We start from the raw sequence: 47222 nt of genomic DNA, 5'->3' as shown, positions 1-47222 counted from the left end.
GTCACCCGCTTGGCGCGGCCGAGATCATCCAAGGTAACGTTCTCGAGCTTAATGCCGAGATCTTCTGTTAGGCAGCGGCCACCGGTGAGGACCGCGATGTCTTCCAATATCGCCTTGCGGCGATCGCCGAAGCCCGGGGCCTTGACGGCCGCGACCTTGAGGCCGCCGCGAAGCTTGTTCACGACGAGGGTCGCCAGGGCCTCGCCCTCGATGTCCTCGGCGATGATGAGCAGCGGACGGCCGCTCTGGACCACCGCTTCGAGGATCGGAAGCATCGCCTGAAGGTTCGAAAGCTTCTTCTCGTGGATGAGGATGTAGGGGTCGCTAAGCTCAACCTGCATCTTCTCCGGGTTGGTGATGAAGTATGGCGACAGATAGCCGCGGTCGAACTGCATGCCCTCGACGACATCGAGCTCGAACTCGAGGCCCTTGGCCTCTTCGACGGTGATCACGCCTTCCTTGCCGACCTTCTCCATCGCTTCGGCGATCTTCTCGCCGACGATGGTGTCGCCGTTGGCGGCAATACTGCCGACCTGGCCGATTTCATTCGACCCCGAGACGGGCTTGGAGCGCTTTTTGAGATCCTCGACGACCTTGGTGACGGCAAGATCGATGCCGCGCTTCAGGTCCATCGGATTCATGCCGGCCGCGACCGACTTCATACCCTCGCGGACGATCGCCTGGGCGAGGACCGTCGCGGTGGTGGTGCCGTCGCCGGCGATGTCGTTGGTCTTCGAGGCCACCTCGCGCACCATCTGCGCGCCCATGTTCTCGAACTTGTCCTTGAGCTCGATCTCCTTGGCGACGGTGACCCCGTCCTTGGTGATCCGCGGCGCGCCGAAGCTCTTGTCGATGACGACGTTGCGGCCCTTGGGGCCCAAAGTCACCTTCACCGCGTCGGCGAGGATGTCGACGCCGCGCATGATGCGCTCACGCGCATCGCGGCTGAATTTCACGTCCTTGGCTGCCATCTGGCTACCCTTTCCTATTCTGGAAGTTGACTAAGTTGACACCCTCACTCGCGCGCGAGGGCTGAAAGATCAGCCGACGATCCCGAGGATGTCGCTTTCCTTCATGATGATCAGGTCCTCACCGCCGATCTTGACCTCGGTGCCCGACCATTTGCCGAACAGGATCTTGTCGCCGGCCTTGACGTCCGGCGGAGTGATCTTGCCGTCGTCGGTGCGAGCACCAGAGCCGACGGAGACGACTTCGCCTTCCTGCGGCTTTTCCTGCGCCGTGTCGGGAATGATGATCCCGCCGGCGGTCTTTGCCTCAGCCTCGACGCGGCGGACGAGGACGCGATCATGAAGCGGCCTGAAACCCATGGGTCGTAACCCCTCTTCTCTCTTCAAGTTGAACAAGTCCGTTGGCACTCTAACGATGAGAGTGCCAACGATGCCGCGCATATGGTTGTGCGCCGTTCATCCGTCAACCGGCGCACTCAAGACTTTTGTTGTCAGGCGTGGTCGCGGCGGGTCAGGCCGAGCCGGTCGCGGAGGATCCAGCGCGCCAGCATCAGCGCCGCCACCGCGGCGAGCCCGCTGGCGAGGCCGACCCAAATGCCGACGCCCTTCCAGTCCCGGGCAAAAGCCAGCCAGGCGCCGATCCCGAGGCCGACAACCCAATAGCCGACCAGCGCGAACATCAGCGGCCAGCGCGTGTCGTGGAGGCCGCGCAGCATGCCCGCGCCGATCACCTGCGCCCCGTCGACAAGCTGGAAAGCGGCGGCAATGCGCAAGAAGCTGACCGCGAGGGCGATCACCAGCGCATTCGCGGGCACGTCGTTGAGGAACAAGGTGACCAGTTGGCGCGGAATCGCCCACATCACGAGCGCCATCGCGCCCATAAAGCCGACCCCGAGGACCCAAGCGGTCCAGCCGGCTCGCGCGATTCCGGGTCGGTCCTTGCGGCCAAGCGCCAGGCCCACGCGCACCGTCGCTGCCTGGCCGAGACCGAGCGGGACCATGAAGGTGAGCGCCGCAAGCTGTAGCGCAATCGCATGAGCGGCCACCGCGGGGGCGCCGATCCAGCCCATGAAATAAGCGGCCAGCGCGAACACCCCCATCTCCAACGCCATGGTCAGTCCGATCGGCCAGCCGAGCTTAACCAGCGCAAGCGTGCGCTGGGCATCGAAGCGCCACCAGTGACCGAACAGGTGGAAGCGGCGGAACTGGCGGTCAGCCGAGACAAGGGCGACGAGCGCGCCGCACATGATCAGCCAGGTCAGCGTGCTGCCGATACCGCCGCCTCGCAGCCCGAGCGCTGGCAGGCCGAAATGACCGAAGATCAGCGACCAGCTGAGCAGCGCGTTAAGGGCGATCCCGGCGAGGCTCAGCCACAGGACGATGCGCGGCCGCTCGAGCGCCGAGACGAAATTTCTCAGCAACTGGAACAGCAGCCAGGGCGCGGTGCACCACATGTAGGCGCGAAGGAATGTCTGGCCCTGGCTCGCCAGCTCTTCGGACTGGCCGAAGACGCGCATCAGGTCACCGACGTGCCAGAGGATCAGCCAGTACGGCGGCAGCATGAACAGGAGCAGCCACAGGCCTGCCCGGAACGTGCGCCGCACGTCGCGCACGGCATTGAAACGCTGCCCGAGCGCCGTCGCCATCATCGGCGAGGAGGCGATCAGCAAGCCCAGCATCATCAGATTGAAGGTGAAGGTGAGGTTCAGCGCGAGCGTGGCCGCCGCCAATTGGGTCGCGCCGAGGCGGCCCATGAGCAGGATGTCCGTGGCCTGGATCAGCTGCTGCGTCAGGTTTGCGAGGATGAGGGGCCACGCCAGCGCCAGCGTCGCCCGGAGCTCGTCGCGCCATGCGGCCAAACGTTTGTCTGCAGAGGGCCTTGCCGCATCCATCGCATCGTCATTGCGAGGAGCGCAACGACGAAGCAATCCACGAACCCGAACGATTGAATTGCTTTGCCACGCTCGCAATGACGGTCCTTCTGGGCTAGCCAGCGAAAAGATCATTTTCGAGGCTCGCAATGAAATTCGTACGCGCAATCTGGAAACTGCTAGTCGGCATCAAGGACGCACTTGTTCTCCTCCTGCTGATCATTTTCTTCGCCGGTCTGTACGGCGCGCTGTCGGCGCGGCCGGCGCCGGTCAGGGAAGGCATCCTCAACCTCGATCTCAATGGAAGCGTGGTCGAACAGCCGGCGCGGCGCCAATGGGCCGATGTCGCAAGTTCGGGCAGGCTCGATCAATACCGGCTGCGCGACCTGGTGGCCGCGCTCGACAAGGCCCGCGACGACAGCCGCGTCAAGGCCGTCTCGCTCGACCTCAGCGGCTTCAGCGGCGGCGGCGCGACCGCGATCGGCGATTTGGCCGACGCCGTGCGGAGAGTCCGCGGGTCGGGCAAGCCGGTCATCGCTTATGGAGTCGGCTATACGGACGACAGCTATGCGCTGGCGTCGGCCGCGTCGGAAATCTGGCTCAACCCGCTGGGCGGCGTGCTGATCACCGGACCCGGAGGCTCCAACCTCTATTACAAGGGGCTGCTCGACAAGCTCGGAGTGACCGCCAACGTCTATCGCGTCGGGACCTATAAATCGGCGGTCGAGCCCTTCATCCGTAACGACATGTCGCCCGAGGCAAGGCAGAATTACACCGCGCTCGACCAGGCCCGGCTGGAGACCTGGCGCCAGGAGGTCAAGCTGGCGCGTCCCAAGGCCAACATCGACCTGTTTCTGACCAACATGAATGGAGCGATCGCGGCCGCGGGCGGCGACATGGCCAAGGCGGCGCTGGCCGCCGGGCTGATCGACCGGATCGGCGACCGCCACGCGTTCGAAACGCGCCTCGCGGACCTCGGCGGCGGCGAGGGCAGCGGCGGAGCGCCCTTCCGTGAGGTCAAGCTGGGCTCCTACGTCGCCAATGTCGTCGATCGCAGGCCAAGCGGACCGATCGGCGTGGTGACGATCGCCGGGATGATCGTCGACGGCAAAGCGGGCCCCGGCACGGCCGGCGGCGATACGATCGCCAAGCAGATCGAGGACGGCGTGCGCAACAAGGGCATCAAGGCGCTCGTCGTGCGCGTCGATAGCCCGGGCGGGTCGGTGCTTGCCTCGGAGCGCATCCGCCAAGCGCTGCTCGAGGCCAAGTCGAAGCGAATTCCGATCGTCGTGTCGATGGGGAGCGTGGCTGCTTCGGGCGGCTATTGGGTCTCGACCCCGGCCAACTTCATCTACGCCGAGCCATCGACGATTACCGGGTCGATCGGCGTCTTCGGGGTGATCCCGAGCTTCCAGGGCACGCTCCAGAAACTCGGAGTCGGCGCCGACGGCGTCAGGACGACACCCCTGTCGGGTGAGCCGGATCTGCTCAAGGGTCCGTCGCCCGATGCCAACCGGCTGATCCTGACCGGAGTCGAGGCGATGTACGGACGCTTCCTCAACATCGTCGCGCAATCGCGGCACAAGACCCCGCAACAGGTCGACCAGATCGCCCAGGGGCGGGTGTGGGACGGCGGCACCGCACGCCAGCTCGGCCTGGTCGACGGATTCGGCGGATTCAGCGAGGCGATCGCCAAGGCCGCGCAGCTCGCCGGCCTCGGGAATGAGCGCGGGGTGCGTTACCTCGAGCAGCAGCCAAGCTTCCGCGACCAATTGATCGAAACGCTGGCCGACCGGAACGACGACGACAGTGCCGGGCCGGCCGACGCCTTCTCGATGCTCGCGCACGAGCCCGAGCAGCAGCTGGCGTCGGCAATCACCGAGGTGCGCGCAATCCTGTCGGGACCGAGCATCCAGGCGCGCTGCCTCGAATGCCCGGCGGTCGCCCCCGCGCGCGTCGAGCAGAAGGATCTGACGTGGCTGGAGCTTATTAGGAGCTGGCTGGGCTGACCGGCGTCAGTCGGCGCGCTTCATGAGGTGCGGCGTGCCGTCGGGCCAGACGACCTGATAATTGTTGGCGCCGACGATCCAGGCGGCGTGCATCGGTTGCGGCGCGCTCGACGGCTCCTCACGCATCTCGCCCTGGAATGCGATCCGGCCCCCGGCTTGCTGCGCGGTCCCGTGGCCGACTCCGCCGAGCGAGTTCCAATAGGTGAACGTAATTCCGCCCTCCTCGACACTGTAGACAGTCTCGCCGGCATAGACGGTCTTGCCGGCCACCTGCACATTGTGCCGGTCGCGAATGTGCTCGCCGCCGTAGGCTGCCTCGAAGCAGTGCGTGTCGGTACCGGCGCCGCCTGGAGCATCGCCGCTCCAGCAATGGCCGACGAACGGTGCGAGCGGGCTTAGGGCTGGCTGCGCAAGGGCCGGCTGTGAGGCTGCCGACGCGAAAATCAACAAGGCGATCATTCGAATGCTCCTTAGTGCATGAGGCCGAGAATGAGGCCGAAGAGGGTGAATTGCAGCGTATGGTAGCCGCCGTTGATCAGCCACAGGCCAAGCGGCCGGCGCTCGAATAAATAATTGATGCCGAACGATGCCGCGACCCAGCAAAGGCCTGCGGCAAAGCCCGCGCCGACCGAGCCCGCCAGCGGCATCGAATGGCCAAGGAACATACCGAAGACGTACGCGGCGATCAGGCTGAGCACGAACGTCAGACCGAAGATCACGGCCATGTTGCCGCTCTTGGCCTGCTCGTCGCTCAGGCCGGCAGCCCGCTGCCACGCCTTTGCGAACAGAAATGGCGAGTACCAGATTGCGCCGAGAGCGAGTGACGCCACTCCGCAGACCAACACCGCAACCAGATTAACCTGAGGCATTTCACCTCTCCCCCGTTTGATAAGCCTAAGCGGCGCGCTCCCGCACCGAGATCGCGTCGATGTGCGCCCGCAGCTGCGCGACCGCGCGGTCGAAATGGCCGACGTCCCGGAATGTCCGCGACTGCATGACCCCGCCCTCCATGACGTTGAGCGCGAGCTCTGCGAGTGCGTGGAGGTCGGTGCCATGGCGGAAACGCTCAGCAGCCATGCGCAGGCATCCCTCGACCGCGGCGACCCAGGCGCGGAAATTGACCGCGAGCAGCAGCCGCACCGGCTCGTCCGGCTCATGAAGCTCCAGCGCCAGGCTGCCGATCGGGCAGCCGTATGTGCAATCCGTCTCGATCAGCGCGCGGCGATAAGTGCCGAGCAACGCAAAGATGCGCTCGACGGGGTCATCGACCCCGCTCCAGGCCGGCTCGACCAGCATTGGGCCGATGCCGTCGCGATAGGCTTCGAGGACCGCGATCAGCAGGTCCTGCTTGCCGGGGAAGAAATGATAGAGGCTTCCGCTGTTGACCTGGCTGCGGCTCAATATGTCGGCGATCGAGGTCGAGCCGTAGCCCTTGAGCCAGAACAGCTCCATCGCCGATTCGACAATCCGCTGCCGTGTGTCTTTGACCATTGCTCGTGCTTAGTTGAACGATCAATCAAGTGTCAAGTCGCCCGAAACCGTCATTGCGAGCTTAGCGAAGCAATCCAGCCTCTTTGGGATTGCCGCGTCGCCTTCGGCTCCTCGCAATGACGTTGGCGCTAGATGTGGATCGGCTTTCCGGTCACCGCCATCGCCGCTTCCTTAAGCGCCTCATTGTGCGTCGGGTGGGCGTGGCAGGTGTAGGCGATATCCTCTGAAGTGGCGCCGAACTCCATCGCCTGGACCGCCTGGGCGATCATCGTCCCCGCGACCGAGGCGATCATCCACACGCCGAGCACACGATCCGTCTTGGCGTCGGCGATGACCTTCACAAAGCCGTCGGGCTCGCGGTTGGTTTTGGCGCGGCTGTTGGCGAGCATCGGGAACTTGCCGACCTTGACCTCGCCATGCTCCTTCGCCTGCTCTTCGGTCAGGCCGACGCCGGCGATCTCGGGCATCGTGTAGACGACCGACGGGATGACGTCGTGGTTCACGATGCCGGTCAGGCCCGCGATATTCTCCGCGACCGCGATGCCTTCGTCTTCGGCCTTGTGGGCCAGCATCGGGCCGGGGATCACGTCGCCGATTGCCCACACTCCCGGCACCGATGTGCGGAACTCATGATTGGCGTCGATCTGGCCGCGCGGGTTGGTCTGCAGGCCCGCCTTGTCGAGCGCGAGACCCTCGGTGTTGGGCCTCCGGCCGATCGAGACCAGCACGACGTCGGCCTCGATCGTCTCGGCGGCGCCGCCGTGGGCCGGCTCGACGGTCAGCGTCACCGTGTCGCCTTTGCGTGTCGCGCTTGTGACCTTGGTCGAGAGGCGGAAGTCGACGCCCTGCTTCTTGAAGATCTTGTTGGCTTCCTTGCGGACGTCGCCGTCGAAGCCGGGGAGGATCTGGTCGAGGAACTCGACGACGGTGACTTGAGCGCCCAGCCGCCGCCACACCGAGCCGAGCTCAAGCCCGATGACTCCGCCGCCGATGACAACCATGCGCTTGGGCACCTCGGGCAGCTCGAGCGCGCCGGTCGAATCGACGATCCGCTCCTGGTCGATGGCGATGCCGGGGAGCGGGGTCACCGACGATCCGGTGGCAATGACGATATTTTTCGCCCGCACCGTTCGGTCACCCACCTTGACCGTGTCCGCGCTCTCGAAGCTGGCGCGGCCCTTCAGCCACTCGATCTTGTTCTTCTTGAACAGGAACTCGATGCCCTGCGTCAGGCCCTTCACCGCCTCCTTGCGGCTGCCGTGCATGGTGTCGAGGTCGAGCTCTACGCCGCCGGTCTTGACGCCCCATTTGGCGAGCGTGCCGTGGGCCGCTTCCTCGAACAGCTCCGAGGCATGCAGCAGCGCCTTTGACGGAATGCAGCCGACATTGAGGCAGGTGCCGCCGAGCGTCTCGCGGCTTTCCGCGCAGGCGGTCTTGAGACCCAGCTGCGCCGCGCGGATCGCGGCGACATAGCCGCCGGGGCCGGCGCCGATCACCAGGACGTCGAAATCGTATCCGTCAGAAGCCATTCCAAAACTCCGCTCGCCCTGAGCTTGTCGAAGGGCTGTTTTCTTTGTTCGCCCTCAAGAGAAGGACAGGGCTTCGACAGGCTCAGCCCGAACGGGAGGTGGTTACCCTTACAAGTCGATCAAGAGCCGCGTCGGGTCCTCGATCGCTTCCTTGACGCGCACCAGGAAGGTGACCGCCTCGCGGCCATCGATGATGCGGTGGTCGTAGGAAAGCGCCAGGTACATCATCGGCCGGGCGACGATCTGCCCGTCCTTGACCACCGGCCGCTCCTCGATGCGGTGCATGCCGAGCACTGCCGACTGCGGCGGATTGATGATCGGCGTCGACAGGAGCGAGCCGAACACGCCGCCGTTGGAGATGGTGAAGGTGCCGCCAGTCATCTCATCGACAGTCAGCGTGCCGTCCTTGGCGCGCCTGCCATAGTCGGCGATGGTCTTCTCGATCTCGGCGAAGCTGAGCCTGTCCGCATCGCGCACGACCGGAACGACCAGCCCTTTCGGCGCGGATACCGCGACCGACACGTCGAGATAGTCGTGATAGACGATCTCGTCGCCGTCGAGGCTGGCGTTGACCGACGGCACGTCCTTGGCGGCAAGCGCGCACGCCTTCACGAAGAATCCCATGAAGCCCAAGCGGATGCCGTGCTTCTTCTCGAACAAATCCTTGTAGCGTGTTCGCGCGTCGATGACGGCGCTCATGTCGACGTCGTTGAACGTCGTCAGCATGGCCGCGGTATTCTGCGCTTCCTTGAGCCGGCGGGCGATGGTCTGCCGGATGCGCGACATCTTGACGCGTTCTTCCTTCCGTTGCCCCGCGACAGTTGAAGCCTTCACTTGCGGCGCAGGTGCAGGCTGCGGCGAAGGCGCCGGAGCCTTCGCCTGCGGAGCAATTGCCGGGGACGGCTCTGCACCTTGTGCCTGAGCAGCCGCGATCACGTCGTCCTTCGTCAGCCGGCCGTCCTTGCCGCTGCCGCGGATCCTGGTCGGGTCGACATGATATTCGAGCACCGCGCGGCGAACCGCCGGCGAAAGAGTCGTGACGTGATCCTCGCCCGGCTCCGCGTCGGCGACGGGAGCCGAGGAATCGCCACGAAGCGCGGGTGTTTCGCCAGCGCCGGCGGGATTGGCGGTCGAGGCCGCGGCGGCCTGAGCGGGACTTGGACCAGCCGCCGCCGCGCCGGCGGTTGCACTCTGGTCGATCCGCGCGATGACGGCCCCGACGGCGACATTCTCGCCTTCTTGCACCAGTTGCTCGGTCAGCACGCCGGCGACGGGTGACGGCACTTCGACGCTGACCTTGTCGGTCTCGAGGCTCGCGATCGGCTCGTCCGCGGCGACGGTCTCGCCGGGCTTCTTCAGCCATTGCGCGAGCGTGCCCTCGGTGATCGATTCCCCAAGCGCGGGGACTTCAACGTCAGTGGCCACTTTCTTCCCTTTATTCTGCGGCGACCGTGCCGGGCCGCTCACTGGTCGTTTGCCCGCGGCTTGTCGAGTTGTGACCGAGCGCCGCGGCGATCAGCGCCGCCTGCTCGGCCACATGGCGCTTGGCGAGACCAGTCGCCGGCGAAGCGCTCGCATCGCGGCCGGCATATTGCGGGCGCATTCCGGCGAAGCCCGCATCGGCGAGGCATTGCTCGAGCAGATCCTCGACGAACAGCCACGCGCCATTGTTCTTCGGCTCTTCCTGCGCCCAGACGAGGTCCTGAAGCTTCGGCATCGCTTTCAGGCGCTTGAGCAAAGGCTCCGACGGGAACGGGTATAGCTGCTCGACCCGGACGATCTCGACGCCGAGGTCGCCGGCGGCATCGCGCGCCTCCATCAGCTCATAGGCGAGCTTGCCCGAGCACAGCACCAGCCGCCGGGTCTCGCCCTCGGCAGGCGGGTTGAGGTCGCTCAAGATGCGACGGAAATGGCTGTCGCCGGTGAAGTCGATGAGCTTCGAAACCGCGAGCTTGTTCCGCAGCAATGACTTTGGCGTCATCAGCACCAGCGGCTTGCGGAAGTCGCGGCGCATTTGCCGCCGCAGGATGTGGAAGTAATTGGCTGGGGTGGTGCAATTGGCGACCTGGAGATTGTCGTCGGCGCACAGCTGCAAATAGCGTTCGAGCCGCGCCGAGCTATGCTCGGGCCCCTGCCCTTCGAAGCCGTGCGGAAGCAGGAGCACGAGGCCGCTCGCGCGCAGCCACTTGGCCTCGCCCGCCGCGACGAACTGGTCGATGATGCTTTGCGCGCCGTTGGCGAAGTCGCCGAACTGCGCCTCCCACAGCACCAACGTCTGCGGGTCGGCGAGCGAATAGCCATATTCGAAACCGAGAACGCCGAACTCCGACAGCGGGCTGTCGCGGATCTCGAACCGCGCGCCGTCGACGTGGCACAGCGGGATATATTTGTTCCCGGTCTGCTGATCGACCCACACGGAGTGGCGCTGGCTGAAGGTGCCGCGACCGCTGTCCTGCCCGGACAGGCGCACGCCATGACCCTCGGCCAGCAGGCTGCCGAAGGCGAGCGCCTCGGCGGTCGACCAGTCGAAGCCGTCGCCGCTCGCGAACATCTCCTTCTTCGCATCGAGGATGCGCTGCAGCGTCTTGTGGATCTCAAGGCCTTCAGGGACCGTCGTCAGGATATCGCCGAGACGGCAGGCCTCGTCTTCGGCGATCGCCGTGGGCGTGTTGCGGCGGGCGAGGACCGGCTCGTCGGGGCGGCCGAGCCCAGCCCAGCGGCCTTCGAACCAATCGGCCTTGTTGGGGAGGTATGAGACGGCGCTTTGGAAGTTCTGCTCCAATTGCGCGATATAATCCTGCGTCGCGCGGTCGATCCAGGCCTGGTCGACGACGCCTTCCTCGATCAGGCGCTTGCCGTATATCGCGCTGACGGGCGGGTGCTGCTTGATCGCTGCATACATCAAAGGCTGGGTGAAGCTGGGCTCGTCGCCCTCATTGTGGCCGAACCGGCGGTAGCACCACATGTCGATGACGATGTCGCGGCCGAAGGTCTGGCGGAACTCGGTCGCGAGCTTGCAGCAGAACGTCACGGCTTCCGGGTCGTCGCCGTTGACGTGAAGAATTGGTGCCTGGATACCTTTGGCGACATCCGACGGATAGGGCGACGAGCGCCCGAACTGCGGGCTGGTGGTGAAGCCGACCTGGTTGTTGATGATGAAGTGGATCGTACCGCCGGTGCCGTAGCCCGGCAGTCCCGACAAGCTCAGGCACTCCCACACCACGCCCTGGCCGGCGAAGGCGGCGTCGCCATGAAGCAGGATCGGAAGCACGGTCTTGCCGTGCACGTCGCCGCGGATCGTCTGCACCGCGCGCACCTTGCCGAGCACGACCGGGTCTACCGCTTCGAGGTGCGACGGGTTGGGCAGCAGCGAGAGGTGCACCTTGTTGCCGTCGAACTCACGGTCCGAAGAAGTGCCGAGGTGGTATTTGACGTCGCCCGAGCCGCCGACATCGGCCGGGTTGGTGGCGCCCCCCGCGAATTCGTGGAAGATCGCCTGCGCCGGCTTCCCCATGACGTTGCACAGGATGTTGAGCCGTCCGCGGTGCGACATTCCGACGTCGATCTCGGTGACGCCCATCAGCCCGCCGTACTTGATTACTGCTTCGAGCGCCGGGACTGCACCTTCGCCGCCGTCGAGGCCGAAGCGCTTGGTGCCGACATATTTCCGGGCGAGGAACTTCTCCCACTGCTCAGCGTGGATCACCTTGGTCAGGATCGACTGCTTGCCCTCGGGCGTGAACTGGATCTCGGCGTCCTTGCCTTCCATCCGCTCCTGCAGGAAGCGCCGCTCCTCGACCTCGTTGATGTGCATGTACTCGAGGCCGACATGGCCGCAGTAATTGCGCTGGAGCACCCGAACGATCTCGCGCACGGTCGCCTGCTCGAACCCGAGCGCGCCGCACAGCCAGATCGGCCGGTCGAGGTCGTCGTCGGAAAAGCCGTGATATTCGGCGGTAAGGTCGGCGGGGACTTCGCGCCGCGTGAGGCGTAGCGGGTCGAGGTCGGCGGCAAGATGCCCGCGCACCCGGTAGGTGCGGATCAGCATCATCGCGCGGATCGAATCTTCCGCCGCGCGGCGGATCGCCTCGGGGTCGCTGGTGGTCTGCGCGACGCGCTCCGCGACCGCTGCCTTCACTTTCTCGATCGTCGCCTGGGTCGGATCGAGGCCGAGGTTCAGCTCGTCGAGCTCGGCCGTCGGCCAATTCGGCCGCGCCCAGCTTGGGCCGGGTTCCCGTTCGTCGAAACCGACAAAATCGTTCATGCCGAAACCAGCAACTCCTTGAGCGTCGTGCCCAGTTCAGATGGGCTTGGGCTGACGGTAATTCCAGCCGCCTCCATCGCCGCGATCTTGCTCTCGGCGTCGCCCTTGCCGCCGGAGACGATCGCGCCGGCGTGACCCATTCGGCGGCCGGGAGGCGCCGTGCGCCCGGCGATGAACCCAACGACCGGTTTGCGCCGCCCGCGCCTGGCCTCGTCGGCGAGGAACTGCGCGGCATCCTCCTCGGCGCTGCCGCCGATCTCGCCGATCATGATGATCGACTGGGTCTCGTCGTCGGCGAGAAACATCTCGAGAATGTCGATGAACTCGGTACCCTTGACCGGGTCGCCGCCGATGCCGACCGCGGTCGACTGGCCGAGCCCCTCGTTGGTCGTCTGGAACACCGCTTCATAGGTGAGCGTCCCCGAGCGGCTGACGACGCCGACGCTCCCTTTCTTGAAGATGTTTCCGGGCATGATACCGATCTTGCATTCCTCCGGCGTCAGCACGCCGGGGCAATTGGGCCCGATCAGCCGCGACTTCGATGCCGTGAGCGCGCGCTTGACCTTGACCATGTCGAGCACCGGGATGCCCTCGGTGATGGTGACGATCAGCGGGACCTCGGCGTCGATCGCTTCGAGGATCGAGTCCGCGGCGAACGGCGGCGGAACGTAGATGACCGACGCAGTCGCGCCGGTCTCGGCGACCGCCTCGTGCACTGTGTCGAACACGGGCAAGCCGAGATGCTCGGTGCCGCCCTTGCCGGGGGTGACGCCGCCGACCATCTTCGTGCCGTAGGCGAGCGCCTGCTGCGTGTGGAAGGTGCCGGTCTCGCCGGTCATTCCCTGCGTGATGACCTTGGTGTTGCGGTCGACGAGGATGCTCACGCCACCGCCTCTACGGCGAGGCTGTTGTCGATCTGCCTGCAGGCCTCGAGCAGCTCCTTCACCGCCTCGACGCTGACGTTGAAATTCTCGCGCGCCGTCGCGTCGAGCTCGATCTCAACGATCCGCTCGACGCCGCCTTCGCCAATCACCACGGGGATACCGACATAGAGGTCGTCGACGCCGTACTGACCCGTCAAGTGCGCAGCGGCCGGCAGGACCCGCTTCTTGTCCTTCAGGAAGCTCTCGGCCATCGCGATCGCGCTGGTGGCGGGCGCGTAATAAGCGCTTCCAGTCTTCAGCAGCGCGACGATCTCGCCGCCGCCGCCGCGGGTGCGTTTGACGATGGCGTCGATTTTGTCCTGCGTCGACCAGCCCATCTTGATGAGGTCGGGAATGGGAATGCCGCCAACGGTCGAATATTGGACGATCGGCACCATCGTGTCGCCGTGGCCGCCGAGCACGAAGGCGGTGACGTCCTCGACGCTGACGTTGAACTCCTCGGCGAGGAAGTGCCGGAAACGCGCGCTGTCGAGCACGCCGGCCATGCCGACGACCCGCTTGTGCGGGAGTCCCGAGAATTCGCGCAGCGCCCACACCATCGCGTCCAGCGGGTTGGTGATGCAGATGACGAAGCTTCCGGGCGCATGGTTGCGGATGCCCTCGCCGACCGCCTTCATCACCTTGAGGTTGATGCCGAGCAGGTCGTCCCGGCTCATTCCGGGCTTGCGGGCGATGCCGGCGGTGACGATGCACACGTCGGCGCCTTCGATATCTGCGTAATCCGAACTGCCCCTGAGCTTCACGTCGAAGTCGTCGACCGGCCCCGCCTGGGCGATGTCCAGCGCCTTGCCCTCGGGGATGCCCTCGGCGATGTCGAACAGGACGATGTCGCCAAGCTCGCGCATGGCGGCGAGGTGGGCGAGCGTGCCGCCGATCATTCCGGCGCCGATGAGGGCGATTTTCTTCCGAGCCATGAGGCCGCTTTCCTTGCCTTTGTTGTTGCAGGCCGCGGGGGGAGTCGGCTGCGGTGGAGCGCGGCGACCGATTAGCCGGGTGACATCCAAGCCGCAACCGCGCGTGGGGCACGGTCGGGGCGGCATGAACCCCGACGGAGCGATAGATTAAAAGGCTGTAACGCGGCAACCGCCCCTGCCGCGCGTCGTTCCTTCCTCGGTCCCACAAGGAGAGACTCGAATGATCAAAACATTTCTCGCGATCGGCGCTGGTGCAGTGGCTCTCGGCGCCGTGCCCGCGACCGCCCAACGCTACACGAACCACCGCGCCTGCGATCAGTGGCGCCACGGCCGTTGCGTGTCATGGCACCAGATGACCCGGCGCGAAGCGCGCCAAGCCGGCTATCGCGTCGGGTACAATTTCGGCCCGAACTATTCCTACTCCGACATCGGCGCGCTGCCGCAGCCGGTGGTCACACGCTACCATCTCGGATCGAACTTCCGCTACGTGAACCGGGGCGGCTCCGTGTACGTCGTGAACCCCCGCACCTATCGGGTCGTGCGCGTCATCCCCGGAGGTTGATCGACATCGCCAGACAAGCAGAAAGGCCGCCGGCCCCTCCCCGGCGGCCTTTCTTTTCAGGCGATTGCGTCATTCGCTCTCGATCAGGCTCAGGATATTGCCGTCCGGGTCCTTGAACCACGCGGTCTTGAAGCCTTCCGCGACATGCAAGTCGCCCCGTCTGTCGAGCCCGGGAAGGTCGTAATGTTCGAACATCACGCCCTTTTCCTTGAGCTCGCCGACCTCCTTTTCGATATCGTCGACGTCGAAGTTCAGCGCCGTTGCCTTGTTGGTCCCGGCAAATTCCGAGCGATAGACGTTGATCAGCGTGTCGCCGCTTTTTAGCGTGGCACCCTCACCGCCCCATTCGTCCTTGGTCTTGAGGCCAAGCTTTTCTTCGTAGAATCTGCGCGCCCGGTCGAGGTCCTTCACCGCGATCATCGGCGTCGCATCGGCTTTTCCAAGCATCATCGCTCTCCTTTCCACGCAAGTAACGGGCCGGGCCAAGTGGGGTTGCTCTGTTCGGTCCGGTAACCTTTCCGCTCAACGGACGTTAGTCCGGACAACAAGGATGGTGGACCGATGAAATACGCACTTCTGTTCGCCGGCGCCGCGGCGCTCGGCATTGCCGGCCCGGGGCTTGCGAAGCCAGGCAACGGCCATGGCAACGGGAATGGTCATGGTCACGGCTACAACAGCGCCTACGGCTACGGCGGCGGTGGCTGCCCGCCGGGCCTGGCGAAGAAGCATAACGGCTGCATGCCTCCCGGTCAGGCAAGGAAGCTCGCCCGAGGCCAGCGCTGGCAGAACAGTTACGGCAGCCGCTATGCCTACGGGCAGATTCCGTACAGCCTGCGCAACCGCTACGATCTCAACCCCAACTACCGCTATTATTACGACAACGGCTATCTCTATCAGGTCGATCCGCGCACGCTGCTGGTTCAGCAGGTGATCAGCGCGCTGCTGCGTTAGCGGCCCTGATCGGCAAGAGGAGGGGCTGCCCGGGCGACCCGGCGGCCTTTTCTTTGGCGCGCCGCGCGTGCTAGCGGCATTCGCGAGCAAGGAGTGTCCGCTTGGCCGAATTCACGCTTCCCAAGAACAGCAAGATCGTTCGCGGCCGCGACTATCAGCCCGAGGAAGGCAAACGGCTTAAGACCTTCAAGATCTACCGCTACGACCCCGATACCGGCGCCAACCCGCGCTTCGATCGCTACACAATCGATCTCGACAAATGCGGGCCCATGGTCCTCGACGCGCTGATCAAGATCAAGAACGAGATCGACCCGACCTTGACCTTCCGCCGTTCGTGCCGCGAGGGCATCTGCGGGTCGTGCGCGATGAATATGGAGGGGCGCAACGGCCTCGCCTGCACCACCGCGATCGCCGATCTCAAGGGTGACATCCAGGTGACGCCGCTGCCCCACATGGAGGTGGTCAAGGACCTCGTCCCGGACCTGACGCATGCTTACGCCCAATATGCGCTGATCCAGCCGTGGCTGAAGACCGCGAGCCCGGCACCGTCGCGCGAGCGGCTGCAGTCGCCCGAGGACCGGGAGAAGCTCGACGGGCTCTACGAGTGCATCCTGTGCTTCTGTTGCTCGACAAGTTGCCCGAGCTATTGGTGGAACAGCGACAAGTTCCTTGGCCCCGCGATCCTGCTCCAGGCCTACCGCTGGCTGGCCGACAGCCGCGACGAGGCGACCGGCGAGCGGCTCGACCAGCTTGAGGACCCATACCGGCTGTACCGCTGCCACACGATCATGAATTGCGCGAATGCCTGCCCGAAGGGGCTCAACCCCGCCAAAGCGATCGCCGAGACCAAGAAGTTGATCGCCGAACGGGTCGCGTGAGCGACGATTCCAACGAATTGATGGAGGACGTCGGCCTGCCGCGAGGGGCGACGCCCGACCCCGAAAACCCCGGATGGTTCAGCTGGGGCGACTTCCCGCGATCGAGCTTCGCCGCAGCGACCGGGCGGCTGCTGTTCAAGCCCGATGGACCGGGGCGCGGGATCACCCGAATGTTCCCGACCGAGGATCATATGAACATGGGTGGCTCGATCCATGGCGGCGCGATCATGAGCTTCATCGACATGTCGATGTTCGCCGGTGGCCTGTGCGCCGGAATGGACAAGGCGCATTATGTGACGCTCGATCTCACTACGCACTTCCTCGCCCGCGGCCATGCCGGCTCGCCGCTCGAAGCCCATGTCGAGCTGGTCAAACAGACCCGCGGCCACGCCTTCCTGCAGGGCGTGGTCAAGCAGGACGGGGAGAATTGCTACAGCTTCAGCGGCACGCTGAAGAAGGTGAACCGGCCCAACGGACCATCGTCGCGATGAGTGGACCCGTACGGGTCGCCTACGACGCTCTGATTGCCGCCAATGAACTGAAGCCGGACGAGGCGCAGGCGCGGGCGGTCGCGGCGCTCGATCGCCTTGCTGGAAGCTTTGGGGCCGGCGGGTTCCTGTCGCGGCTGTTCGGATCGAAAAAGGATGGCCCCGCCGGGGTATATCTGTGGGGCGGCGTCGGGCGCGGCAAGTCGATGCTGATGGACCTCGCTTTCGCATACATCGACGTCGAGCCGAAACGGCGCGTCCACTTCGATGAGTTCATGCTCGAAACGCATGCGCGGCTGAGGGTCGCTCGGGAGCGAGAAGAAGGCGATCCGATCGAACCCGTCGCGGAGGAGATCGCCCACGAAGCGAAACTCCTCTGCTTCGACGAGATGCAGATCACCAGCCCGGCCGACGCGATGATCCTGTCGCGCCTGTTTGAAAAACTGATCGAACGCGGGGTGAAGGTGGTCACCACCTCGAACCGGCCGCCGCGCGATCTCTACAAGGACGGGCTCAACCGCGAGCTGTTCATCCCTTTTATCGAGTTGATCGAACAGCGAATGCTGGTGGTCGAGGTGAATGGCCCGACCGACTATCGGCTCGACCGCCTCGCCGGCGTCGAGGTGTGGCATGTTCCCAACGGCCCGGAGGCGACCGCGGCACTGAGCCGCGCCTTCTTCCAGCTCACCGACTATCCGGTCGAGGACCGCGCCAAGGTGCCGTCGGAAGATATCGACGTCGGCGGCGGGCGAAAGCTTCATGTGCCCAAGAGCCTCAAGGGCGTCGCCGTCTTCTCATTCAAGCGGCTGGTGGGCGAACCCCGCGGCGCAGCCGACTATCTGGCCGTCGCCCGGCGCTATCACACCGTAATCGTGGTCGGCATTCCGGTGATCGGGCGCGACATGCGCAACGAGGCGGCGCGTTTCGTCACGCTGATCGACGCGCTCTACGAGCACAAGGTGAAGCTCCTCGCAGCAGCGGACGCGGAGCCCGAGGGGCTTTACCCATCCGGCGACGGCAGCTTCGAATTTCAACGCACTGTCAGTCGCTTAGAGGAAATGCGCAGCGCCGAATATCTTGCCGAGGGACATGGCGTAGCCGCTTGACGCGGCGCGCGCGCAGAGTAGCGTCGCGCAACTTATCTCCGGGGACATCCACAACATGCGTCACTTGATCGCCGCCACCGCGCTCGCCGCGTTTGCTTCCGCCGCTGCGACCGCCGCCGGCCCGCAGCTCACGCCGGCTCAGCGCGAAGCGACCCATGCGATGTTCGAGCACATCGTCGACACACCGACGGTGATCGGGCGCCACAATGTTCCCGCGATGGCGCAATTTGTCGCCGACCAGTTCAAGGCGGCGGGCTTCCCGGCCGCTGATGTCCACGTCCTGCCCTATCATACCGCCAGCGCGACCACCGGTGAGGACGACACCGCGGCGCTGATCGTCCGCTGGCGCGGGGCAAGCCCGACCACCAAGAAGCCGATCCTTTTGATGGGCCACATGGATGTGGTCGAAGCCAAGGCCGAGGATTGGTCGGCGACCGACCCGTTCGAGATGGTCGAGAAGGACGGCTATTATTACGGCCGCGCAACGATCGACATGAAGAACGGGATTACCGCCATCACCCAGGCGGTGATCAACCTCAGGAAGGCCGGCTTCAGGCCGAAGCGCGACATCGTCGTCCTGTTCACCGGCGACGAGGAAACCAACGGCATCGGTGCCACGAACGGCGCTACCCTGTGGCTCGATCTGCTGGGTCACCCTGAATTCGGGCTCAACGCCGACGGCGTCGGGGGCGGGTTCAACGCCGACGGATCACCGGCGGGCATGACCATGCAAGCCGCCGAGAAGACCTTCGCCGGCTATACCTTCACCGTCCGCAACCGCGGCGGCCATTCGTCCAAGCCGCGCAAGGACAATGCGATCTACAGCCTCGCCCATGCGCTTGATAAGCTCGAGGCCTATCGCTTCACGCCCAAGCTGAACGAGACCACCCGCGCTTATTTCACCGCCAAGGCGAAGATGGACAAAGGCCCGCTCGGCGATGCGATGCGGCGCTGGCTTGCCAACCCGAACGATGGCGAGGCCGCCGATTTCATCGAGGCGAGCGAGAGCGAGGTCGGCCTGACACGCACGCGCTGCGTGCCGACGCGGCTGTTCGGCGGCCATGCCGACAATGCGCTGCCGCAGCTCGCGACGGCGATGGTGAACTGCCGGATCTTTCCGGGCGACGATCCCAACGCCATCAAGGCCGAGCTTGAGCGGATCGTCGGCGATCCGACGGTCGTCGTCACCAGGAACGACAATTACGTCGCTTCATTGGCCTCGCCGCTGCGCCCGGACGTGACCGCCGCCTTCACGCACGCCGTGACGACGCTCCACCCGGGCATGCCGGTGTTCCCGGAAATGGCCACCGGGGCGAGCGACGCGCGACCGTTCCGCGTTGCCGGAATCCCGGTTTACGGCGCCAACGGCGCCTGGGTGCAGGTGCCGACCGACTTCCGCGCCCATGGCAAAGACGAGCGCCTTCCGGTGCAAGCCTTGTACGACAATGTCGTCCACTGGCAGATGATGCTGCAGGATCTCGCAGGCAAATAGGAGTCGATATGAAGCGCGTGCTTGGGCTCATTCTGGCGGCTTCGGTGTCGAGCGCGGCTGGCGCCGCGACCGATCCGCGGACCGTCCCAACCAAGCTGGAACCCGCCTGGCAGACGAAGACGCGCGACGTGTTCAAGCAGGCGATCGAAATCCCGAGCGTCCACAATCGCGGCGAGGTGCCGCGTGTCGCCAAGCTGCTCGCCGACCAGTTCAGGGCCGCGGGCATTCCGGACTCGGATATCCACATCATGCCCTATGAGGCATTGCCGGGCGACCAGACGGCCGCGCTGATCGTGCGTTGGCGGTCGCCGCATGCCGTCAAGAAGCCGATGCTGATCCTCGGCCACATGGACGTGGTCGAAGCCAAGCGCGAGGATTGGAAATTCGATCCGTTCGTGTTCCGCGAGGAAGACGGCTATTTCTACGGTCGCGGCACCTTCGACATGAAGAATGCCGACGTCGCGACGACCATGGCCGCGGTCAAGCTGATGAGCGAGGGATTCAAGCCCGATCGGGATATCATCTTCTTCTACAGCGGTGACGAGGAAACTCGCGGGCAGGGCGCGACCTTGGCGTCGACGAAGTGGCGCAATCTGACCGATGCGGAATTCGGCCTCAACGCGGATGGCGGCTGCGCCTGGTACGACGACAGTTTCCGCCCCCGAGGCTGCGGGATCTCGATGGCCGAGAAGACCTTCCAGACCTATTTCCTGACCACGCGCAACCCGGGCGGGCACAGCAGCCGTCCGCGGCCGGACAACGCCATCTACGATCTCGCCGATGCGCTCGAGAAGCTACGCACGCACCGCTTCGAGCCGATGATGAACGACGTGAGCCGCGCCTATTTCGAAGAGCGGGCGCGGCAGGAAGGCAATAGCCAGCTTGGTCAGCTGATCCGCGCATGGCTCGCGAACCCGAAGGATGGTGCAGCGGCCGACGCGATCGAGGCGAACCCGCTTGAAGTAGGCCTGACGCGTACCCGTTGCGTCGCGACCATGTTGAGCGGTGGCCATGCCGACAACGCACTGCCCCAAAGCGCGACCGCAACTGTCAATTGCCGCATCTTTCCGGGAGTTGAGCCGACAGCGGTCCAAGCCGAGCTGCAGAAGCTCGTCGGCCCGAACGTCGAGATCAAGCCAGACCCGAATTTCATTGGCGTACCAACGCCGGCGTCGCCCGTGCGCGCCGATGTGATCAATGCCGTGACGAGTGCCATTCAGCACTTTCACGGTCCGCAGATGCATGTCTTTCCGATGATGCAGACCGGCGCAAGCGATGGAAGCTTCTTCCGGGCGCAAGGCATCCCGGTCTACGACACCGACGGCAGCTGGGGGATCAAGCCGGATGACGAGCGCGAGCACGGCCTCAACGAGCGTATCCCGGTCCGCGCGATGTACGACGACGTGCTGTACTGGGAGATGCTCTTCAAATCACTCGCAGGCTAAGCAGCGGCCGTCGCGGCATCCAGCACCTCCGCGGCGTGGTTTGGCACCTTGACCTTGCGCCAGGCCCGAAGAACGCGGCCGTCGGCGCCGATCAAGAAGGTCGCGCGCTCCATGCCCATATACTTGCGGCCGTACATCGATTTTTCGACCCAGGTGCCGAACGCCTCGGAGACGCGACCGTCCTCGTCGGACACGAGCGGCACCTTGAGGCCGTATTTGCCGATGAACTTCTCATGGGCTTTCATCGGGTCGCGTGACACGCCGACCACTTTTACGCCGGCCTTGGCATAATCGGCGGCAAGCGCGGTGAAGTCCTGCGCCTCCCGAGTGCAGCCCGACGTGTCGTCCTTGGGGTAGAAATAGAGGACCAGCGGCTGCCCCGGTGCAGCGAGGTTGAGCTTTGTGCCGTCGGTCGCCGTCACGGTGATGGCCGGCGCGCGATCGCCTTCGTTGATCATCTCATGCCCCTTGTTTGATGCTGTTCCACAATGCGGCGATCCTCTGCCGCGCCGCGTCGTGCTCGGCAAGCAGCTCGTCCCAGTTCGCCGCACCGCACGCCTCGGCGACAAGCTGCCAGGTGTCCGCTGTCGGCTTGACATCGCCGGGCGCGACGAGGCGCATCATCACCAACATACGCGAAAGCAACTTTAGCGCATCGACAACATTTGCCTCTACCAAAGACTCAGCTTCGAGCGCCTCGAGCGCGACCTCGAGGCGAGTACTCAGGCCCACATGCCGGGTGAGCTGAAGGACCTGTACTGCGAACTCGAGGTCGACCAGCCCGCCCGGTCCAAGTTTCACGTCGAGAGGGCCGCGCGGCGGCTTATGGCGTTCGATTTCGGCGCGCATCTGGGCGGCGTCCCCTGCGACCTTGGCAAAGTCGCGGGGCATGCGAAGCACGTCATCGATCACCGTCGCTGCGCGGCTCTTGCCCTTGCCGGATCCGAACAACGGGCGCGCGCGGCACAAGGCCATATGCTCCCACGTCCAGGCGTGCTCGCGCTGGTAGCGCTCGAATGCTTCAAGCGACACGACGAGCATGCCCTTGGCGCCTTCGGGCCGCAACCTGATGTCGACGTCGTAAAGCGGACCCGCGGCGGTCGGGACGCTGAGCGCAGCGGTCACCCGGCTCGCTAATCGGTTGAAATAATCATTGGGCCCGAGCGGCTTGGGGCCGTCCGACGCGCCGCCCCGATCGCCGGTGTGCAGATAGATGATGTCGAGGTCGGAGGCATGGGTGAGCGAGTAACCCCCAAAGCGCCCAAGCCCGAGCACCAGCAGCTCGCTGTCCGGAAATTGGCCATGCCTTTGCTCGAATTCCGCGCGGGCGGCGGTGCCGAGCGCGAGCAGCGCGGCTTCGGCGACGCTCGCATAGCCTTCGGTAACCTCGAGCGGGTCGCGGCGCCGGTCGATCAGCTGGACGCCGAGCGCAAACCGCCGTTCGTTGACCAGCCGGCGTACGCGGTCCAGGCCGACGTCATAAGCCTGGCCGCGCATCGCGTCGCCGAGCAGCAGCGCAAACTCTTCGGCGGGTGGCGGCATTGCGAAGCTCGTTGCGTCGAACAGTCCTTCGAGCAGCTCGGGACGCCGGGCGAGCTGATCGGCGAGCACCGGGGCATGCGCCAGCAATTTGGCGAGCAATCCAGCGAGCGCCGGGCGCGCCTCAAGCAAGCGGAAAAGATTGACCCCGCTCGACAGCCGTTCGGTGATGTCGCTCAACCGGTTGAGCGCGTGATTGGGATCGCCGCTGGCGGCGATCGCCTGCAATAGGCTGGGGAGCATCGCCTCGAACGCCTGCCGCGCAGGCGGCGACCGTAGCGAGCGCGCCTTGCCCGAGCGCCAGTCGGCGACGTGGCGCCGGGCAGCTTCAACGTCCGCAAAACCGAGCTGCGCGAGTTCCCGCCCGAGGATATCCGGATCGTTCGAAAGCCGCGGACTCTCTTCCGACGCGAGACTATCGAAAATCTCGCCGACACGATCGACGCGCGGTCGAAGCAGGCCGAGCAGCGCACCGCCATCGGCGAGCCCGTGCAGCCGGGCGAGATTGTCGAGCGCCGGCGCCGCCGCCGGGAGCAGGTGAGTCTGCGCGTCCTCGACCATCTGGGCCCGATGCTCGATTGTCCTCAGCAGCCGGTAAGCCTCCGCAAGCTCGCTCGCGACGGCCTCGTCGAGCCGGTCGGCGGCGAGCAGCGCGGCGATCGCATCGAGCGTGGCTGGCGTTCGAACCGACGGGTCGCGGCCGCCGTGGATCATCTGTTGGATCTGGACGAAGAACTCGACCTCGCGGATCCCGCCGCGCCCGCGCTTCAGGTCATAGCCCGGTCCAATATGAGCGCCCTGCGCGAAATGGTCGCGAATACGTGCGGATATCTGCCGCACTTCGTCGATCACCCCGAAGTCGAGCGAGCGGCGCCACACGAACGGCTGGATTGCGTCGAGGAATCGATCGCCAAGCTCGATATCGCCGGCTGCCGCGCGGGCGCGGATGAACGCTGCGCGCTCCCACGGCAGAGCGCTCGATTCGTAATGCGAGATCGCGGCGTTCAACGGCAAGACGATCGGTGTCACTTCGGGTGACGGGCGCAGGCGCAGGTCGACGCGTTCGACATAACCGTCCTCGGTCCGCTTCTGCAGGAGCTCGATCAGCCGCCGGCCGATCCGCACCGCCGCCTCGCCGGAATCGTCGCGACCGCGTTTCGGGAGGGCTTCCGGATCGAACAGGAGGAGGAGGTCGACGTCGGACGAATAATTGAGCTCGTGACTCCCAAGCTTGCCCATCGCGATGACTGCGAAGCCGCACGGATCGGCGTCGGGCACGCGCTCGGCAATGGCCATGCGGACGGAATCGTCGATCGCCCGATCGGCGAAATCCGACAGCAGCCGCGTAACCTGTTCGAGCGTGAACTCGCCAGAGAGATCGCCGAGCGCGACGGCGAGCGCCAGGCCCTGCCGCTGGCGCCGCAACGCGGCCGCCAGGTCGTCCGCACCCGCATGGAGCGCGAGCTCCGCCGCGCTGATCGCTCCAACCTCAAGGAAGGCGTCGGCGATCTCCGCGCGAGCCGCAAGGCACTCGCGCAGGAACGGGCTGTGCTCGGCAGCGCGTTGCAGCGTCGCTGCTCGACCGGCCGTCGAAGAATCGGGACTCATCGGGCCCTTTTGACCGTTTCGCGCGCGATTCCTACGAAACTTCCATCACCGGTCGGTCGTTTGCCTGATCGATGAAGCTGGAACGAAACACGCTTTCAGCGCCGGAACTCAACACAACGGATCGCCAAGTCATCAGAGTGGGCACGCCCCCGACGCAGGCCGGTATCGCCGCCGCGCTGCGCCGCGCCTTCGAGGCCGCTGCATCGGAGCCGAGCGACCGTGATTTCGCGGAATTGCTGCGCCGCCTGAACTAGGCGCTTTTATTTCCCGGTTGATGGATGCTCGTGGTCGCGGCTGAGCTCGTCGACCTCGCCCATGATCGTCTGCAGCGCCGACTTGTCGGGATCGGTCCGGTGCTGTCGGCGCGACGGCAGCTTGCCGCTCGACAGCAGCTGCTCGAGCGCGACCCTGCCACGGGCCACGCGGCTCTTGATGGTGCCAACGGCGCACCCGCAAATCTCGGCCGCTTCCTCATAGGCGAAGCCGCCGGCGCCGACGAGAATCAGCGCCTCGCGCTGCGGCTGGGGCAAATGCATCAATGCGCGTTGCATGTCGCCAAGCTCGATATGCCGGTCCTGGCTTGCCGGGGCAGCGAGGATCTTCGACGCGGTGATGTCGTCCCACTCGCCCTTGAAGCGGGCGCGCCGCATCTGGCTGAGGAACAGGTTGCGCAGGATGATGAAAGTCCAGGCGCGCATGTTGGTGCCGGCCTGGAAGCGCTTCCTCGCGGCCCATGCCTTGAGCAGCGTTTCCTGGACGAGGTCGTCGGCGAGGTCGCGGCTGCCGGAAAGCGAGCGACCGAAGGCGCGCAAATGCGGAATGACCGCCGCCAGCTGATCCTTGAACTCCGGATCGGACAGTGGGACCGGTTGCGCCGAAGGGGCTGTTGGTCGGTCCTCGTCGCGAGCTTCCGTCAATCTAAACCCCACCCGTTAATCACGCCCGGCCAGTGGCCGCGCGCGCGTTGCTTCAACGTGAACAGCGATTGGACAGAAGCTAGGTGCTCAGGTCCGTCCTACCAAGACGATGACCGCAAAAATGATCACCACCAGCAACGTGCCGAATATGAGAACATTCCGGGCGACACCGGGGGTTGAGCCTGCGCGCGCCTCGGTCGTGGTTTCCACAACCGACGGTTCGGAATTGCGCAGGTCAGCCATTATGCTCTCGTCACGAAATCACTGTTCCCAGGGCCAACGCGCCGGCTGGAACCGTGTTCCGGCCTTAAGCCGCCGGTACTGTCGCTGCGTCGAAGAAGAGCGCCTGGGCGATCGCCGCTTTCACCGTTGAGCGTTGGAACGGCTTGGTGATCAGGAACGTCGGCTCGGGCCGCGTGCCCGTCAACAGCCGCTCCGGAAAGGCCGTGATGAAGATCACTGGCACCGAAAATTCGGCGAGGATATCCTTCACTGCGTCGATCCCGCTCGAATCGTCGGCAAGCTGGATATCGGCCAGCACCAGCCCCGGAGGGTTGGACCGGGCCTGGGCCACGGCCTCGTCGCGGGTCACGGCAACGCCGGTGACGTTGTGGCCAAGGTCGCGGACGATCGTCTCGATGTCCATCGCGATGATCGGCTCATCCTCGATGATCAGGACATCGGCAAGCGTCTGCCGCTCGATCTCCTCGAGCGCCTCGGCAACGAGGCTGTCGACGTCCTGGGCGCTGGCGCCGATCAAATAAGCCGTATCCTCGGACGAGAAACCTTCGAGCGAGGTCAGTAGCAACGCCTGGCGTGACAGCGGCGTGATGCGCGACAGCCGCGCTTGCGCGATTCCTTCCGCGCCCGCCGGGCTTTGACTCGGCTCGTCGCCCTCCTCGATATTGGCGGTCGACCAGATCGCGTGGAACGTCTTGTACAAGCCGAGCCGGGGGTCGACGTCGCGCGGAAATTCGTCGGGCTTGGCGACGATCGCTTCGAGCGTCGCGCGGACGAACGCGTCGCCATGCGCTTGGCTTCCGGTGAGTGCGCGAGCGTATCGGCGCAGGAATGGCAGGTGCGGAGCTAGTTCCTGACCAAGGGACATGTTCGGATATTCTCCCGCGAAAAACTCGATTGGCGCCGTCTTTGGCGGCGCTCCTGACTTGTTGCAACCCTGGAAGGACCGTTCGGATACCTGGGCTTCTCCACCCCCCGACATGTGAATCACCACTGGAACAAAGCACCGGCGATTTGGTTTCCCCCGCAGGGCCGGGCTCGTTGTACAGCAGATATTGCCGCGCAGCAGCCGGCTCGCTGCATATCGGGACGGCAGCGTCCGGACCGGTTGCGCCATCGCATGAGTTGATTATGAGCGCGCAAGGACCCGCGCCATGGGGGACTGGAGTTGAGTGCCAAGAAGCGAAGTGACACGGAGGGAGCCGGAGATTCCGGGCACTCGAAGAAGTCCGCAGCTTCGGGCCGCGGGATACGCAAGACGCGATCCAGCGATCTTGGACGCGCGCTCCGCTCGGTCTATGACGACACGCTCCGCGAAGCCGTGCCGGACGATTTCGCCAATCTGCTCGGCAAGCTCAGCTAGCCGCGCAGCCATTTCAGCGGCGGGGCCGGCGGCGTGAGCACCGCTGAACGGTTCGAACGGCTGCCCACGGCAGCCAAGCTGCTCGTCATCCTCACCGCGGTACTGCTGCCCATCGGGATCGCGCTCGCCTGGATCGGAGAGAGCGGAATCCGCCAGGCGAACCGCGCGCTGGGCGGCCGTAATGAAGACCAGGCCCGCGCCGTGGTCCAATCCATCGAGAGTCTGATCGCGCGAAACGCGCTCGCGCTGAGAGTCGCGGCCAACGGTGCGCTCGCCGACGGGCCCAACGCCGCATGCGATCGTGCACGCCGCGCGCTGGCGATTGCACCCGCCATCGCGCAACGCTTCGAGCTCGAGACCGCCGAAGGTCAGCCCAACTGCGCGGTTGGAGATATCGGCTACACCGGAACGCTGCCCCTCGCTGCTCCCGGGGCGATCGCAACGCGGATTGCGCCGGACGAGAATGCGGTGGCGGTGCGCGTCGGGGTCATCAATGGCATGGCGACCGCCGTATTGCCGCGCGAGGAGCTGCTTTCGGCGGTGCGCGAATCCGGCGCCGGGGTCGGCTCGCTGGTGCTGCGAGACGGCCAGCGGGAACTCCCACTGATCGGATCGCCGACGGGCGACGATCCCAAGTGGCGCATCATCGAAGTCCCGCTCAGCAACGGCAATCTTACCGCACTTGCAGGAATCGCACAGCAGCGCATCACAACGGTCGACCGCCTTCTCCTCCTGCTGCCGCTGCTGATGTGGATTCTGGCCGCGATGGTGACCTGGCTGCTGGTCACTCGGCTCCTGATCCGACCGCTGCGTCGCCTGGAAAATGCGGTCCTCGCCCATCGGTCCGGAGAAGGGGCGCTCGAGCTGCCGCGCAAACTCGGTCCGAGCCTGGAAATCCAGCGCCTTCGCAACGCTTTCGCGCACGTCATCGGCCAGGTCGAGGAGTCGGAACGCGAAACAAACGCGGCGCTCGAGGGGCAACGGCGGCTCGTGCGCGAAGTCCATCACCGGGTGAAGAACAATCTTCAGGTGGTCGCCTCGCTGCTCAACATCCATGGCCGCAGCGCTGAGACTGGCGAGGCGAGAGCTGCCTATGTGGGGATCAGCCGCCGCGTCGGCGCTTTGTCGATCGTCCACCGCAACCACTTTGCCGAGATGGAGGAAAATCGCGGAATCTCGCTGAGACCGCTGGCCACCGAGCTTGCTGCGGAGCTTCGCGCCACCGCGCCCGAGGGCGCGCGCGGCCTGACCATCGATCTCGATCTTGACAGCCTTTACACGACACAGGACGCGGCGGTCGCGGTCGCCTTCCTGATTACCGAGATCATCGAATTCGCGATGCTGAACGCGCCGAACGATCCGATCGAGCTGTCGCTGCGCCGTACGAGCGAGCTGACGGGCCGGCTGTCACTCGGAAGCCCAATCCTGGTGCCGGACGACGACGACGGGGGCGGAAAGGCTCAGTTTGAGCGGATCGTCAGCGGCTTGGCGAAACAGCTGCGTTCGCCGCTCGACCGAAAGCTTGGACGCTACAGCGTGGATTTGCCTGTGTTTCCGCCAGCTTAGGATGGGTTCTGGTCGTTACGGCAGTGACGAAAAAAGTTTGAAAAACTTGGGCCTGGTCCGGAACTGATCTCGAACAAGCGGCGTTGTGCCATTTGGATAGTGACCTTTTGCCCCCCCGCTCTCGCTATCCGTTTAAATGGGCCCGGAACCGCCAACCCTCCCCCCCCCGGTGGCGCTTCCGGGCCCTCTTCTGTCTAGGGCACATCAACGACATTCCCTGAGCGAGCGGCTTTCCGCGCTGCACTCCAGTGCGTGATGCGGATCGCCAGGATCGCGAACTCGTAGAGGCCGTAGAGCGGGATCAGCAACAGCAGCATCGAGACAACGTCGGGCGGCGTCAGTACAGCCGCGACGGCGGCTGATCCGACAATCGCATAGCGGCGGGACTTGCCGAGCTGCTCGAGGGTGACGATTCCGGCCCGTTCGAGGATCATCAACAGGATCGGCAGCAGGAAGGCCGCGCCGAAGCCAAAAATAAACCGCGTGCAGAAATTGAGATAATTTCCAACGCCGGGCAGCGCCTCCTGCTGGATACCGCCGATATTACCCTGGTAGCTGAGGAGGAAGTGCAGCGCCCACGGCATCGCGGCAAAATAGGCAAAGCAGGCCCCACCGGCGAAGAAGAACGGCGTCATCAGCAGGAATGGCAGGAACGCCTTCTTCTCCTTGACGTACAGCCCGGGGGCCACGAACCGCCACAGCTGGGTGGCGATGACGGGAAAGGCCAGCATCAGCGCCGCGAACAAAGCTACCTTTACCTGGGTGAAGAACGCCTCGAAGACGTCGGTATAGATGAGCTTGCCCTGCCCGGCCTTAAGCAGCGGCTGGACCAGCACCGCGAAAATGTCCCGGGCAAAATAGAAGCAGACAAAGAAGCACAGGACGAGCGTCGCAAGCGACCATAGAAGCCGGCGCCTGAGTTCGATCAGATGGTCGAGCAGAGGCTGCTTGGTGTCGTCGATGTCCTTCACGGCAGCGGTCGCTTGTCAGGCGGGATCGCGTCGTCCGGCTGAGTCTCGTCGAGCGGCAGCGAAGGTTCGACCGGGTCGGCGATCGGCGGCATTTCATCCGGCTGGCCCGGTTCGGGATAATCGGCATTGGCTGGATGGAGGCGCATGATGCGCTCATTTTCTTCGCGCCAGCGCTTTTCCATCTCCTCGAGCTCGGCCTCCCTCATCATGGTCTCGAGTCCGGAGGTGAAGTGGCGCGCCATGCCTCGCACACGGCCGACCCAATAGCCCACCGTGCGCATGACCTTGGGCAAATCCTTGGGGCCGATGAAAATCAGCGCGAGGATGGCGACGACCGCAAGCTCGCTCGAATCAACGCCGAACATGGCGCGCCCTCAGGCGGTCAGGCGCGCGGCTCGTCGTCTCGCGGCGGGGCGGCGGGATCGGCGGCTCTCGGCGTAACGTCGATCGGCTCCTGCGGGCGCACCTCGTCGCGTGGCAGCTGGCGCGGCGGATCGTTGCGGCGCTGCTCCTCGTAGCGCTTGACCTTCTCATCATCCTCGTCGGCCATGCCCTGCTTGAAGCTTTTGAGGCCCTTGGCGACGTCGCCCATCATCGACGAGAAGCGGTTCCCACCGAACAGCAGCAGGAGGATGATCGCGAAGATCAGGATATGCCAAATGCTGAAACCGCCCATGAGGATACTCCTTTGGCGGCCTATCTAGTCGCCTTGGTCTTCGCTTTCCAGTTGAAGCTGGAAGATGGACTCGTCGAGCGGATCCAAAAGTCCCGCGGCCTTCAAATCGTCGATCCCCGGCAGATCGCGGCGTGAGACGAGGCCGAAGTGAGTGAGGAATTCCTGGGTCGTCGCGTAAAGCAGCGGCCGGCCGGGGCCCTCCCTGCGCCCGGCCGGCCGCACCCACCCGGCATCCATCAGGACGTCGAGCGTACCCTTGGAGATCTGGACGCCGCGGATCGCCTCGATTTCTCCTCGCGAGACCGGCTCGTGATAGGCGATGATCGCGAGCGTCTCGGTCGCCGCCCTCGACAGCCGGCGCGGCTCCTCGCGGGTGCGGCGAAGAAGATGGGCAAGATCCGGCGCCGTCTGGAAATGCCAGCGCCCGCCGCGCTCGACCAGCTCGATGCCGCGGCCCTCATAATGCTGTGCGAGCTGGCCGAGTGCGATCTCGACGTCGCCCTCCCCGACATGCTCGGCGATGTCTTCGACGGTCAGCGGCTCCGCCGAAGCGAACAGGGTGGCCTCGATCGCACGCACGAGCTCGTCCATCAGGCCGCCACCTTGAGCCGGATCGGTGAGAACGGCTCATCCTGCGCGATGTCGAGCCGGCCGCGGCGTGCGAGTTCCAGCGCGGCAAGGAAGCTCGACGCGAGGCTCGAGCGGCGGAATTGCGGATCCTGGGTCGTCGGCAGGAAGCTCTCGAGGAAAGTCCACTCGAGCGCCGCCCCGATCATTTTGGCGACGCGGTCGATCGCTTCCTCGAGCGTCATGACCGAGCGCGGATGGACCACGTGCATCGCCGGCTGGGTGCGCGCCCGAACCACACCGTAAGCCGCGAACAGGTCGAAGTCGCGAACCTGCCAGGCCGCTTTGCGAACCAGCCGCAGCCCGTCCGGCGCGTCGCGAACGAAGACGTCTCGCCCGATCCGGTCGCGCCCGAGCAACCGAGCGCCGGCTTCGCGCATCGCGTCCAGCTGCTGGAGGCGCATCTGGAGCCGCAGCGCAATCTCCTCTGGGTTCGGATCCTGGTCCGGGTCCTTGGGCAGCAGCAGGCAGGATTTGAGATAGGCGAGCCACGCCGCCATCACGAGATAGTCGGCGGCGATCTCGAGCTTCAGCGCGCGCGCGTCCGCGAGATAGGCGAGATATTGCTCGACCAGTTGCAATATGCTGATCTGCGCGAGGTCGACCTTCTGCGCACGCGCGAGATTCAGGAGCAGGTCGAGTGGCCCCTCCCACCCGTCGAGCGCCAGGGTTAGCTCATCCGACTGGCGGACCGGCCGTTCCTCGAAGTCCTCGTCCACGCCCGCCAGAATAGCTACTTGTTGTGGTCTTGCGAAGGCGCAGCCACATTATCTCGTGGATAACTAGGCAAGCGCGAGCAATTGATCGCGTTTCGCGATTTCCTCGGCGAAGTCGATGCCTTCGAGCTCGATCCGCGTGCCCGCCATGGCCCGCGCCAGCCGCTCGGCCCCTTCGAGGCTGATGTCGCCCAGGTTGTGCGCAATCGCGATATTGTCGCTGAGGACGCCGTTGCACGGAAGCGCCACGTCACAGCCCGCGGCAACGCACTTCGCAGCTCGCTCGGCCAGGGTCCCGGTCAACGCGTTCATGTCGCTGTCGTCGCTCATCAGGAATCCGTCGAACCCGATCCGCTCGCGAATGACGTCGGCGATGACGACCGGCGACTGGCTTGCCGGGCGCCCGGCGTCCCAGGCGATGTAGACGACATGCGCGACCATCCCCATCGGCGCGGAAGCGAGTCGCTCAAACGGCTCGAGATCGACGTCGAGCTCCTCGGCGCTCGCCGTCACCACCGGCAATTCGTGATGGCTATCTACGAGTGCCCGGCCATGACCCGGCATGTGCTTGATGATCCCAACCACGCCAACCGAGGCGAGGCCGTCGAGCACCGCGCGACCCAGCGCCGCGACCTGCATCGGCTCGGAGCCCAAGGCGCGGTCGCCAATGATGTCGCTCGCCCCTTCCTGCCGCACATCGAGAAGCGGCGCGGCATTCACATTGACGCCGGCGGCGCGCAGCATGAGGCCTAGCCCGCGAGCGTTGGAGCGCGCCGCTTCGATCGCCGACGACGGCGCCGCCCGATACAGGTCGGCGAACCGCTCGGCGGCGGGAAAGGCCGGCCACTCGGGCGGGCGCATCCGCGCAACCCGGCCACCCTCCTGATCGATCAGCACCGGCACGTCGTCGCGGCCAGTAAGCTCGCGCAACGAATCGGTCAGCCGCAGCAGCTGGGCCTGGTTTTCACAATTGCGCCGGAAGAGGATGAAGCCGGCGGGGTCGGCGTCACCAAAGAAGCGGCGCTCCTCGTCGGTCAGCACCGGCCCTTCGAACCCGTAGATCGCCGCTTGCATATTAAGGAACGAAACAATTCTCGCCGGCTGCGCGCAGCGCCTGGCAGACCTGCTTCGCGTCGCCTGGCGACGCGGTAGCAGCGCGCAGCCGAATTCCCCCTGAGAAGGGGACAATCATCTTGTTGAGCGCCGCGACGTTCGGGAAGCGCGTGGACAAGGCCGTCCAGGCCCGCTCGGCCTGCGCCTGATTGGCGAACGCGCCGAGCTGGACGACGCTTCCCGGCGCGCCACTCGGCTTCGGTTCGAGCGGAACGGGCGATTTGGTTTCGTTCGACGGCAAGCTCTTTGGCGCCGGCTGCGGCGCGGGCGGGGCAGGCCTGGCAACCGGAGCTTCGGGGAGCTTGCCGAGATCGAGCTTGGAGTCCTTGTCTTCACCCGCGCTGGTCTCGAACGCCGTTTCGCTTTCGCCGTTGATGTCCAGACCGCCCGGGTTCGAAGGCTTGACCTTATAGGGTTGCGTCGGCGCCCTGATCAGCTCCGGCGGACCAGTCACTGCGCTGTTGTGGCGTCCGATCCAGAAGAAGGTTCCGGCGACGATCAGCGCCGCCACAAGAACCACGAGGAGCGCTCCGAGCATCTTGCGCGCCGAAATGCCGCGCGGCTCGTCCTCGTCCTCGACCGGCACGAGCCATGGCAATGGCTCGTCGAATGCGCGGTCGTCGCTCACTGCTGAGCCTTCGCGCCGACCACGACGCAAGGCTGCGCGATCATCCGCATGCGCTGGCACAGCACCGCGGAATGCGCTTGGGACGTCGTGCCCATCTGCAGCCGATAATAGACGCGGCCGCTGCGCAGCGGCTGCACCGGCACGACCAGCGCCGGCAACCGCTTGAGCGCGGGGTTCGCCCGTACGATTGCCCACCAGCCTCGCTTGGCCCGATGCACCGAAGAAAAGGCCCCGACCCGTACCAGCCGACCGTCAGCCCCCTCAATCACGCGCACCGGCCACGGCTCGAGGCGCGCAGCGTTCGGAAGTTTGAGCGTCCCCTCGGCCGGCGCGGCGCTTTCGACCACCTCGCGCGACGTGGCGCCCGTCTTTTCAGGGCCCCCATTCACCGGCAGCGGCGTGTCGATCACCGGCATCGGCGGTGCGACGATCGGCTCCACCTCGGGCGTCGGGGCGAGCTTGACCTGCGGCTGCGCCGTTGCTGCGCGTTGCGCGGCCGGCAAGCGGACCGTCGCCGCCGGCTTAGATGGCGCGAAAGTCGGCGGGGCAAGATTCTCGACGGCGCCGGAGCCCAGCCAATAGGCTGCGCCTGCGACCAGCACGGCGATCGCCATCAGCGGCGCAACCAAGGCCGAACCACGGCGCCTTGCCCGCCGCGGTGGCGGTTCGTCGGGGAGCCACGGCAGCCGGTCCATCGCGGCCGCCGCCTCAACGCGGCTCATGATCAACGCATCTCCTCGGTTGCGGCGACCCCCATCAAATCGAGGCCGCTGCGGATGATCTGCGCGATTCCGAGCGCGAGTTCCAGCCGCGCTCGAGAAAGATGTGGATTTTTTTCAACGAGGAAGCGCCGCTCGGGATCGTCATTGCCCCGGTTCCACAGCGCGTGGAATTCGGCGGCGAGGTCGTAGAGATAGAAGGCGATCCGGTGCGGCTCGTGCGCCATCGCCGCGCTCTCGACCACGCGCTGATATTGCGCGGCCCGCTTGACCAGCGTCAGTTCCTCATCGTCGAGTAGGGCGAGGTCGGCCGGTGACGACAGGTCGACCCCCGCATCCGCGGCCTTGCGCTTGAGCGAGCTGATCCGCGCATGCGCATATTGAACGTAGAAGACCGGATTGTCTTTCGACGCTTCGACCACCTTCATGAAGTCGAAGTCGAGCGGCGCGTCGGCGCGGCGCGTGAGCATCATGAAGCGGACGACGTCCTTGCCGACCTCGCTCACCACCTCGGCGAGCGTGACGAAGTCGCCGGCGCGCTTGGACATCTTGACCGGCTCGCCGCCGCGGAACAGCCGCACCATCTGCACCAGCTTCACGTCGAGGTCGACGCGGCCGTCGGTCAGCGCCGCGACGGCCGCCTGCACGCGCTTGACGGTGCCGGCATGGTCGGCGCCCCAAATGTTGACCAGATGATCGGCGTTCTTGGCCTTCTGCCAATGATAAGCGGCGTCGGACCCGAAATAGGTCCAGCTGCCATCCGACTTCTTCATCGGCCGGTCCTGGTCGTCACCGAACTGGCTCGAACGGAACAACGTCAGGTCGACCGGCTCCCATTCGTCATGCGGATCGAGGCTCTTCGGCCGCTCCAAGGTGCCCTCGTAAACCAGGCCCTTGGAACGCAGCACGTCCATCGCCTCGGCGACCGCGCCGCTTTCCTGAAGCTCGGCTTCCGACGAAAATCTGTCGTGGTGGATGTCGAGCAAGCCCAGATCGTGGCGGATGAGGTCGAGCATCGCCTTGATCGCCGCCTCGCGGAACGCCGGCAGCCACTCCAACTCCGGCTTGTCGACAAACGCTGCGCCGTGCTCGGCGGCGAGGATGGTGCCGACCGGCTTCAGATAATCGCCCGGATACATACCCTCAGGGATGCCGTCGATCTGTTCGCCGAGCGCTTCGCGGTAGCGCAGGTGCACCGAGCGGGCGAGCGTGTCGACCTGCGCGCCGGCGTCGTTGACATAATATTCCTTGGTGACGCGGAAGCCCGCCGCCTCGAGCACCCGCGCGAGGCTGTCGCCGACCACGGCGCCGCGGCAATGGCCCATGTGCAGCGGCCCGGTCGGATTGGCCGACACATATTCGATGTTCACGCGCTCGTTCGCGCCGACGGTCGAGAGACCGTACTCGTCGCCTTGCCCGAGGATGGTCCGCAGTTCGTCGCGCCAGGCGTCGGGTGTCAGGCGCAGATTGATGAAGCCGGGGCCCGCGATTTCGACCGAGGTGACCGGCGGCAGCGCTTCGAGCTTCGGCCGGATCGCTTCGGCGAGCGCGCGAGGGTTGGTCTTCGCGGCCTTCGCCAGCACCATCGCCGCATTGGTCGCGAGATCGCCGTGCGCCGCATCGCGCGGCGGCTCGACCGTGACATTGCGGCGGTCGAGGCCGGCCGGTAGCGCGCCCTCGGCAACAAGGTCGTCGAGCACTCCGTCGAGAAGCGCGGCATATTGGGCGTAGAGGCTCAAGTTCGTCCCACGGATGGCCGGAAAGCGGCGCCTCTAGCGCAGCCACCGGCGCGCGTCACGCCTGACTAGGCGACGATCAGTGGCGCCGATACCGGCAGTTCGCTTCCCAGGCGTATCGCTGGGCGGCGCTTGCCACGGGAGCGTGCGTGGACCTGCATGTCGCGTCCATCGCCTGTTGCTGAAGCTGTGTGGCATCGGCGATCGCCCGGCTGAAGCTCTGCACGCCGTCGTCGAGAGTTGAGTTCGGGTCGGCACTGACCTGCGCCGTTATAAGCATGGCGTCGGGATTGGGCAGCTGCTCGATGATGAGCGGCTCCGGCCGCGCCGCCGCCGATGCCCCTGCGAGGAGCACAGCAACGCCGGAGAGTGCGCGCCTGATGATCGGTTTGGTCAGCATTGGGCCAACCATCAGTCCAACTGGTAAAGGAAGTCCTAGGCGACGATCAGCACAATCGTCTGAATCCGCCGTGAAGCGCAGTTTAACATCATCGCAGCCCTAGAATCGGCTCGCCGGCAAGTTCACCGGGCCGACGAGCTCCTCGTGGCGCGCAATGGCGAAGCGGTCGGTCATGCCGGCGATGAAATCGCCGATCGTGCGCAATTGCTGCACCGCGTCGCCGCCGCGCTGCCACCAATCGGGCATCAACGTCGGATCGGCCCGATAGGCCGCGGCGAGCCCTGCAACGACGCGCTCGGCCTCGTCGCGAACCGGCTTGAGCTCGGGGAGGCCGTACAGACGCTGATACAGGAAGCGCTTGAGCTCGCGCTCCTCGGCAGCGAGCGGCTCAGAGAAAACGGCGAGCGGCATTCCAGCCGCGCGAACATCATCGATCGTCTGCACGCCCGTCGCCTGCACGCGCCGCACGGTCTCGGCGAGGACGTCGCCGACCATGGATCCGATCATGTCGCGGACGAGCGCGCGCTGGCGCTTTTCGACCGAAAGATCGGGGTGCCGCGACTCAATCGCGTCCCACAGCCTTCGTACCAGCGGCAATTCGATCAGCTCGTCGATGTCGAGGAGGCCAGCGCGGAGGCCGTCGTCGATATCGTGATTGTCGTACGCGATGTCGTCCGAGATCGCGGCGACCTGCGCCTCGAGGCCCGGCCAGCTGCCGAGCTCGAGATCCCATTCGGCGTTGGCTTCGTCCATCGCCCAGGTCGGCGCGGCAACCGGCCCGTTGTGCTTGGCAAGGCCCTCGAGCGCCTCCCGACTGAGGTTGAGACCGTCGAAGCCCGGGTATGGAGTCTCGAGGCGCGTGACGATCCGGATGGTGTGGGCATTATGATCGAAGCCGCCGGCGTCGGACAGCGCGGCATCGAGCGCATCCTCTCCCGCATGGCCGAAGGGCGGATGGCCGAGGTCATGCGCGAGGCATAATGCCTCCGTCAGATCTTCGTTGAGGCCGAGTGCGCGGGCGATCGTCCGCCCGATCTGCGCGACTTCGAGGCTGTGGGTCAGCCGAACGCGATAGTGGTCGCCATCTGGAGCGACGAATACCTGCGTCTTGTGGCGCAGTCGGCGGAACGCGACCGAATGGATCAGTCGGTCGCGATCGCGCTGGAAGATGTCGCGCGGTCCGCGCGGGCCACCGCTCTCCTCGAGGTGAAGCCGGCCGCGCGACCTCGCAGGTTCGGCGGCAACAAGCGGCGGAAGCGTCATTCCACCGCGAGTGGCGCAATCCGATCGGCTTGGGAATTGGTGAAATCGGACGCGTTGATCCCGGCCGACGCGAAATCCTCGGCGAGGATCTCAGCGTCTGCGCGCCCATGGAATGGTCCGACGATGAGCCGTGCGCCTTCGGGGCTCCGGGCCACGTAGGGCTTGAGGCCCTCAAACAAGTCCGGATTCTTGGACCTCAGCCGCTGGAACTGGCGCGAAAATGCGTCAACGTCGGCACCCCTCGCGAGCTGCAGCCAGATCTTTGGCTGGAAGTTCGCAGGCGCGCTCTGGACCGAACCAGTCATTCGCGGCCGCGCATAAGCGACCTGCAGCGGGCGAGGCGGTTGCGTCATCGGTGGGGGCTGCTGAGAGCCGACATGCAGAAGGGCGTCGATATCGGCGAGCCGGTCGGCCGCCGCTGGCGGCGCCACGGAGGCGTAGGAAGCCTCGCCGGCATCGGGGAATAGGCCGAGATTGACCGCGGCGGCCTTTTGTCCCGCGGCCAGCGACGGCAGCCGCTGCACGAAGGGTGCAACCCGCGACCAGCTTCCAGGCATCGCCGCATTGATCGCGTTCATCGCCGAGCCGCTGTCGCCGCTCAGCGCGAGCACGAAGGCGCGAATGCGCGGGACGCCGGGGTCGCCGCGAGCCGAGAGCGGTGCGAGCATCTGCAGGGCGCCGTCACGGTTGCCGCTGATGGCCAGGCTCAGCGCGAGCCGGCGCCGCGCCTCATCGCTGTCGCGCCCAGCCAGTGCCGCGCGATAATCCGCCTGGGCCTGGGCCTGCTGGCCCATGAGGTCGTAAGCCAGGCCACGATCACAGGCGAAAGTCGCAAGCGGGGCACCGAGTTGCTGAGCGCGCCGGAAATAAGGCAACGCCGCCTGTGGGTCCCCGTTCGCAACCGACACCGCGCCCATGCCCGCCTGCGGCAACGGGCTGCGAGGGTTGGCTTCGTCGGCGCGGGCGAAGAAGCCGGCTGCCGCCTGCGCATCGCCCATCTCGAGCGCCGCCTTCCCGGCGCCGATCAGCGATTGGAAATCCGTCGGTTCCGAAGCCAAAGTCCGCACATAGCGAGCGAGCGCCGTCCCGGGGCTCTCATCGTATGGCGAATAGCTGCCTTGCGCCTGGCACGGGGCTGCCGCCAGCATCGCCGCACCGGCGACGAGCGCGCCGGCCAATCGAAATTGCAATGATTCCCGCATCATCCCTCCCCGGTGCGCCAGAGAATCTTGATCAAGTCTTTCTGGCTAGAGGGTTTACGGTGAGCCGTGCGCGAGCCTCGGTGAGGTACCGCGCGACCCATGAAAAAGGGGCGGTCGTGACGACCGCCCCCGTTTCAAACCTCTCGCCGGCTTACTGGTTGTTCTGCCGGTTGAGGAAGCGCGGGATGTCGATCGGGTCGCGCTTGTAGGCCGGATCTTCATCGTCGATCTGCGCTTTCGGCGCCCCGCGAGCGATATTCGACATGCGCTCGAAGAGCGTTCCGCCGCCGCTTGCGGCCGGCTCATCGGTCGCCTCGTCGTCCTCCGGCGGTGCGATCGGCGCCGAGCCTACCGGGGTGGTGAGGATGTCGTCCGCCCCTAGCAGAAGCTCCTCGTCGCCCTCCTCCGCCGTCGTCTCGATCTCCTCTTCGTCGATGGGCTGATCAGTCTCGACGGCGCCCGTTGCTTGAGCCGGCGCCGGCTGACGCGCCGGGAAGCTGAACACCTTGCCCGGCGCTGGCTGCATCATGGCGTCCGCCTCGATGCCGGTGGCGACCACCGACACCCGGATCTTGCCGCCGAGATCGTTGTTGAACGCCGAGCCCCAGATGATGTTGGCGTCCGGATCGACCAGCTCCTTGATGTGGCTGGCGGCCTCGTCGACCTCCATCAGGCGCATGTCCTCGCCCCCCGTGATCGAGATGATCACGCCCTTGGCGCCCTTCATCGAGACGCCGTCGAGCAGCGGGTTGGAGATCGCCTTCTCGGCCGCCTCGATGGCGCGGTTGTCGCCATCGGCCTCGCCCGTGCCCATCATTGCCTTGCCCATCTCGCCCATCACCGATCGGACGTCGGCGAAGTCGAGGTTGATGAGGCCAGGCATGACCATCAGGTCGGTGATGCCGCGGACGCCCTGCTGGAGCACCTCGTCGGCCATTTCGAACGCCTCTTTGAAGGTCGTTTCCGAATTGGCGAGCCGGAACAGATTCTGGTTCGGGATGACGATCAGCGTGTCGACATGCTGCTGAAGCTCGGAGATGCCGGCGTCGGCCGAGCGGCCGCGACGCGCGCCTTCGAACGCGAACGGCTTGGTGACGACGCCGACGGTCAGGATACCCTTGTCGCGTGCCGCCTTGGCGATGACCGGCGCAGCGCCGGTGCCGGTGCCGCCGCCCATGCCCGCGGCGATGAAGCACATGTGAGCGCCGTCGAGCGCCTGCTCGATCTCCATCAGAGTCTCTTCGGCGGCGGCGCGGCCGATTTCCGGCCGCGAGCCCGCACCAAGACCCTGGGTGATCTTCAGCCCGAGCTGGATGCGGCGATCGGCGGCCGAATTGTTGAGCGCCTGAGCATCGGTGTTGGCCACCACGAAATCGACGCCCTGGACGTCGGCGCGCATCATGTTCGCGATGGCGTTGCCGCCGGCGCCGCCGACGCCGATCACGCTGATCCGCGGGCGAAGCTCGTCGACCTCGGGCCGGATGAAATCGATGCTCATGTCCCTAAACCTCCCCCAAACACTGCAACGCGTTGAGCCTTCAGGATGAATCTTTGAATCATTGCGAGTCGCAAGCCAAGCAGAAAAGTTAACGCGGACCAAAAAACTGGGGGGAAGTGTCGCCCGAAAGACTCACTTATCCACAGGCTCGGGAGGTCGCTGGCAATCATCTGCCGGCAAAACCGGCCGGAAGAAGGTGCGGTTCCAGGACAACACTCCGGCATTCCCATCTCGGAAGCGCGTTGCAGCTATTACCTCAACATCCACGGCCGCGGCGCAACGGTATCGCTCGTAGGCGCCGAGGCTTGGAAAAGAGAACAGACCGAGCGCGACATCGCTGCGTCCCTCGCTTGGCAGGAAGTATCCATGATGAATGGCCCCGAATTTCGGAAGCAATCGGAGCCACATGCGGCACCATTGCTCAAATTCGGCCTCTCGAGCGCGATCGATTCGATACTCCAACACACAGGTGATCATGTCGACTCGCGGTCGGCGGTTTTGGGAGCCAGCTGCTGCGAGACCAAGCCCTCGAAATTAGCCAGAAGCTTGTGTCGATCGGCGTCCGAAGCGCTGTAAATATTGGCGGCGACGAACGAGCGAGCGACTTCGAAGCCGCAGAACTTCAGGATGCCGCGCTCAATATGATGGAGCGGGTTGTTGCCATCGATCGCCGCAAAGCGCTCGGCTTTGGTCTCGGCGGTCGCGCAGAGCATTGCAATCCGGCCGCTCAGGTCCTGCGACCCATAAGCGAAATCGGTCGAGAAGACGCGGTCGATCCAGCCTTTCAGGATCGCCGGCATCGACCACCACCACAAGGGAAAGACCAGCACCAGCCGATCGCACCATTGCAGGGCCGCCTGGTGGTCGGCGATGTCCGGAGTGACCGCGCCTGTCGCGGATTGGCGCCCCTGCTCGACCATTGGCTCGAACCGCTCGGACGATGCACGTTGCGGAAAATGTGCCGGACGGATGACCGGGTCGAAGGCTTCCTCATAAAGATCAATGATCCGGACTTCGCCGACCGAGTGCAGTAGCGCCGCTGCACGCCGCGCCAGCTCCGCACAAAAGGATCGCTTCTCAGGGTGCGCGAGGACGACCAGCGTCCTAATCTTTGCCTCCGCGGCAAACATAGACTGTCTCCGCACTCCCACGCTCGAACGTGAGATTGACGGAGCGAGTGCCTGAAGGCCGGGTGCGATGGACGACGCCCCTTGGAACGGTAAACAGGTCGCCTTCGCCAAGCAGGACCTTTCGGTCCTCCAGTTCGATGATGAGCTCGCCCTCGATGACGAAGAACACCTCGTCCGATCGGGGATGATTGTGCCACTCGAAGCCGGAGGTCATCACGCTCATGCGGATTTCATGGTCGTTGGCGACCGCCACCCGGCAATTGCGATAAGCCTCGGAGATCGAACGACTTTCGCGCAATGGATTCATCGGCTTCGACGGCGACAATGACACGGCTGGCTTTGCCATTCCCAATGACTGGGCTGAGAGCCTCGCGATTGCCAATCGAAAGCTGCCTGGTGGATATTAGCCCCGCTTATGCCCGATTCAGGCAGGGTTGGGGTCCCTGCAAGCGGCCCGGAGCTGCGAATATTCTAGAAACTCGATCGCAAACCTAACGGATTCTAAACCACATTTTGGCATCGAGGGATCACGAGGAGCGGCCGGTGTCAGGTCTCAGGCGAATGTTGCGAAACGTGGGCAATTCCGCCCCCGACGAACCGCGCCCGCAGTCCGCACGCGCCGAGGCGCTTGTCGAGGAATTCGAGAGCAGCGAAAAAGGCTGGTTCTGGGAGACCGGGCGCGAAGGCATGCTGTCCTACATCAGCGACAGCGTCGCCCGCGCGCTCGGACGAGAACCGGCCGACCTGCTCGAACGGCCGTTCACCGACCTGATCTCGTCGGACAGCGCCGACGGCAGCGCGCCTTCGGAGCGCACCCTTGGTTTCTATTTGTCGTCCCACGTCGCGTTCCAGGACCTGATCGTCCGCGCCAAGACCAAGAATGAGGTTTGGTGGTCGCTATCGGGCCGGCCGGTGCATGACGAGATCGGCCGCTTTTTCGGTTTCCGCGGGTTCGCGTCCGATCTGACCAAGATGCGCCAGTCCGAAGTCGAGCTTGACCGGCTCGCGCGACAGGACGCGCTGACCGGACTGGCCAATCGCCAGGCGCTGCGGCGCGCGCTCGATGACGCGCTGGTGAGCGCGGTCCGGCGCAAGCATCGCTGCTCGATGTTCCTGCTCGATCTCGACCGGTTCAAGGCGGTCAACGATACGCTGGGCCATCCCGCCGGCGACACCTTGCTGCGGCTGGTCGCGCTTCGCCTTCGCGACGTGATCGGCAAGGCGGGCCAGGTCGGCCGACTCGGCGGCGACGAATTCGAGATCGTCCTGCCTAACTCGTCGGACAAGACCGAGCTGTCGGGCCTCGCGCAAGGCATCATCGACAGCCTGTCGCGACCCTACACGATCAATGGGACTGCGGTGTCGATCGGCGCGTCGATCGGGATCGTCACCTCGGATTATGACGACCGCACTTCCGATGACCTGATGCGCGACGCCGACCTTGCGCTCTACGCTGCAAAGGCCGCGGGCAAGGGCTGCTTCCGCTTCTTTGAGCCGGAGATGCACGATGCGGCGCGCGACCGGCAGCTGATGGAGTCCGACCTTCGGGTCGCGCTCGAAAAGGGCCAGCTCCGGCTCGTCTATCAACCCTGCGTCGATGCTTCGAGCGAAGACGTCACCGGGTTCGAGGCGCTGATCCGCTGGGACCACCCCGAGCACGGGCCCGTCAGCCCTGTACAGTTCATTCCACTCGCCGAGGAGATCGGGCTCATCAACGAGATTGGTGAGTGGGTCCTCCGCACGGCCTGCGCCGAGGCCGCCAACTGGCCCCAGAACATCTCGGTCGCGGTCAATCTTTCGCCCGTCCAGTTCAAGTCGCCGGCGCTTCCGACGATGGTGCGGATGGTGCTGAGCGACACCAAGCTTTCGGCGCAGCGGCTGGAGCTCGAGATCACCGAGGGCGTGTTCCTCAGTAATGACGAGCACGTCCATGAGATGATCCACAGCCTCAAGGCGATCGGCGTGAAGCTTGCGCTCGACGACTTCGGGACCGGCTATTCGAGCCTAAGCTATCTGCAGCGGGTCCCGTTCGACAAGATCAAGATCGACCGTTCGTTCGTCACCGGCGCGTCGGACCCTCAAGGACGCAATGCCGCGCTGATCCGGGCGATGGTCGGGCTCGCCTCCGACCTTAAGATGCAGACCACCGCCGAGGGCGTGGAGACGCAGGAGGAGCTGGCCCTTGTGCGCAGCCTCGGCTGCTCCCTCGTCCAGGGTTACATCTTCGGAAAGCCGATGCCCGCCGACGACGCCCGCGATCTCGCCGCCAAGGGGTCTGCCGCGCTTCCCGAGCCGCTGCCGGCCCGCGAGGCGCGGATGCGGATCATCCGTGCCGCGCTGCTCCACTACGAGGGACAGGTGAAGGGCGCCCGCCTGCGCAACATCTCGAGCGGCGGCGCGCTGGTCGAATGCCGTGAGGAGCTACCGGTCGGCGCGCAGATCAAGCTCGACTTCGCCGCCGGTGGCCATGTCGACGCCGAAGTCCGCTGGACCAAGGGCACGCAGTTCGGCTGTCAATTCAAGGAGAAATTCGACCTTAAGCTGCTGCAGCCGGCGGCTCCCGCTACAAAGGCGACGAAGGTCGTTACGCCCAACTATCTGCGCAGCGAAGATTCATAGCGCTGCGAGTAGCGCCTTAATCGAGCCTCAACCGCTCGACGCGCGGCAGGGCGGCCCACCACCAGATAGCGCCGAAGCCGACGATGACCGCCGAAACCATGAACGCGGCCATGTACGAGCCGGTATTCTCGATCAGCAGGCCGGTCAGCACCGGGCCGACGATGCCCGACGTATTGCCGAGGCCATTCATCACCCCGACCCAGGTGCCCGCCGCCTCTGGGCCGGCATAGACCTGCGCGATGGCATAAGCTTGGGCGCCGCCAATGCCCCCGAACACGGCGTTGAGTAGAAGGCACGCGAAAATCGCCGGCGGAGAGCTCGAGAAACCGATCCCCAGGATCGCGGCCGCAGTTACGAGCAAGTAGATGCACATCAAGCCTTTGCGCACCCGGCCCTCGTCCCATCCGCCCTTGACCAGCCGGTCGGATAGCCAGCCCCAGCCGAGCGCGCCGAATCCCTGAACGACGTAGGCGACAGTGGTCATCGCGGTCATCTCGATGATCGACAGGCCGCGCACCTTGACCAGGAACAACGGCAGCCAGGCGAGCAGGAAATAGAAGCCATAGGTGTTGCAGAAATGGCCGATGCCCATCGCCCAAACGGTGCGGTTGCGCAGCAACCGGCGCACCGGCACGTTTTTGCCGCTGCCGTGCACGTAGGCGCGCCATTGCGGCCGGGACACCAACAGCCAGGGCACAATCCAGAGCAACGTCACCAATCCAAAGACGATGAAGATCGGCCGCCACCCAAAATAGCTGAGGATCAAGCCACCGGCGAACGTTCCAAGCGCCGGACCCCAGGCGAGCGCGGCGGCGACGGCGCTGTTGGCAAGTCCGCGCCGCTCGGCGATGACATGGCGGGCGATGATCTTCGACGCGGACGGGAAGGCAACGCCTTCGCCGATCCCCAGCATTACCCGCAACACCACCAGCATCGCGAGGCCGTTGGCGAAACCTGTGAGAAAGGTGGCGAGCGCCCACACGGCGAGACCGGCGGCAATCAATCGGTAGACGCAAAACCGGTCCGACAGCCAGCCGACCGCGAATTGTGCCGGCGCGTAGACCCACGAAAAGGCGGAGACGGCGATCCCGAACGTAGTTGCCGAGAGCAGCAGCTCGTCCTTGAGCTTCGGCGCCGCAATCCCGAGGGCTCCGCGGTCGACATAGTTCAGCAGCACCAGCGCGCTGAGCAGCAAGGTCAGCCATAAGCCGGCCTGCCGGGTGCGCGTGTCCTGCATCCCTTCGGCCATCGGTGCCCCTCCCCGACGGATGCGTATCACGGGCGGAAGCCGGCTAGAAGTCACCCTTCATGGCGTGGATCAAGCGGCCGATCATGCCCTTGGGCTGTGGCGATCGGATCACCGGCCCGGCGATGTCGCGGATGTCGCCGCGGCCGCTGGCGGCAAGCAAGGCGAGGCCGACCAGGGTCGAAAAGGCCGGACCGCTATGCGCATCGGGCAAGCCGGGTATCTGCTTCGGCCGCCCGACGCGGACCGAGCGGCCGAGCACGCCCTGCATGTAATCGGCAATGTTCTTGAGCTCCGCGCCGCCGCCGGTCAGCGCGACTTGGCGGCCGACCGGCCCGGTAAACCCCAGCCCCTTCAGCGCGGCTTCAATTTCGTTCGTCAGCTCCTCGACGCGCTGACGGATGACCATCATCAGCTGCGCGCGGGTCATCTTCATCGGTTCGGCGCCCGGCTCCGCGCCGATCTGCGTCGCCTCGATGATCTCGTGGTTGTCGCGCGGCGACGTCATCGCCGAGCCATAGAAGCACTTCAGCCGCTCGGCGTCGCGCCGCTGAACGGCAAACGCCGCCGCGATGTCGTTGGTGATGTCGCGGGCACCGAGCGGGATCGAGCGCAGGCCGACGAGCATGCCGCCGTAATGGACCGAGACGTTGGTCACCTCGGCGCCGAGTTCGACCAAGGCGACGCCAAGCTCGCGCTCCTCGTCGCTCAGGCAGGCCAGCGCCGCCGCGACCGGCGAGGCGACGATCGCGCGAACGCCGAGATGCGCCTGGCGGATCACCGTATCGACATTGCGCAATGGCGAGGGCTCGGCGGCGATGACGTGGATGTCGACACCAAGCCGGTTGGCGTGGAGGCCGATCGGCTGCTGTACCCCCTGCGCCCGGTCGATCGTGTACAGCGCCGGATGAGCGTGGAGCACGACCTGGCCGTTCTTGTCGATCGCGTCCTTACCGGCGCTCATCAGCTGGTCGATGTCGGCTTGCTCGACCGGGTGGCCGCCAAGCTCGGCCTCGACATTGGCGACGTCACTGACGAGGCCGCCGGCGCCGTAGCTCGCCCACACCTCGTCGACCGTCTGGCCCGCCATCCGTTCGGCGAGCTCGACCGCTTCGCGGACCGCATGCTCGCTCGCGGCCATGTCGGTGATGTAGCCGCGCTTGACCCCGCGGCTCTCGCGCTGGCCGGTACCGAGCACGGTCAGCCGGCCTTCATCATCGGGCCGCGCAATGATCGCACTGACTTTGGACGAGCCGATATCAAGCGCCGCGATCGCGGGCCGGTCTCCGGGCTGGGCCATCAGGCCCCCTGCGACGGCGCGGGGGCGAGCGGCTCGCCCGGAGCACGCGGCAGCCGCACGATCATCTTGTCGGGCACCCTGAGGTCGAAGCGGATGATCCCGCGGCCGAGCAACCCGCTTTCCTTGTCGAGGCGCGCGAATTTCACCAGCGCCGCTTTGGCCGGCTCTTCGCCCTCGGGAAGCGCGACCGTCTCACCCGACTGGAAGCTGAGGTCCCAACGACGCAGGCCGACCCACGTCGCCGAGGCGAGCTGAGGCTTGAGCGTCTGCACACTGCCCATCAGCCGGCTGAGCTGCTCTTCCTTGGCATTGGCGCCCGGACCAATCAGCAGCGGCAGATCGGGCATCTTGTCGACCGGCACCCGGTCGAGGACCACGCCCTGGCTGTCGATCAGCGCCAGCCGGCCCTCGTTTTGCCATAGGGCCGCCGGTCGGCGCTCGACGATGTCGATGACCAGCGAGTCCGGCAGGCGCCGCGAAACGCGGGCGTCCTTGACCCAGCCATAGCCGAGCAGCCGGCGGCGGATCGCGGCCACGTCGACGAGCGCCTGCGGCGCTTTCTCCGACCCGGCCTCGGCCGCGGCGCGGCGCAGCTCGTCAGCGACCACCGCGTCGACCACAGCCCGGTTCATGTGGTTGAGCCCGACGATCTGATAGCCGCTGACCCTGAATCCGGCCTCGCCGACGGCGGCGCCTGCAGCGCGCTCGGCCATCGCCGGGATATCAAGCGCGACGAGCACGACCAGCCCGATCGCAAGGACGAATGCGCCGAACACCAGGCCGGCGACCTTGTTGGCGCGGGCCTGGTCGACCGGAAGCCGTTTGGCCAGCTTCTTCGGGACCGAGACCTTGGACGGCTTCTTGGCCTGGGCTCGCGCCGAGCCGCCGCGGCGGACGTGCGCGGCGCTCATGCGAGCGCCTCCTCGATCAGCCGCTCGACCAGCTCGCCGTAGCTGATGCCCTTGAGCTTGGCTTGCTCCGGGACCAGGCTCAGCGGGGTCATTCCGGGCTGCGTGTTGATCTCGAGCAGGTAGATGCCCGCCTCGCCGAGCTCGTCGTCCCAGCGGAAGTCCGAGCGCGACGCGCCCTTACAGCCGAGGAGCTGATGGGCGCGGGCGGCCATGTCCATCATTGCCGATGCGATCTCATAGGGAATTTCGGCCGGACAGATATGCTGCGTCAGTCCGTCGGTGTATTTGGCGTCATAGTCGTAAAAGCCGGCCTTGGGCTTCA

The 47222-nt window shown here is 65.5% G+C and carries 49 protein-coding genes (1 of these 49 running past the window's edge); 12 read left to right on the top strand and 37 right to left on the bottom strand.

Annotated features, from left to right (window positions below):
• From groEL to ACJ8FR_RS04440, 3 genes are all read right to left on the bottom strand, one after another.
• On the bottom strand, positions 1-971 hold a 971-nt coding region (groEL, locus tag ACJ8FR_RS04450), incomplete at its 3' end, for a chaperonin GroEL (protein WP_407827410.1).
• Between the two features lie 69 nt (positions 972-1040).
• Entirely contained in the window at positions 1041-1328 is a 288-nt protein-coding gene (locus ACJ8FR_RS04445) for a co-chaperone GroES (protein ID WP_407827409.1), read from the bottom strand.
• A gap of 131 nt (positions 1329-1459) precedes the next feature.
• Positions 1460-2827 carry an MATE family efflux transporter gene (locus tag ACJ8FR_RS04440; protein WP_407827408.1) on the bottom strand — a complete coding sequence of 456 codons (1368 nt, stop codon included), beginning with the start codon at positions 2825-2827 and terminating at the stop codon, positions 1460-1462.
• A gap of 161 nt (positions 2828-2988) precedes the next feature.
• On the opposite strand from ACJ8FR_RS04440, the gene sppA reads away from it, so the two are divergent.
• The gene (gene sppA, locus ACJ8FR_RS04435; protein ID WP_407827407.1) at positions 2989-4848 is read left to right on the top strand and encodes a signal peptide peptidase SppA; all 1860 of its coding nucleotides are present in this window, start codon (positions 2989-2991) and stop codon (positions 4846-4848) included.
• A 6-nt stretch (positions 4849-4854) separates the two neighbouring features.
• Here the strand turns inward: sppA and ACJ8FR_RS04430 are convergent, their stop codons facing one another.
• The 8 genes from ACJ8FR_RS04430 to mdh all read right to left on the bottom strand — a co-directional run bounded on the left by ACJ8FR_RS04430 (position 4855) and on the right by mdh (position 13990).
• Positions 4855-5307 carry a hypothetical protein gene (locus ACJ8FR_RS04430; protein WP_407827406.1) on the bottom strand — a complete coding sequence of 151 codons (453 nt, stop codon included), beginning with the start codon at positions 5305-5307 and terminating at the stop codon, positions 4855-4857.
• An 11-nt stretch (positions 5308-5318) separates the two neighbouring features.
• Positions 5319-5717, bottom strand: coding sequence for a DUF1761 domain-containing protein (locus ACJ8FR_RS04425; protein ID WP_407827405.1), 399 nt, complete (start codon positions 5715-5717; stop codon positions 5319-5321).
• A 25-nt stretch (positions 5718-5742) separates the two neighbouring features.
• Entirely contained in the window at positions 5743-6339 is a 597-nt protein-coding gene (locus ACJ8FR_RS04420) for a TetR/AcrR family transcriptional regulator (protein WP_407827404.1), read from the bottom strand.
• Positions 6340-6467: 128 nt separating this feature from the next.
• Positions 6468-7868, bottom strand: a complete 1401-nt coding sequence (gene lpdA, locus ACJ8FR_RS04415; RefSeq protein WP_407827403.1) for a dihydrolipoyl dehydrogenase — start codon at positions 7866-7868, stop codon at positions 6468-6470.
• Positions 7869-7976: 108 nt separating this feature from the next.
• Positions 7977-9293 carry a 2-oxoglutarate dehydrogenase complex dihydrolipoyllysine-residue succinyltransferase gene (gene odhB, locus ACJ8FR_RS04410; RefSeq protein ID WP_407827402.1) on the bottom strand — a complete coding sequence of 439 codons (1317 nt, stop codon included), beginning with the start codon at positions 9291-9293 and terminating at the stop codon, positions 7977-7979.
• A 10-nt stretch (positions 9294-9303) separates the two neighbouring features.
• Entirely contained in the window at positions 9304-12132 is a 2829-nt protein-coding gene (locus tag ACJ8FR_RS04405) for a 2-oxoglutarate dehydrogenase E1 component (RefSeq protein WP_407827401.1), read from the bottom strand.
• Positions 12129-13016, bottom strand: a complete 888-nt coding sequence (sucD, locus tag ACJ8FR_RS04400; protein ID WP_407827400.1) for a succinate--CoA ligase subunit alpha — start codon at positions 13014-13016, stop codon at positions 12129-12131. The genes ACJ8FR_RS04405 and sucD overlap by 4 nt, the downstream gene beginning before the upstream one ends.
• Positions 13013-13990: a malate dehydrogenase gene (mdh, locus tag ACJ8FR_RS04395; RefSeq protein ID WP_407827399.1), complete on the bottom strand. Its 978-nt coding sequence runs from the start codon at positions 13988-13990 to the stop codon at positions 13013-13015. Before mdh ends, sucD begins: the two co-directional genes overlap by 4 nt.
• Positions 13991-14210: 220 nt before the next feature.
• Here mdh and ACJ8FR_RS04390 point away from each other — a divergent pair, with 220 nt between their 5' ends.
• The gene (locus tag ACJ8FR_RS04390) at positions 14211-14552 is read left to right on the top strand and encodes a hypothetical protein (protein ID WP_407827398.1); all 342 of its coding nucleotides are present in this window, start codon (positions 14211-14213) and stop codon (positions 14550-14552) included.
• 69 nt (positions 14553-14621) lie between these two features.
• On the opposite strand, the gene ACJ8FR_RS04385 is transcribed toward ACJ8FR_RS04390, so the two are convergent.
• Complete coding sequence (locus tag ACJ8FR_RS04385; protein WP_407827397.1) at positions 14622-14999, bottom strand: VOC family protein; 378 nt, start codon at positions 14997-14999, stop codon at positions 14622-14624.
• A 114-nt stretch (positions 15000-15113) separates the two neighbouring features.
• Between ACJ8FR_RS04385 and ACJ8FR_RS04380 the strand changes: the two genes are divergently transcribed.
• The 6 genes from ACJ8FR_RS04380 to ACJ8FR_RS04355 all read left to right on the top strand — a co-directional run bounded on the left by ACJ8FR_RS04380 (position 15114) and on the right by ACJ8FR_RS04355 (position 20912).
• Positions 15114-15503, top strand: coding sequence for a hypothetical protein (locus tag ACJ8FR_RS04380; protein ID WP_407827396.1), 390 nt, complete (start codon positions 15114-15116; stop codon positions 15501-15503).
• Positions 15504-15604: 101 nt separating this feature from the next.
• The gene (locus ACJ8FR_RS04375) at positions 15605-16381 is read left to right on the top strand and encodes a succinate dehydrogenase iron-sulfur subunit (protein WP_407827395.1); all 777 of its coding nucleotides are present in this window, start codon (positions 15605-15607) and stop codon (positions 16379-16381) included.
• A complete protein-coding gene (locus tag ACJ8FR_RS04370) occupies positions 16378-16872 on the top strand; it encodes a PaaI family thioesterase (protein WP_407827394.1) in 495 nt (164 codons plus the stop codon). The genes ACJ8FR_RS04375 and ACJ8FR_RS04370 overlap by 4 nt, the downstream gene beginning before the upstream one ends.
• On the top strand, positions 16869-17975 hold the full coding sequence (gene zapE, locus ACJ8FR_RS04365; RefSeq protein WP_407827393.1) for a cell division protein ZapE: 1107 nt from the start codon (positions 16869-16871) through the stop codon (positions 17973-17975). The genes ACJ8FR_RS04370 and zapE overlap by 4 nt, the downstream gene beginning before the upstream one ends.
• Before the next feature lie 55 nt (positions 17976-18030).
• The gene (locus ACJ8FR_RS04360; protein WP_407827392.1) at positions 18031-19467 is read left to right on the top strand and encodes a M20/M25/M40 family metallo-hydrolase; all 1437 of its coding nucleotides are present in this window, start codon (positions 18031-18033) and stop codon (positions 19465-19467) included.
• Between the two features lie 8 nt (positions 19468-19475).
• On the top strand, positions 19476-20912 hold the full coding sequence (locus ACJ8FR_RS04355) for a M20/M25/M40 family metallo-hydrolase (protein ID WP_407827391.1): 1437 nt from the start codon (positions 19476-19478) through the stop codon (positions 20910-20912).
• Here ACJ8FR_RS04355 and ACJ8FR_RS04350 read toward each other — a convergent pair.
• Positions 20909-21370: a peroxiredoxin gene (locus tag ACJ8FR_RS04350; protein WP_407827390.1), complete on the bottom strand. Its 462-nt coding sequence runs from the start codon at positions 21368-21370 to the stop codon at positions 20909-20911. The genes ACJ8FR_RS04355 and ACJ8FR_RS04350 overlap by 4 nt on opposite strands.
• Position 21371: 1 nt before the next feature.
• Positions 21372-24059 carry a bifunctional [glutamate--ammonia ligase]-adenylyl-L-tyrosine phosphorylase/[glutamate--ammonia-ligase] adenylyltransferase gene (gene glnE, locus ACJ8FR_RS04345; protein WP_407827389.1) on the bottom strand — a complete coding sequence of 896 codons (2688 nt, stop codon included), beginning with the start codon at positions 24057-24059 and terminating at the stop codon, positions 21372-21374.
• Positions 24060-24130: 71 nt separating this feature from the next.
• Between glnE and ACJ8FR_RS04340 the strand changes: the two genes are divergently transcribed.
• Positions 24131-24313: a hypothetical protein gene (locus tag ACJ8FR_RS04340; RefSeq protein WP_407827388.1), complete on the top strand. Its 183-nt coding sequence runs from the start codon at positions 24131-24133 to the stop codon at positions 24311-24313.
• A gap of 6 nt (positions 24314-24319) precedes the next feature.
• Here the strand turns inward: ACJ8FR_RS04340 and ACJ8FR_RS04335 are convergent, their stop codons facing one another.
• The 3 genes from ACJ8FR_RS04335 to ACJ8FR_RS04325 form a co-directional block, all read right to left on the bottom strand.
• Positions 24320-24976, bottom strand: coding sequence for a sigma-70 family RNA polymerase sigma factor (locus tag ACJ8FR_RS04335; protein ID WP_407827387.1), 657 nt, complete (start codon positions 24974-24976; stop codon positions 24320-24322).
• Positions 24977-25063: 87 nt separating this feature from the next.
• Complete coding sequence (locus tag ACJ8FR_RS04330; protein WP_407827386.1) at positions 25064-25219, bottom strand: hypothetical protein; 156 nt, start codon at positions 25217-25219, stop codon at positions 25064-25066.
• Between the two features lie 64 nt (positions 25220-25283).
• A complete protein-coding gene (locus ACJ8FR_RS04325; protein WP_407827385.1) occupies positions 25284-26084 on the bottom strand; it encodes a response regulator in 801 nt (266 codons plus the stop codon).
• A gap of 300 nt (positions 26085-26384) precedes the next feature.
• Here ACJ8FR_RS04325 and ACJ8FR_RS04320 point away from each other — a divergent pair, with 300 nt between their 5' ends.
• Together ACJ8FR_RS04320 and ACJ8FR_RS04315 are read left to right on the top strand one after the other, a co-directional pair.
• A complete protein-coding gene (locus tag ACJ8FR_RS04320) occupies positions 26385-26579 on the top strand; it encodes a NepR family anti-sigma factor (protein ID WP_407827384.1) in 195 nt (64 codons plus the stop codon).
• 33 nt (positions 26580-26612) lie between these two features.
• Positions 26613-28145, top strand: a complete 1533-nt coding sequence (locus tag ACJ8FR_RS04315; protein ID WP_407827383.1) for a sensor histidine kinase — start codon at positions 26613-26615, stop codon at positions 28143-28145.
• A gap of 194 nt (positions 28146-28339) precedes the next feature.
• Here ACJ8FR_RS04315 and tatC read toward each other — a convergent pair whose 3' ends face one another.
• From tatC to ACJ8FR_RS04235, 16 genes are all read right to left on the bottom strand, one after another.
• Complete coding sequence (gene tatC, locus ACJ8FR_RS04310) at positions 28340-29116, bottom strand: twin-arginine translocase subunit TatC (RefSeq protein ID WP_407827382.1); 777 nt, start codon at positions 29114-29116, stop codon at positions 28340-28342.
• The gene (gene tatB / locus ACJ8FR_RS04305; protein ID WP_407827381.1) at positions 29113-29481 is read right to left on the bottom strand and encodes a Sec-independent protein translocase protein TatB; all 369 of its coding nucleotides are present in this window, start codon (positions 29479-29481) and stop codon (positions 29113-29115) included. Before tatB ends, tatC begins: the two co-directional genes overlap by 4 nt.
• A gap of 17 nt (positions 29482-29498) precedes the next feature.
• Positions 29499-29792, bottom strand: coding sequence for a twin-arginine translocase TatA/TatE family subunit (locus ACJ8FR_RS04300; RefSeq protein WP_407827380.1), 294 nt, complete (start codon positions 29790-29792; stop codon positions 29499-29501).
• 24 nt (positions 29793-29816) lie between these two features.
• A complete protein-coding gene (scpB, locus tag ACJ8FR_RS04295; RefSeq protein WP_407827379.1) occupies positions 29817-30383 on the bottom strand; it encodes an SMC-Scp complex subunit ScpB in 567 nt (188 codons plus the stop codon).
• Positions 30383-31147, bottom strand: coding sequence for a segregation and condensation protein A (locus tag ACJ8FR_RS04290; protein ID WP_407827417.1), 765 nt, complete (start codon positions 31145-31147; stop codon positions 30383-30385). The genes scpB and ACJ8FR_RS04290 overlap by 1 nt, the downstream gene beginning before the upstream one ends.
• A 54-nt stretch (positions 31148-31201) precedes the next feature.
• Complete coding sequence (nagZ, locus tag ACJ8FR_RS04285) at positions 31202-32209, bottom strand: beta-N-acetylhexosaminidase (RefSeq protein ID WP_407827378.1); 1008 nt, start codon at positions 32207-32209, stop codon at positions 31202-31204.
• A 1-nt stretch (position 32210) separates the two neighbouring features.
• Positions 32211-32876 (bottom strand): SPOR domain-containing protein, encoded by a 666-nt coding sequence (locus tag ACJ8FR_RS04280; RefSeq protein WP_407827377.1) that lies wholly within the window; start codon positions 32874-32876, stop codon positions 32211-32213.
• Positions 32873-33598, bottom strand: coding sequence for a hypothetical protein (locus tag ACJ8FR_RS04275; RefSeq protein ID WP_407827376.1), 726 nt, complete (start codon positions 33596-33598; stop codon positions 32873-32875). The genes ACJ8FR_RS04280 and ACJ8FR_RS04275 overlap by 4 nt, the downstream gene beginning before the upstream one ends.
• Before the next feature lie 2 nt (positions 33599-33600).
• A complete protein-coding gene (gene argS / locus ACJ8FR_RS04270) occupies positions 33601-35334 on the bottom strand; it encodes an arginine--tRNA ligase (protein ID WP_407827375.1) in 1734 nt (577 codons plus the stop codon).
• Between the two features lie 76 nt (positions 35335-35410).
• On the bottom strand, positions 35411-35731 hold the full coding sequence (locus ACJ8FR_RS04265; protein ID WP_407827374.1) for a hypothetical protein: 321 nt from the start codon (positions 35729-35731) through the stop codon (positions 35411-35413).
• 99 nt (positions 35732-35830) lie between these two features.
• Complete coding sequence (locus ACJ8FR_RS04260; protein WP_407827373.1) at positions 35831-36994, bottom strand: deoxyguanosinetriphosphate triphosphohydrolase; 1164 nt, start codon at positions 36992-36994, stop codon at positions 35831-35833.
• Positions 36991-38196 (bottom strand): tetratricopeptide repeat protein, encoded by a 1206-nt coding sequence (locus ACJ8FR_RS04255; RefSeq protein ID WP_407827372.1) that lies wholly within the window; start codon positions 38194-38196, stop codon positions 36991-36993. The genes ACJ8FR_RS04260 and ACJ8FR_RS04255 overlap by 4 nt, the downstream gene beginning before the upstream one ends.
• A 151-nt stretch (positions 38197-38347) precedes the next feature.
• Positions 38348-39694, bottom strand: a complete 1347-nt coding sequence (gene ftsZ / locus ACJ8FR_RS04250) for a cell division protein FtsZ (protein WP_407827371.1) — start codon at positions 39692-39694, stop codon at positions 38348-38350.
• A 132-nt stretch (positions 39695-39826) separates the two neighbouring features.
• On the bottom strand, positions 39827-40171 hold the full coding sequence (locus ACJ8FR_RS04245; RefSeq protein WP_407827370.1) for an NIPSNAP family protein: 345 nt from the start codon (positions 40169-40171) through the stop codon (positions 39827-39829).
• On the bottom strand, positions 40168-40824 hold the full coding sequence (locus ACJ8FR_RS04240; protein WP_407827369.1) for an NAD(P)H-dependent oxidoreductase: 657 nt from the start codon (positions 40822-40824) through the stop codon (positions 40168-40170). The genes ACJ8FR_RS04245 and ACJ8FR_RS04240 overlap by 4 nt, the downstream gene beginning before the upstream one ends.
• Positions 40799-41170, bottom strand: a complete 372-nt coding sequence (locus ACJ8FR_RS04235; protein WP_407827368.1) for a cupin domain-containing protein — start codon at positions 41168-41170, stop codon at positions 40799-40801. The genes ACJ8FR_RS04240 and ACJ8FR_RS04235 overlap by 26 nt, the downstream gene beginning before the upstream one ends.
• A gap of 227 nt (positions 41171-41397) precedes the next feature.
• Here ACJ8FR_RS04235 and ACJ8FR_RS04230 point away from each other — a divergent pair, with 227 nt between their 5' ends.
• Positions 41398-43443: an EAL domain-containing protein gene (locus ACJ8FR_RS04230; RefSeq protein ID WP_407827367.1), complete on the top strand. Its 2046-nt coding sequence runs from the start codon at positions 41398-41400 to the stop codon at positions 43441-43443.
• A 16-nt stretch (positions 43444-43459) separates the two neighbouring features.
• Here the strand turns inward: ACJ8FR_RS04230 and ACJ8FR_RS04225 are convergent, their stop codons facing one another.
• The 4 genes in view from ACJ8FR_RS04225 to ACJ8FR_RS04210 are tightly spaced (at most 43 nt apart) and all read right to left on the bottom strand, a layout consistent with a single transcriptional unit that may run on beyond the window.
• Entirely contained in the window at positions 43460-44692 is a 1233-nt protein-coding gene (locus ACJ8FR_RS04225; RefSeq protein WP_407827366.1) for an MFS transporter, read from the bottom strand.
• 43 nt (positions 44693-44735) lie between these two features.
• Entirely contained in the window at positions 44736-45989 is a 1254-nt protein-coding gene (gene ftsA / locus ACJ8FR_RS04220; RefSeq protein WP_407827365.1) for a cell division protein FtsA, read from the bottom strand.
• Positions 45989-46900, bottom strand: coding sequence for a cell division protein FtsQ/DivIB (locus ACJ8FR_RS04215; protein WP_407827364.1), 912 nt, complete (start codon positions 46898-46900; stop codon positions 45989-45991). Before ACJ8FR_RS04215 ends, ftsA begins: the two co-directional genes overlap by 1 nt.
• Positions 46897-47222, bottom strand: partial view of a D-alanine--D-alanine ligase gene (locus tag ACJ8FR_RS04210; RefSeq protein ID WP_407827363.1) — the 3' portion only. 601 nt of this gene lie beyond the right edge of the window; 326 of the gene's 927 nt are visible here — the last part of the coding sequence; its start codon lies off the right edge, out of view; the stop codon is at positions 46897-46899. Before ACJ8FR_RS04210 ends, ACJ8FR_RS04215 begins: the two co-directional genes overlap by 4 nt.

The sequence above is a fragment of the Sphingomonas sp. genome, assembly GCF_045810705.1.
Lineage (GTDB): Bacteria > Pseudomonadota > Alphaproteobacteria > Sphingomonadales > Sphingomonadaceae > Sphingomicrobium.
The sequence above is the reverse complement of the archived record's forward strand: the minus strand, read 5'-3'. Positions and strand labels throughout refer to the sequence as shown.

Coding starts and splice junctions, on each gene's coding strand:
- ACJ8FR_RS04445 (WP_407827409.1), bottom strand. CDS start 1,328: ATGGGTTTCAGGCCGCTTCATGATCGCGTCCTCGTCCGCCGCGTCGAG.
- sppA (WP_407827407.1), top strand. CDS start 2,989: ATGAAATTCGTACGCGCAATCTGGAAACTGCTAGTCGGCATCAAGGAC.
- ACJ8FR_RS04430 (WP_407827406.1), bottom strand. CDS start 5,307: ATGATCGCCTTGTTGATTTTCGCGTCGGCAGCCTCACAGCCGGCCCTT.
- ACJ8FR_RS04425 (WP_407827405.1), bottom strand. CDS start 5,717: ATGCCTCAGGTTAATCTGGTTGCGGTGTTGGTCTGCGGAGTGGCGTCA.
- ACJ8FR_RS04420 (WP_407827404.1), bottom strand. CDS start 6,339: ATGGTCAAAGACACACGGCAGCGGATTGTCGAATCGGCGATGGAGCTG.
- lpdA (WP_407827403.1), bottom strand. CDS start 7,868: ATGGCTTCTGACGGATACGATTTCGACGTCCTGGTGATCGGCGCCGGC.
- ACJ8FR_RS04405 (WP_407827401.1), bottom strand. CDS start 12,132: ATGAACGATTTTGTCGGTTTCGACGAACGGGAACCCGGCCCAAGCTGG.
- mdh (WP_407827399.1), bottom strand. CDS start 13,990: ATGGCTCGGAAGAAAATCGCCCTCATCGGCGCCGGAATGATCGGCGGC.
- ACJ8FR_RS04390 (WP_407827398.1), top strand. CDS start 14,211: ATGATCAAAACATTTCTCGCGATCGGCGCTGGTGCAGTGGCTCTCGGC.
- ACJ8FR_RS04385 (WP_407827397.1), bottom strand. CDS start 14,999: ATGCTTGGAAAAGCCGATGCGACGCCGATGATCGCGGTGAAGGACCTC.
- ACJ8FR_RS04380 (WP_407827396.1), top strand. CDS start 15,114: ATGAAATACGCACTTCTGTTCGCCGGCGCCGCGGCGCTCGGCATTGCC.
- zapE (WP_407827393.1), top strand. CDS start 16,869: ATGAGTGGACCCGTACGGGTCGCCTACGACGCTCTGATTGCCGCCAAT.
- ACJ8FR_RS04360 (WP_407827392.1), top strand. CDS start 18,031: ATGCGTCACTTGATCGCCGCCACCGCGCTCGCCGCGTTTGCTTCCGCC.
- ACJ8FR_RS04355 (WP_407827391.1), top strand. CDS start 19,476: ATGAAGCGCGTGCTTGGGCTCATTCTGGCGGCTTCGGTGTCGAGCGCG.
- ACJ8FR_RS04350 (WP_407827390.1), bottom strand. CDS start 21,370: ATGATCAACGAAGGCGATCGCGCGCCGGCCATCACCGTGACGGCGACC.
- glnE (WP_407827389.1), bottom strand. CDS start 24,059: ATGAGTCCCGATTCTTCGACGGCCGGTCGAGCAGCGACGCTGCAACGC.
- ACJ8FR_RS04340 (WP_407827388.1), top strand. CDS start 24,131: ATGAAGCTGGAACGAAACACGCTTTCAGCGCCGGAACTCAACACAACG.
- ACJ8FR_RS04330 (WP_407827386.1), bottom strand. CDS start 25,219: ATGGCTGACCTGCGCAATTCCGAACCGTCGGTTGTGGAAACCACGACC.
- ACJ8FR_RS04325 (WP_407827385.1), bottom strand. CDS start 26,084: ATGTCCCTTGGTCAGGAACTAGCTCCGCACCTGCCATTCCTGCGCCGA.
- tatB (WP_407827381.1), bottom strand. CDS start 29,481: ATGTTCGGCGTTGATTCGAGCGAGCTTGCGGTCGTCGCCATCCTCGCG.
- ACJ8FR_RS04300 (WP_407827380.1), bottom strand. CDS start 29,792: ATGGGCGGTTTCAGCATTTGGCATATCCTGATCTTCGCGATCATCCTC.
- scpB (WP_407827379.1), bottom strand. CDS start 30,383: ATGGACGAGCTCGTGCGTGCGATCGAGGCCACCCTGTTCGCTTCGGCG.
- nagZ (WP_407827378.1), bottom strand. CDS start 32,209: ATGCAAGCGGCGATCTACGGGTTCGAAGGGCCGGTGCTGACCGACGAG.
- ACJ8FR_RS04275 (WP_407827376.1), bottom strand. CDS start 33,598: ATGAGCCGCGTTGAGGCGGCGGCCGCGATGGACCGGCTGCCGTGGCTC.
- ACJ8FR_RS04265 (WP_407827374.1), bottom strand. CDS start 35,731: ATGCTGACCAAACCGATCATCAGGCGCGCACTCTCCGGCGTTGCTGTG.
- ACJ8FR_RS04260 (WP_407827373.1), bottom strand. CDS start 36,994: ATGACGCTTCCGCCGCTTGTTGCCGCCGAACCTGCGAGGTCGCGCGGC.
- ACJ8FR_RS04255 (WP_407827372.1), bottom strand. CDS start 38,196: ATGCGGGAATCATTGCAATTTCGATTGGCCGGCGCGCTCGTCGCCGGT.
- ftsZ (WP_407827371.1), bottom strand. CDS start 39,694: ATGAGCATCGATTTCATCCGGCCCGAGGTCGACGAGCTTCGCCCGCGG.
- ACJ8FR_RS04245 (WP_407827370.1), bottom strand. CDS start 40,171: ATGATCACCTGTGTGTTGGAGTATCGAATCGATCGCGCTCGAGAGGCC.
- ACJ8FR_RS04240 (WP_407827369.1), bottom strand. CDS start 40,824: ATGTTTGCCGCGGAGGCAAAGATTAGGACGCTGGTCGTCCTCGCGCAC.
- ACJ8FR_RS04235 (WP_407827368.1), bottom strand. CDS start 41,170: ATGGCAAAGCCAGCCGTGTCATTGTCGCCGTCGAAGCCGATGAATCCA.
- ACJ8FR_RS04225 (WP_407827366.1), bottom strand. CDS start 44,692: ATGGCCGAAGGGATGCAGGACACGCGCACCCGGCAGGCCGGCTTATGG.
- ftsA (WP_407827365.1), bottom strand. CDS start 45,989: ATGGCCCAGCCCGGAGACCGGCCCGCGATCGCGGCGCTTGATATCGGC.
- ACJ8FR_RS04215 (WP_407827364.1), bottom strand. CDS start 46,900: ATGAGCGCCGCGCACGTCCGCCGCGGCGGCTCGGCGCGAGCCCAGGCC.